Origin of the sequence: Shimazuella kribbensis DSM 45090 (assembly GCF_000428065.1) — a bacterium.
Taxonomy (GTDB): domain Bacteria; phylum Bacillota; class Bacilli; order Thermoactinomycetales; family Thermoactinomycetaceae; genus Shimazuella; species Shimazuella kribbensis.
In genome coordinates this window covers 1-41,209 of sequence record NZ_ATZF01000020.1, presented here as the reverse complement: position 1 = coordinate 41,209, position 41,209 = coordinate 1, and the positions used below count along the sequence as shown (strand labels likewise).

Sequence of the window (41,209 nt, the reverse complement as noted above, 5' to 3'; positions counted from 1 at the left end):
CTCACTCCATTTCTGCTTTGTGCAACTCCCAAGTTCAGGGCTGTCTCATCAGCCCGTCCCATGCAGTTAGAAGTGTACCCACATGGGCGGAACGCCTGTTACCAGCGTTCTAGTCCTCTTCCTGCCTCTAATGGTTTTACTCGGTAGGAGACCGATCCATTTGCTACCGAAACCCTATACCATTACATTTTCAAAGAACAAACCTACTAGCTGTAGGATGATCACCGATCATGTGTTCTAATATACAAAATATTCGTTTCTCTTGCAACCCCTTTTTTGGGGTTTGGAGCAACGCCGACTGAAAGCCCACGATTCAAACCGTGGGCTTTCAGTCGGCAAAAATCTGTAAATGGATTTTCACTTACCCATTCCTATTGCTTTTAATAGAGTTGCAATTTGAGTGGATTGGTCTTGTAAAAACGCTGTAAACTGATCAGCATCCTTATAATCGCTTTCCCATCCTTTGGCTTCCAATTCCTCTTTCCATTTTGGATTTTCAGAGAGGGCTTTTAATTTTTCATTCCAATATTTTTTTGCGTTAGGATCCATCTCTTTGGGTCCAAATACGCCTCGCCAAATGGTAAATTCGCCTTTCTCCATTCCTAGCTCTTTTAGAGTCGGAACGTCTTTTAAGATACCTTTTAGCCGCTCGGGCGCGGTGACTGCCAGTACTCTAACCTTCCCTGATTTTAGATATTCACTAACAGCAGAAGCATCAGTAGCAATGATATCTGCATTTCCTCCTAATAAAGCAGTAATCGCCTCTCCTCCACCATCATAAGAAACATATTTTACTACTTTGGGATTGATTCCAGACAAGAATGATGGTAAAACAGCGATGAGATGATCCATTGAGCCGGGAGCTGAACCACCAGCAAAAGTGTATTTCTTCGGATTCTTTTTAAGTTCTTGAATGACACCTGACAGATCCTTTATAGGGGAATTAGCAGTTACCACCAATGCACCATAGTCTTTTGTCAATTGAGCAAGAGGTGTCGTGTCTTGGTATCCGAAAGGACTGTTTCCTTCTTTCTTCAAATGGTTAATAAGGATTGGCGGAGAATTAACAAATAGTTTATAACTGTCCTTCTTAAATTGTGTCGCATACTCAGCCATAAAAACGGCTCCACCACCACCAGGTTTATTTTCTACCGTAATGGTTTGGTTGACCAGTTTGCTATTTTGTAAAACTTTACTGATTGATCTTGCGGTTTGATCCCATCCACCACCTGCACCCGAAGGAGCAACTAACGTTATTGGCTTTTGTGGATAATCTCCAGAACCACTGCCAAAATCAGCTTTGGTAGAACAAGCAGCAGAAGTAAGACCTATAAGACCGATTAGAGTAAGGAGAATCCCTTTTTTCATCATTTATCCCCCTATATTTTGATAACGCTTTCATATAGGCATCATAATATGGGTTTCTTAGAATGAATAGTTTATGTCTATTGATCATTATTAAAAAGGTAATATTTATTTTGTACATTTTGTTCACGAAATCCAGAGAAATTTCCGTTCAGGGCGCCCGATGGTACCGTAACGCTGATCTGTTTGCAATTTTTGAATCGACACAAGGTACTCTAGATAACGACGAGCTGTTGTACGACTCACACCTAACTGTGTCCCCACTTGTTCTGCCGTTAGCCCCTTCTTACTATTTTGTTTCATCGTCTGTAAAACTTTATTCAGTGTGATTCGATCAATTCCCTTTGGAAGTAATGGTACAAAATCAGAAGGTGCAGAGTGAGAAAATATAAGTGTATCCAATTGACTTTGATCCATTCTTTTCGATTGGGATATGGTTTTTCGGTATTTTCTATAATTTTCCAGACTCTGTGTAAATCTTTCAAACATCACAGGTTTAACCAAGTAATCAAAAATCCCTCCGCGCAATGCTTCCTGTATGGTATCCATTTCACCTGCAGCAGTAATCATAATAATATCTGTATCTTGTAATTCTGTACGAATCTTCCATATCAATTCCGTTCCTTTAAAATCGGGGAGAAAAACGTCTAACAACACTAGGTGTGGCTGCATAATTTCAAGTTTTTCCAATCCTTCTTGGCCATTTTTTGCCATGCCGATTAACTGATAACCTTCCGTTTTTTCAAGGAAGCGGCGATTGATTTCAGCAACACGTGGATCATCTTCAATAATTAGTACTTCAATCATTTAATCCTCTCCAATCGTTTTGGGAAGTGTAACAATAAAACAAGCTCCACCCCAGCGACTTGTTTGTAAATCAATCATACCCCGATGTTCTTGTAACAACTGTACAACATTACTTAATCCATATCCACGAGTGGAATGCACTTGATTTTTTTCCTTCGTTGAATAGCCAGTCTGATAAATTTTATGTCGCTCTTGTGTGGAAATCCCTTTTCCATTATCTGAAACCATAAATGTAAATAATTGATCGCTTTCATCTGATATATATAGCTCCACTTGAGGTGCTGGTATGCTTTGATCTTGAACACTTTCTATTGCATTATTAATTAAATTTCCTAATATTGTAACTAATACCGAAGGGGGGATATTGTATGAAACATGGGTGAATTGACTCTTCTTATCTATCGAAAAGTGAACTTTCATCTCACGAGCACGATTATAAAAACCAATCAAAATTGCTTCTAGCCAAGGATCTCGAAAACGATCATTCAACCAATGTATATCATCTTGTTGGATTTCACTTTCCTGTTGAATAAGCTGTAATGCTTCTTTATAAGACTCTAATTGAATCAAACCAGAAATCGTGTAAAGTGTATTTTTATATTCATGAGTTTGAGCTCGTACTGCTTCTACATACTCCTTAACCTGAGACAGTTGGTAGTTGAGCTGATCCATATCTGCTTTCAATCGAAAACTAGTGACCACTCCACGCAACTGATCTTTTTCAAAAATGGGAAGTCGATTTACAATTACTTTTTTTCCTTTTATTGTTACTTCTCGATCTAATTCTGGTTTTCCATGTTTTAGTACTTCCAACATTCTTGTATTTGGTAATAAGGACTGAATTGGTTCTCCTAACACTTTTGCCTCTGATTTTTCTTCAAAAATCTCTAATGCTATTTGGTTAATCATCGAGATTTTACCCTCGGCATTAATAGCAATAATTCCTTCTCTTACTGATTCAAGAACTGCATTTCGTTCCCTTAATAGAGTAGAGATCTCACTGGGTTCTAAACCAAAAATAAGCATTTTAATATATTTAGCGATGAAAAAAGAACCAAGCGTGCCTATCAAAAAAAACAATAAAAGGATAAATATAATATCACGAAAATTGGTTTCGATAAGCTGGTTAATATCTCGAGTCAGGAAACCGACGGAAACAACACCAATCACATCGCCTTGACTGTTCCGTATTGGAACCTTTCCTCTTAACGACGAACCAAGACTTCCAACTGCTTTAGAAATATAAGATTTCCCTTGTTTTAAAGCTGGTGCATTATCTCCCCCTACCATTTGTTTACCAATCCGATTAGCGTACGGATGAGAATATCGGATTCCTTGTTTGTTTCCAACTACGATATATTCAGCACCTGTTTTTTTACGAATTTGTACCGTAATGGGTTGAATGATTTTTGCGGGTTCTTTCTTGGTAAATGCCTCTTTGATCTCTGGGATTTCAGCTACTGTGTGTGCTACCGAAAGAGCTCGTTCTCCTATCTGCTCCTCGATATTTTCTACAAGATTTGAATAATGATAAGCTCCAAAAACAATCATCATAAATAATATTAAAAGACTTGTCCATGCAACCATTTTACTTTCTAGCTTCCAAACTCTCTTTTTCATCCTTACACCAACCTAACCTATGTAGGATAGTCTAAACAAAACAAATGATACTGGAATTGAATTATATAATTTCCTCTATCTTACATGATAATCGTTTAATACAGTTCGTGGAGAAAATGAACAAAATAGAGCTATTGTATTTTATTCCATTTAGTTACTATAACTAGTCGAATACAAAACAAATAGGTATGATGATAAAACCAAATGAAAGCGTTAACATTTGTTTGTATCCATATTCTATTTAAACAAAACAAGTGGGAAGTAGGTGAACTATGAATCGATCTTTTGACCGCTGGGCGAGTATTTTGTTTGTACTAGTTGGTGTTTTCTTTATCTTTGCGAGTAGGAATCTTTCAGAAACCGCTTATGGGAGCGGTGTGGGGCCTAACATTTTTCCATTTGGACTTGGCGTTCTTTTAGTTATATTTAGCGTCCGTCTCTTTTACGAAACTTTTCAATATAAGGATGATACCACTCAAGGAATAAAACTTGATTGGAAGAACTTTTCCATTATTCTCATAATCACTATTTTGTATATTTGTCTCTTGGAATGGTTTGGTTATGTACTATGCACATTCTTGTTCCTAGTCATTGCCTTTCAAATCATGGAGAGAGGGAAATGGCTGTTGACCATTCTAATTGCTGGATTATTTTCAGGTGGTGTTTATTACGTATATGTCTATTTATTAAAAGGAACTCTTCCTTCTTTTCCACTATTTTGATCAGGAGGTGATCGAATGACTACACTAGAGTTTCTATATAATGGATTTTTAGTCTCCTTACAACCAGAAAATCTACTGTATGCGTTTATTGGTGTTTTAATCGGTACTGCTGTTGGTGTGTTACCAGGTATTGGGCCTATGAGCGGGGTAGCATTATTAATCCCAATCATGTCGACATTAACAAGTGGAGCTAGTCCGGAATCGGCGGCGGCCAGTTCTATCATTTTGTTAGCAGGCGTTTATTATGGAGCTATGTATGGGGGATCAACCACTTCTATTTTGTTGAACACTCCAGGCGAATCTTCATCCGTAATCACAACTTTGGATGGATACCAATTAGCCAAGCAAGGGAAAGCTGGCTCCGCTCTGTCGATCGCAGCTATTGGTTCCTTCGTTGCAGGTATTATCTCTTTAATCGCATTGGTTCTATTAGCAAAACCACTCTCCGATCTCGCAATCAAATTTGGACCTGCTGAATATTTCTCTTTAATGATCTTGGGGCTATGTGCGGTAAGTGGGTTAGCTGGAAAATCAATCACCAAAGCTCTTATGATGACTGTGTTTGGATTGTTATTAGCTACTATTGGAATTGATAGCGTATCTGGGATCGCTAGATTTACTTTTGATATGCCCATTCTATATCAAGGCTTAGAATTCTTAACAATTGCTGTTGGTTTATTTGCCCTAGGAGAAGTTTTTAAAACAATTTTAGAAAAAGAGACGAACACAGGTCATGTAGCCAAAGTAGGTAGAATTATCCCCAGTAAAAAAGACTTAAAAGATAGCTCTGCTCCAATTATCCGAAGTTCATTGCTTGGTTTTTTTATTGGTATTCTTCCAGGAGCAGGAGCTACATTAGCTTCCTTCTTTTCTTACATTATGGAAAAGAAAATTAGTAAGAACAGAGCTCAATTTGGAAAAGGCGCGATTGAAGGCGTTGCTGCACCCGAATCTGCTAACAATGCTGCATCCGGGGGAGCTATGATTCCTATGTTGACATTGGGTGTACCAGGATCTGGGACAACAGCCATTCTTATGGGAGCTCTAATCATGTATAATGTACAACCAGGTCCGCTACTCTTTAACGATCATCCACAAGTTGCTTGGGGGTTGATCGCAAGTATGTTTATTGGTAACCTGATGCTCTTAATCTTGAATATGCCCTTAGTAAAAATTTTCGCCAAAATTATTGAAACACCACCCAAGTATCTGACTCCGTTGATCATTGCCATTTCTATTTTTGGGGTATACGCAGTACAGGTGAATACATTTGATTTATTTTTGTTATTAGGATTTGGGATTGCGGGATACTTCCTAGCTAAAAATGATTTCCCACTTGCTCCGTTAGTTCTTGGACTTGTTCTTGGTCCAATGATTGAAAATAACTTTCGTCGTGCATTAACTACCTCAAATGGGGATTACGGTATTTTTCTCACTCATCCGATTTCACTTACCTTTTTGGTCATTGCAGCATTATGGTTAATCATTCCTATCCTTTTAAAGCTACGAGGAAAGAAAGTCATTGTAAACGAAGAAGGATGATATATTACGAAGTGCATAATCCAAAAGTAGAATCTTTCAAGGATATAAAAGGCAAATCGATGTTTCGTTTGATAATGAAGAGCTTTACGTAGAATGACAACTCAAAGGGTAACTAATCCCTTTGACGCTAAACTGGGCAGTAATCTTTGGTATCGAATTTACTGCCCGGTTTTCTTAAGTCCCAAGTAGGCCCAGTGGCAGGGTTGCTGCTCTAGTCCGTCAACTCTAGCTTGTGTATTTGCTGTACCAGCTTCAGCATTAGTGGCACCCCAACACGAACACGAGAAAACTTCTTGTGTTATTTTTTATTTACAAAGGGCATCATTGGGTATTGAAGCCTAGTAAATATGCAATTTTCACTAAGAAAAAACTTGGAAAAGGATCATGAAACGATGTTGTGTCATCGGTTAATATCATAAAGAATTCCAAGAGAAACCACATGACCTCTATATACTTAGAGATCATGTGGTTTCTCTTACAAGGTTCTGTTCTAGTCGGCAGGATTATTATCCATTTTTTGGTCAAATTACACTTCGTCGTTCAGTTGCTGGTTCTGAGCCTTTATATATTGAATATCTTTGATTAGCAAAGTCACATTTGAATAATGACAAAACTCCTCTATTGTTAAACATTTCTGGATTACTTTATGAATTCCTTTTGGAATTTCAGGAGGTAATTCTGATCGTTCCCAAGCCCTGTCGGTTTCATTCCATGCAGGATTAGATTGAATAAACTCTAGATATGACTGTGGTGCAAGTAAAGTATGCCAGATTGATCCAATGGAATAAATATCATGTTTATGGGTAGGATTAATTGGTGGAAAACGGTTAAGCATCTGTCGTCGAATCGAGAAGCCAGGAGTACCAATATGATTTAATACTGGTCCATCGGTTCGATAAGCATATTCTAAGTCAATCAGACTAATTTGTTTCCCATCCCATAGAATGTTATCAAGTGATAGATCTCGTAGAATAATACCTTCTTTATGTGCAACTTGGACAGCATTACAGATTTGTAGAACTAAATCAATGGAATGTAAAAGTGATATTTTTTTGCCATTGATAATAATATCTTTTAAACTTTTTCCCCTGTTCTCCTCAATAAAATAGTAATAATCTCCACAAATAAACTCATCCAAAACCTTTGGATACGCTGAATGAACTGGAGCAAGTTCCCGTAACAATTGGGCTTCCCATTTTAGTCGAGAAATCGAGTCAACCCCTGTTATTTCCATATTTCCATACAATACAGCTTCCTTCATAACACGAGAAACTGGAGGAAGAGAAGAAAAATCAAGGATAGAATAAACTGATCCCTTCCCACCCTTTTTTAGTACTTGTGTAATTAGATACTTAGCAGGAAGTGGAAAAGTAGTTTCAGGCAATTGCAAGTCTGAAATCGGATCTTCGATCCAACTGGGAATAGCGTATTTTTTCAGTCTCCGATCTTCTACCTTTTCACCACTAGGAGTAACTAGATACGCTGTGGGCTCCTGTTTATCTCTAGAAATAAAAGAACCATATCGATAATATAAGATATCCCCCAATCGATAATCCGAGGGGACTTCTGGTCCGAACTCACCTCGTGTTAATACTTTTAGATCGTCTACCAATTTAACTAATTCAGTTCCATCTCTAGGATAGACAGTGATAAACTTTCCAATTTGCGAATATCCGTATAGACCCTTATTGAAGTTTGAGAGGGTAATTAAGTCCTTGATAATCTTGAAGCTGATTTCTTGACTTATGAAGTAAGGTACTACTTTCTCAGCTACAGATAGAGCATTCGCAATGGTAGCAGAGATGTGGAGTTTAAAGCCTTGTGGAGGCATTGAAGATGAAGATGAGTAGTCGGGATAAGTAAAGTATGGGTTTCCTTCCATTTTTAATCCCCAAGAGTGAATAGCTGCAATAAAGTGACCGTTTTTCTCTTCATATAAGCTTTTAATAGTTAAATCCCCCTTTAAAAATAGGAAATTTATAAGATCTAGCACACACATACAGACCATGAGCCTATAACATTGCTAATGTTCCAAGCTGAGGTATATTTTTTACGAATATTCTAGATAGTTCTGAAACCGTTAGACGCTGTCCTTTATGAACTGTATAAGCCGCAACAATAAATTGGTAGTGATGAACCCAGTCACTTGACTTCAGATTTCCCTCTCGTTCATCTAGAAATGAATACTGATCTAGCAAATTATCCAGTTGCTGGTTCACTGGCACTACTTTATTCGTGTTGAGAACCCCCCTATATAAACTGATACCCCCAAACCCATAGGTTTGAGGGATATCACGCACTAATCTCTCTGTTCTTGAATTAATTGGTGCATGAGTTGCTATAGCAGGACCCTGATTCCCCAGCCCGTACATTCTTGTAGGAAACACCGAGTAGTTGCAGGGCTTTGGTGTCACGAGCAACTAATGCTTCGTATTCATTAGATTCTAACTTATACTCTTTCAAAGCCATTGCTGGGGACTCAAGATAAGAAGCAGCGAAACTCAGGTCAGTTTTTAAACGATTCATAACTTGTTCTAATTCAGGGGACATAAGGAATTCCTCCTTTTATTTGTCTTCTAGTTCATTCTATCAAAATAGAAATAAATTATTCAACAATTAATAATATTTAGCATTTTTATCCAACGACTCTAAAAAGACGTCCTAAGTCAATAGATGATGAAAAATAATTTGTAAACAAGAAGGCCCAGTGACAGGATCCCTACCATAGACCGCAAAGTAGTATTGCCAGTAACACTATTCCGATTTTATTCAACATTTCATCTGTGGTCTACTAGAAAGAGTCTTTCCATTTCTTTTCAACTCCTGTTCGTTTACGTTGTTCTTGATACTTATAGTAAGTTATGATAGTGACAAATCATGTCGCTATGAAAAAGGGAAATCGGAAATGTCCAATAAATCACATCGATTAATTGAATTGATGATGACAGTTAACCGAAAGCGTAAGTTCACAGTTAAGGAGCTAGCAAACGATTTTAATGTATCACCAAGGACTATTCTCAGAGATTTACAGGAGTTAAGTGGGTTAGGTGTTCCACTTTATTCTGAAGTGGGGCCTCATGGTGGGTATCAAGTATTAAATGAACGAGTTTTGCCTCCAATCGCTTTTACGGAAGAAGAAGCTGTTGCTATTTTTTTTGCCAGTCATGCTTTGCGGCATTACTCATCCTTACCATTTGAAACGGAGACTTCTGCTGCTTTAAAAAAATTTTATTTTTATATGCCTGGGGATGTAAGAGATCGCATTGATCAAATGAAGAATCGCTTTGATTTTGTCATTCCAGTAAGGCAAGTTAAATCACCCTATCTTGGAATTTTACTGGATGCAGCAGTTCAGCAAAAAGTAGTTTGTTTTGAATATGAATCAAAGTCTGGGAAATTATCTCGAGAGATTCAGCCAATAGGAATATATGCAAGTAGCGGATTGTGGTATTGTCCAGCTTATTGTTTTATGCGTAAAGACTATCGCTTGTTCCGCTGTGACAAGATTTCTTCGGAGATTCGACTCTCTACTACTGATCCCATAGATCTACGTGATATTCATCTAGGAAACCGAATAGCTATTACCAAAGAAAAGAAAACTCCATTACGTTTGTATGTGGAGTTAAATCGCGAAGGTGTGCAAAAATGTGAAACCGAATTGGGGCGTCATATTAATGTGAATATACGCGAAGACGGTTCAGGTTGGTTAGAAAATCAAATCGATCCACAAAGTATCCCATTTTTTGCAAAATTTTTTATTGGATTGGGAAAGGATGCAATGGTAAAAAAACCTTCTATTTTGATTGATAAGATCAAAGAGATGCTGATAGAGATGATGCAACAATACAAATAAAACAGCTATCTTATGTCGATATCTGTTTTATTTGTATTGGCTGAGCAAACGTTATGGTTTTATTTTTGTAGATAAAGACGATAATGGAAGCGGTACATTGGCTAGAAAAAGAAAGCTAGTTTCAATTGGTATAAAAATGTTGTTGCATCTAATGATCAAGAACTGTAATACTTAATATGATGGACAAAAATTATATAGTTCTAATATCTTTTTGATATCAGGGAAGGATAAGGTTGTAGAAGCTACTTGCTGAAATATAGTCTCTAAAATAACCTTATCTATCCTGCTATTTCTTTCACTCAATAAGGATTGTACATAAAACATATCAAGCGTCGAGACGGAGAGAAAAACAGAGAACTTTATTTTTTTTGTTTTTAAAAATTTTTATTTCTTTTAAGAATATTAGGGGGATGTATATGAAAGAGAAAACATTTACGATTACCGAAGAAGCTGGGATTCATGCTCGTCCAGCTAGTCTACTCGTTAGCAATGCTGGCAAATTTAGTTCGGAAATTAATATAGAATACAAAGAAAAAAAAGCTAATTTGAAATCTATTATGGGTGTAATGGCTTTGGGTATTAAAAAAGGGGAAACGATCAAGATTACAGCCGAAGGATCTGACGAAGAGGATGCAATCATCAAATTAGAAGAATTATTAAAAAGCTCAAACATGGCCAATTAACAAAACGAAAAACGCTATTTTCCCTTTTATCAGCTGGGAATAGCGTTTTTTACATAAAGAAAACCGCTTCGAAGTGGTTTGATTTTTATTTTCTTAGAGCGATCGTCATAGTTGTGGACATACTTTAAAAGAAAATAATTTTGTTATATAAGCAGGTTTTTCATTACTATCGCCGAATTAACTACTATCTATTTGAAAGGATGGAATGATATGACTAAAACACTTTTATCTGTAAATGGAATGTCGTGTAACCATTGTGTGCATGCGATTGAGCAAGCTGTAGGTGAAATAGATGGAACCAAAGAGATCAAGGTTGAGTTAGCAAAAAAAGAAGTATCTGTTACATTTGATGATCAAAAAGTGAATCTGGATCAAATAGTAGATGCAATACAGGAAGAAGGTTATGTAGTAGAAGAGAGGAAATTAGTTGGTGTATAGATGTATTGCTGTAAAAGGTGAAGTGGGCTTCCTATTGGTCAGCCCATTTTATTTGCGTAAAAATAAATATGATAGAAACGATTTCGTTTTTACTTCAAGTTGGGCTAATTCTCTTTCTTCTTGTTCAATAACTTGGTCTAACCAATCAATATCATTTTTTATTCGTGTTCGTAAGCCATCCCGTTTGATTACAAATTCTTCCGTTGTCCACTTCTCATAATTTTTACGATCGCTCACGGCTAGTACCAACCCTCTTTTTCTGCTTGGTCGGTGGTTTCCTTTAGATCCTCGATGTCCCGAAGAATTTTTTCTTGGAGTTCTTCTTTTCTCTCTTGTCCACTTTTAAAATCTTCTTCCATTAAGCATCCCCCACCCCCGCTATGATTTCAATTTCATGATAAACCATATATTACCCATCTGCAATATTCACATTTTTACAAATTTAGTAAAGAAAACTCACAGATTGACTCTCCTATAAGTCACTTACAAAGGCTTAATTGTACTTGTGTACCTCAGACAAGGGCACAAGTCACGCTAAGTCGCTTATGTTCCTAGTCTCGCTTTGTACATAATATGAATTTTTTGCTTTTTTTTACCAAAAAAAGCTAGCCGATTGGCTAGCTATAATTGTATGTTTTATGAAATTTTTGTCGTTACAAAGAAGATGAGAATGAGCATAACGAGAACAGATAAGTTGAGAATCATGATGTATTTTTTTACGATCGATGCTGAAGTGCTGATTGATGCTGATTCTTTCACTGATTTTAGAAGTTTTTTTCCGTAGAGGGTAATAATCAAGATGAAAGCAACGATAAATACAGAGCCAAGGCGTTCTTTTACCAATAACCAAAGAGGTTTGTTTTCATCATAGGACATTAACATATACATTCCAGTGATGAGAACAAGGATGGAAGTAGGGATCATCATGGTAAGATTCCAGCGGTGAGCTGTTGCAAGGGAATTGGTGATCGTCAATTCATCATTGGAACGAGTTGAATTTCTTAGATACATTGCCATTAATGTTGTAGCTCCAAACCAAGTTGCGACACAGAGTACATGAATAAATAAACTAATTTTAATATCCCACATTTTTATAAATCTCCTTTGTTAACCTATGTAAATTTGTTTCGTATTTTGTCCATCATATCTTAACATGAAGCTCAACAAAGATGCCACATTTGGAGAAGGATTGCTGTGTGATGAATCCGAAGAGGGACTTTCATGCATCGGAAATATAGGATTACTTTTTTCATCAGTTAGAAATATATATAATTACCAAAAAAGGAATATTTACTTATTTTTATTTTCATTTACATCATGCATTTTAGTTACTTCATTTTTCCTTTAGCTATAGGTAATATGGGGAAGGATGGATAAAGTGGAGGGTTTTATAAATGATACAGGTTCAAAATTTAACGAAACGATATGGCAATCAAACAGTGGTGGATCATATCTCTTTTGAAGTAAGAGAGGGAGAGATTTTTGGCATGCTTGGTCCAAATGGTGCTGGTAAGACGACAACGATGGAAATGATGGAAGGATTACGAGACTCAGATGAAGGGAAGATCAAGATAGCTGGTGTGGATGCAAAAAAGCAAAAGAAAAAATTAAAACAGCAAATCGGAATGCAACTACAATCTACTTCTCTTTTTGATTATTTGACGGTTCGAGAAAGTATCGAATTGTATGCAAGTTTTTATCCTCATTCACAAACCGTAGAGGAGCTCCTTGTTGCGTTTGATTTAGTAGAGAAGGAAAAGACATGGGTAAAACACTTGTCAGGGGGACAAAGGCAACGTCTGGCTATTGCGATTGCAGTTGTGCATGATCCTAAGGTTATTTTTTTGGATGAGCCAACAACAGGACTAGACCCGGCAGCTCGCCGAAGTTTATGGGATATTGTTTTGAAGTTAAGAGAGGAAGGTAGAACGATTTTTCTCTCTACTCACTATATGGAAGAGGCTGAAATTTTGTGTGATCGAATTGCGATCATGGATCATGGAAAAATATTAGCTTTGGATACACCGAGAGAGCTTATACGACAATTAGCAACAACTTCACGAGTAGAGTTTCCATTAATAGATAGAGCATATGACGAAAAATTTTCTACTCTAGCAGGTGTAAAAAAGGTTGTCAGATTAGAAAAAAATTTGATCCAACTACATACAGATCAATTAGCAGAGACACTTCAAGATCTGATTCCTTTAGCAAATTCATATCAGTTTCCTCTTGATGGAATTTCAACAAGGACAGCGACACTTGAAGATGTGTTTCTAGAGCATACAGGAAAGAGGTTGAGCCAGTGATGAAAGCCTATTTGCAGCTAGTAAAAGCTCAACTACTCTTGTTTGCAAGAAATAAAAACAGTTTTATTTGGTCTCTGTTATTACCTGTTTTTATGATGATTGCATTGGGGACATTGTTGGGCGGCGATAACGAACAATTTGCATTAGAAGTTAGTATTATAGATCGAGATAACTCTGTTTCTTCGAAAGAATTGGTACAAGCATTAAAAAAAGCACCAGGAGTCACGACAGTGGACCAATCAGAAAAAAATGCATTAGCAAGTTTAAAAAAGAATGAATTACAAATGGTAATTGTAGTCCCCAGAGGTTTTGGTACTGCAATGGCAAGTAAGACAGAAAAAGCAGTTGTAACAGTTTATCAAGATCAAGGTAATCTATCTACCAGTAAGATCGGAACAGCAATTGTGGCAGGTACGATTGATGAAATCAATAAAAAGATAGTGAATTTCCAACCGAGAATTGACATAAAGGAAAAAGGTATTTCTACCCACCAGTTAAAATATATGGATTTCTTGGTTCCTGGTATTTTAGCTTTATTGATTATGAGTAACAATTTAAATGGAGTCGCCGCTCAGATAGCCTCTTGGAGGGAACGATCTATCTTGAGAAGGATGCAGGGTACCCCCTTATCAAGTGGGACGTTTATCGCTGGTCAGATGACAGCACGAATTTTAATTAATGTGGTTCAAGCATTTGTTGTCATTTTGATTGCTCATTTTATATTTGGGGTAAATGTATATGGTAGCTGGGGCACATTACTATTTTTTGTGTTGCTTGGAACACTCACCTTTATGTCCATTGGATTTATTGTGGCTAGTTTGGCAAAAACTCCAGAAAGCGCGTCACCAATAGCAGGGCTGATTTCTTTTCCCATGATGTTTATCGGAGGCATTTTCTTTCCAGTACGACAGCTCCCTGATTTTTTGCAGATCGTGGTCCAAGCTATACCAATTGGACATTTAACGACTGCTCTTCGTGGAGTTATGAATAATGGAGCTACCTTTGCAACCCTCCAAGTACCATTATGGATTCTCTTAACATGGTTCATCGTATCATTCACAGTAGCAGCACTTACCTTTCGATGGGATGTGAAGTGATGATTATTGGAATAGGTACAGATATAGTGGAATTATCTCGGATGGAGCAAGTGGGATTGGGCCGATTGATAAAAAAAATACTGACAGAGGAAGAACAGGCTATCATTCCGGTGAAAGAAAAGCGAAAAAAGGAGTTTGTCGCAGGTAGATTTGCTGCTAAAGAGGCGATTTCCAAGGCATTAGGAACAGGTATAGGTGCCAAATTTGCATTTCATGATGTGGAGATTCTGCGTGATGAATTGGGGGCGCCCAAGGCAAATTGGAAGGACAGCGAAAATAAACCTACCATACATTTGTCTATTTCCCATAGTGAACAATATGCTGTGGCGATGGTAGTTTTGGAGAGAAATTAAAACATAGGAACACGTTTATTTACAAAACGACAGACTGCTTCTTTTGAGTTCCATGTGGATCTCGAAAGAAGCAGTCTTCATGCTGGATCAGAAAGTAATCTGAATTCCAGCAATCGTCACAAGGAATCAGGTGGATTCGGGGGCGATGAAAGTCCTGATCAGCTTCCAGCCGTCGTAAACCTTGACCGCCCTACCTCCTGGAATCGATCGGATGACGAGTCTGACCTGATTCCATGGGATGAAGCCTGTAGTCCCCAGATAGAGAATCGTCTTGCGCTTACGAGGCCGCAAAAGGCGGCAGTCTGCAATTTTCCTCCTTCGTGTTCGTCGGAGGATCGTCTCTCCATATAGCTCCACCTTGAAACTGTACTTTCCATCGGGATACAGGAAGATCCCAGAGGGAGAAGGATCAACTTTCCATCTCACGTCTAACCCTTTCCTCGAAACAGTGACACTTGCATCAAGTTTATTTTAAATAAACCAGAATGAAAAGTCCCATTTGTAGGTGAATTCAAAGAAAGGGAGCACAAACACTTCTAATCTACTGATACAAGCATAAACATGTACCAAATAGCGGATAGACAAGGGTTTTATTTCCTGGGAAATGGTTAGGGGGAGAGGAATTGCAAATCAAATGGGCTAGTGTGCTTTGTTTGTTCATATTACTCACTGCTTGTGGACCAAAAGATTCAAAAGATGTCATTGATGATTTAACAGATCGTTCTCAGCATTTGGAGTCCTATTCTAGTCACGGCACAATGACGATAAACAACGGGCAAGAGCCACAATCGATTGATATCGAAGTCTGGTATCAAAAACCAAATCTTTATCGTGTCGCACTTACCAATACCAAAAAAAATATTACGCAAATCTTATTAAAAAACAAAAATGGGGTTTATGTACTAACACCGCATCTGAAAAAAAGTTTTCGATTTCAAAGTGATTGGCCACTTAACAGTGGGCAGGTTTATTTGTATCAATCCATATTACAAAATGTAATAACGGATCCAAAAAGACATTTTCAAGCAGAGAAGAATGATTATCGTTTTGAAGTAGCAACCAATAATGATTATCACCGTACATGGGTAAAACAACAAATTTGGTTAGATCAAGATTATTTGCCAAAGCGGGTTCACATCTTGGATGAGAACAATAGAGTGATGGTGCAAGTGAAATACGATCAATTTAAATTAAATACAACTTTTGACAAAGATGCATTTGAAATGGAACGAAACCTGCGTGGGATGCCAGAAAACACCAAGCAAACTTTGGCCGATTCTCCTAAAACATTATCAGCCGTTACACCTGGATATTTACCAAAAGGAAGTAGGTTGGTAGATGAAGAGACGATCCAAGGTTTAAAAGGTCCTGTTGTTGTAATGCGATTTATGGGTAAACAGCCTTTTACCTTGACACAAAGACATGCAAAAAGTAGAGAGGTTAGCACTTCTTTAAAAGGTGATCCTATTGATTTACATGAGGCAGCAGCTGTATGGATGGAAATTGCCGATCAACAACATCTGTCTTGGACAGTAGATGGGAAAGATTTTGAATTGGTAGGAAAACTTCCAATTGACGAAATGCAAAATATTGCTAATTCGATATTAAATCAAACCGAAAAATAATATTTGTTTTATAGCATAGCCATTTTTGTTATAATAAGGCTAATTATTTTCATTTGGCTATTGCTGAGGTGAGCTGGAGTGGAACATTCTTATTATCGAGATACACGTATTGAAGTGGACCTCGATGCAATTAAACACAACATTACTCAGTTTCGCCAAGTTTTATCTACAGATACAAATATTCTTGTTGCTGTGAAAGCAGATGCATATGGACATGGGGCTGTTACTGTATCTCAGGCTGCATTATCAGCAGGTGCAACTCACCTAGGGGTGGCATTTGTAGATGAAGGCATTCAGTTGAGGGAAGCACAGATAGGAGCTCCTATTCTTGTCTTTGGTTATGTTCCTCCCTATGCGATAGAAGCAGCATTGTTAGCTGATCTAACCTTAACTGTGTATGACTTGGAGCACATGAAGCAGATTGCAGATGTCGCAGAGAAGATAGAGAAAAAGGCAAAGATTCATCTAAAGGTAGATACCGGTATGGGACGATTAGGTATACCGCCTAAAGAGGTGATTTCCTTTATCCACCAGATTCAAAAAAGAGAATCAGTGGAATTAGAAGGGATATACACTCATTTTGCTACAGCTGATGATCAACACTCTGATTATTTTGATCTACAGTTGACGCAATTTGAGGGGATTTTACAACAATTAAAACAATTAGGTATAGAAATTCCACTAAGGCATGCTGCAAATAGTTCTGCAACTTTACGTCTGAAGCAAAAATGTTGTAACTTAGTGCGCATAGGCATTAGTCTATATGGATTCCAAGATGTTTCTAATCCACAAGTGCAATTGAAGCGAGCATTGAGCCTTAAGTCCTCTATTACACAAGTCAAATGTTTGCCAGGCGGTTCGGGAGTCAGTTATGGGAAAACATATACAACTTCCCATGATGAGTGGATAGCTACGATTCCAATCGGATATGCTGATGGTATTTCCAGACAGCTTTCAAATAAAGGAATCGCATTGGTGAATGGTACGCGTGTTCCTGTTATTGGGCGAGTATGTATGGATCAACTTATGTTACGAGTAAATGACGCAATGCCTGTTTCTATAGGGGACGAAGTTGTATTAATAGGCAAACAAGAAAATCAAGAAATTACAGCTGATGAAATAGCCGATCAACTCGATACGATTCATTATGAGGTTGTAACGCGCTTAGGAAGCAGAATACCTCGTTTATACTTTGAACATGGTGAACAGATCTCAACACGTAACATTCTCCATTCTCATGGAAAAGCCGAAAGATAGAAGGAATTTTCTTTCTTTGCTCGAATAGAAATTATTATGGCCTATTTTATATTTGATAGGAATGTTTTTTTGTTTGCGATGTTACCTATCGTATATTTTTGCGTTCCAATCAACATAATGGTAGTATTATGTGGTGTTATAGGGACATTACAGTAAAAAATGTAGGTTTTGCTAAATATCGCTAACGGTGTAGATTGGTTGGGGGTGCACATATTTTGTCTAGTACCAAGAGAATCATGATCAGCCTACCGAAAAATTTGCTTCAAGAAGTGGATGGTTTGGTAGAACAGGATAACTCCAATCGAAGCGAATTTGTTCGTCAAGCGATGAAGCTATATCTCCGCGAGAGAAAAAAACGCTTCATTCGAGAAATGATGAAAAAAGGGTACATGGAAATGGCTCGCATTAATCTAGGGATATCCCACGAAGCTTTCCAAGCAGAAGAGGAAGCGGATTGTACCTTGGATCGTTTGGTTAGCGGGGTGTAGGTATCTTGATTGTAAAGCGTGGCGATGTATATTTTGCTGATCTTTCCCCTGTGGTCGGATCCGAACAAGGTGGGGTTCGGCCTGTTTTGATTATTCAAAACGACATAGGTAACCGCTTTAGCCCCACTGTGATCGTCGCCGCGATTACTGCCCAGATTCAAAAGGCCAAGTTGCCTACCCATGTGGAAATCGATGCTAAAGCATATGGTTTTGATCGAGATTCGGTCATTTTACTGGAACAGATCCGGACGATTGACAAGCAGAGGCTAACAGATAAAATTACTCATCTTGATGATGAAATGATGAGCAGAGTAAATGATGCACTTCAAATAAGTTTAGGACTTATTGATTTTTAATGTATATTTTTAGCAGGTGATAGTCACCTGCTTTTTTTTATGTTTATAACATTTCTTTACGGGGAAATGATCTTGTGAATTCATCTATGATATTTAACACTTTGAAATTAGGAATGGAAGCATGTGCACTAATCGTCTTGGAGAGAATGAAGAAAAACAAATCAAAGGTTTTTGAATTTGAAACCCTCAGGAGGATGAATGGAGATGAAGGAACAACCCCTTGATCTGGTCAATTTAGTAATTCCTGCCAAAACTGATTTTGTCAGTATCGCCCGTTTAGCGGTATCTGGGATTGCCAATCGGATGGGTTTTTCTTATGATGATATTGAGGATTTAAAATTAGCAGTATCTGAAGCTTGTACAAATGCAGTAGACGCACAATATACCAATGGAGAAGGAGACATTAAAGTATGTTGCAATATCTTCTCCAATCGCCTCGAAATAGAAGTGACAGATCAATGTGTAAATGAACAAGATTTAGAAAATGAAGAATTAAAAACATTACGAGAACAAGGCTTAGAACTATATTTCATCGAGTCATTGATGGATCAAGTTGATGTCCAAGAAAAAGGAGGGGTAGTGGTTAAGCTTACTAAATTTATAAAAGAGAATGGAGTGGAGGAGCATGCCGGGTCGCCCGCATCCTACCCGACTCGATGAAGATCAAATTATTGAACTAGTCGATCGGTATAGGCGGGAAGGAGATAGAGAAGCCCAGGAACAGCTAGTCACCCAATTTCGCGACTTAGTTGAATCAGTCGCTTACAAATTTTCACGCGGGCAAGAATTGTATGAAGATCTTGTACAAGTAGCTATGATCGGTTTGCTTGCTGCTATTAGACGTTATGATCCAGAAATTGGACGAAGTTTTGAAAGCTTTGCAGTCCCTACTATTGTTGGGGAAGTGAAAAGGCATATTCGTGATAAAACCTGGAGTGTCCATGTCCCTCGAAGGATAAAAGAACTTGGACCGCGAATAAAAAAAGCAGTGGAACAGCTAACGGTAAATCTACAGCGTTCACCAATGGTGACGGAAATTGCAGAATACCTGGAAGTGACACCAGAAGAAATACTCGAAACGATGGAAATGGGGAGAAGTTACCAAGCTATTTCCATGGACTCTCCAATTGAATCTTCATCAGAAGGAAATCCACTTACTTTATTTGACTTAGTGGGTACAGAGGATGAGGCGTTTGAAAAAATTGATAAAAAGTTATTACTCGAAAAAATCTTTCAGGTGCTAAGTAGCAGAGAAAGGGAAATTTTGGAGTTAATCTTCTTTGAAAACTTGAGTCAAAAACAAGTTGGAGATCGTTTAGGTATCTCCCAGATGCATGTGTCTCGTTTGCAACGTAGAGCACTCAAAAAACTTCGTCAAACCATCCGAATGGATTTGTCTGAAATCATCTGATAGGTAGACAAAGGTTTCTGGGTTGGATTCCCTTCTTGACGGAATCCTATATCCCATGCCTTAAGGCATGGTGAATGATAATAAACAGCTGAGAATTTACATATTTACCTTCACATGCCCGTATTGAAAGTAGCCGCTTGTCCACTTGGTGGACAAGTTTTTTTAATCCGTTTTACAGATAATGTCCAAGTGTGCCAAAATAGAAAGCGAACACAAGTTTAGGTGGTGCCAAGATGGAAGTTATGGATTTGGTGGAACAAGTTGCTCGGGAATTATCTTTTCGAGTGGAACAAGTAAAAGTGACAATGGAACTATTAGAAGAAGGTAATACTATCCCATTTATCGCTCGTTACCGTAAGGAAATGACTGGAGAACTTGATGAAGAGCAACTTCGTCAAATTGAAGAAAGATATCGATATATTGCTGGACTTTATGCTCGCAGAGATGAAATTATCCGTTTGATAGATGAACAAGGCAAGCTCACAGAGGAATTGCATCAAAAATTATTAAAAGCTACGAAACTTCAAGAACTAGAAGATTTATACTTACCCTATCGTCCCAAAAGAAAAACAAGAGCAAGTATGGCAAGAGAAAGAGGTTTGGAGCCGCTTGCCAAAATTATTTTGGAAGCAAAAGAAATCGTGGATAGCAATGAACTCGCTTCTCCATTTGTAAACGAAGAGAAAGACGTAAAATCAACCGAGGATGCAATCAAAGGAGCACTAGACATTCTCGCAGAAGAGCTGTCTGAAGATGCAGACACGAGAAAGTGGGTCCGCACCTATACGTGGAATCAAGGTATATTAGAATCCAAAGCAGTAGATGCAGATGAATCCTCTGTTTATGAAATGTACTATGATTACCAAGAACCGATCCGCACTATGCCTTCTCATCGCGTTCTCGCAGTACGCCGAGCAGAAAGAGAAGGTATGTTGAAATTGAAACTTACTGTTCAAGAAGATGTTTATTCTTTACTGCGCAAGTGGTTTCCGCATGAAAATACATATACCCTTCCGATTATACAGGACAGCTATAAAAGATTGATCGCACCATCGATTGATCGTGAAATTCATGCAAGGATGTTAGCTGACGCGGAAGAAAAGGCAATTGATATTTTTAAAGAGAATCTTAGACATTTGTTATTACAATCTCCTATTGCCGGAAAAGTCGTATTGGGGGTAGACCCTGCCTATCGAACAGGTTGTAAATTGGCAGTTGTGGATGATACAGGAAAACTATTGGATATTGATGTTATCTATCCAACTAAGCCAAATGAGCGAATAGAAGAAGCAAAAGATAAAGTAAATACGCTTTTGGCCAAATATCCCATCAACCTTATTGCTATAGGTAATGGGACAGCTTCACGGGAAACAGAAGACTTTATAGCCGAAGTCATTCAAGAATCGGACAGAGAAATGTACTATGTGATTGTAAATGAGGCAGGTGCTAGTGTATATTCTGCTTCACCACTAGCGAAAGAGGAATTTCCAGAACTAGATGCAGCCCGCAGAAGTGCTGTTTCAATCGCAAGACGTTTGCAAGATCCACTGGCCGAATTGGTGAAAATCGACCCAAAGTCGGTTGGAGTAGGACAGTATCAGCATGATGTGAATCAAAAAAAATTGTCTGAGTCTTTGACGCAAGTAGTGGAATCATCTGTTAACTATGTAGGGGTGGATGTGAATACAGCATCTCCAGCACTGTTGCAGTATATTTCTGGAGTAAGCAAAACAGTAGCGAAAAATATAGTGATAGAAAGAGAAAAAATAGGAAAATTTACAAACCGAAAACAGTTGAAAAAGGTTTCGAAACTAGGAGCAAAAACATTTGAACAGTGTATCGGTTTTTTACGAATTCGAGATGGAGAAAATCCGTTAGATAAAACACCTATTCACCCTGAATCGTATTCTATTGCAGAACAATTGTTGCAAAAACTAGGAATTTCCGCACATGATCTAGGACTCGAGGAATCAAAAGAAACATTAAAAAAAGTAGACGTACACAGCATGGCTCGAGAACTGGACAGTGGTGTGCCAACGATGAAAGATATCATTGATTCTTTGCTTCGGCCAGGAAGGGACCCAAGGGAATCATTACCTAGCCCGATTCTACGCTCGGATGTTTTAAAAGCAGAGGATTTGGAGACTGGTATGCAGTTAAAAGGAACCATTCGAAATGTAGTTGCATTTGGAGCATTTGTAGACATTGGATTAAAAAATGATGCACTTGTTCACATTTCCAAACTCAGCAACCGATATGTACGCAATCCAATGGATGTGGTTACGGTAGGAGATATTGTAGATGTTTGGGTGTTGTCTGTAGACAAAGTACGTGATCGTGTCAGTCTCAGTATGATAAATTAACAAAGAGCTAGGTATTTCTCTATAAGGGAATGCCTAGCTCTTTTCATGAATAAGAAAGATATTGTCATATTTTGGATTTTTATGGGTTGTCAAGATAACGGATGATTGCCTTTCTCATCATACTCTTTTTTTATAAACGTAAACCAGCAGCGATTTAGAAATCGTACTTGCCCACGATCTTTTTGCCTAAAAGCTTGCATCAATTGTTTACTCAGCCATTTGGGCATGAGCATTTCCCCCCGTAAAACTGACATTATTTATGTTTATTACACAAATAGGTTGTCTTGTTCCTAAGTTCAAGAGATTTAACAAAAAAGGAATGAAAGTGCAAATTTGGGGGTAAAAGGAAAGAGAGGTGAATAGAAATGGAAAAAGAAACATATTATGTCACGGTAGATGGAACCATCCATTCGGAAAAATTATTAGATGATGCTCCCTATGATTTTGAGATTCAGGCGACAGAAGATGAAATAAATAATCTACAAGACTTGTTTCAACGTACATACAATAATGATTGGGATACATACGTCCAAGCGCATCTTCCCTACCTTACAGATGAACGACAAAAAGCAAGTACAGATGTCGATCAAAACATAAAAGAGATTTATGAGGCCATTTATCGATTAGGAAGTGATGAAACCAAAAGAAGTATCGAAGGATTAGGGTTGCTTGATCTTTCTTGATCAAGTAAGTATACTTGAAATATGAATGGTTTTCTTACACCAATATTGGAGGAATGAGTAGTGGGACCACAATACTATCAATCTTCTTCTTCTGCGGTTAAAACAGATCAACGCTTATTTCAACGCGTTTTTTCGTGGATGTTTGCTGGCTTACTACTAACAGGAATTATTGCATATTTCTTAAGTAGTAATACAGATATCGCATCGATGATCGTTTTTAATCCTGGTATCCTATGGGGTGCCATTATCGTGGAAATTATTATCGTGCTTGCTATTTCCGCCTTGATCGGTAGAATTTCTGCCTTTACGGCTACGTTTTTGTTTTTCTTGTACGCAGCCTTAAACGGAATAACTTTTACGGTTATTCTTGCTTACGTCGACATCAGTACAGTTGGTTCAGCTTTTATTATTACTGCTGGTATGTTTGGTATATCTGCTGCACTTGGTTACTTGACGAAAGCCGATCTTTCCAAAATGGGATCCATTTTGTTAATGTTTGTGATCGGAATTCTTTTAGCAAGTGTAGTGAATATCTTTTTCATACAAAGCAGTGGTTTCGATTTGATTCTTTCTTACATCATTGTAGCCGTTTTCTGTGGGATTACAGCGTATGATGTGCAAAATATTAAACGTCTGAGCCATAGTATCCAATCGATGGATCAAAATACTGCTACAAAAGTAGCTATATTTGGCGCATTGATGTTATATATTGATTTCATTGCCATTTTGCAAAGCTTGATCAATATATTCAACAGAGACTAAGTTCGCTTAGATTAGCCTCAAAAGCCTTCTCACTATATCGTGGGGAGGTTTTTTTGATAACATAAAAAAATATGCTTGACGAAGAAGGTTAAATCATGCTAGATTATAGAAGTCGCTTGAAGCGGAAGAAAAAATGCTTGCAATGATTTAAGATTTTTGATAGAATAACTCTTGTCTTCAAAAATGTTCCCAAATAGCTCAACGGCAGAGCAATCGGCTGTTAACCGATAGGTTGCAGGTTCGAATCCTGCTTTGGGAGCCAATCCTGGAGAGATACTCAAGAGGCCGAAGAGGACGGTTTGCTAAACCGTTAGATGGCGTAAGCCATGCGAGGGTTCGAATCCCTCTCTCTCCGCCAGACTTTTTTGTTATGATTAGTATGGCCCGTTGGTGAAGCGGTTCAACACACCAGCCTTTCACGCTGGCATGCAGGGGTTCGAATCCCCTACGGGTCACCATTTTTGGGCGCTTAGCTCAGCTGGGAGAGCACATGCCTTACAAGCATGGGGTCGGCGGTTCGATCCCGTCAGCGCCCACCATGTTTTACAGAATTTCTTTAACCCTTTTGGGGCTGTGGTGTAGAGGCCTAACATGCCTGCCTGTCACGCAGGAGACCGCGGGTTCGAATCCCGTCAGCCCCGCCATTTTTTTGTGGCGATCGTGGTGAAGCGGTTAACACACCGGATTGTGGCTCCGGCACTCGCGGGTTCGAATCCCGTCGTTCGCCCCATTTTTAACGCCTATTAATTCTGTTGGGGAGTAGCCAAGAGGTAAGGCATCGGTTTTTGGTACCGTGTACCGAAGGTTCGAATCCTTCCTCCCCAGCCATTTTTTCCTTAATTTTGTAAGAGCCATTAGCTCAGTTGGTAGAGCATCTGACTTTTAATCAGAGGGTCGAAGGTTCGAGTCCTTCATGGCTCACCATTTTATATATGCGGGTGTGGCGGAATGGCAGACGCACCAGATTTAGGTTCTGGCGCCGAGAGGCGTGGGGGTTCAAGTCCCTTCACCCGTACCATATACTATAATTAAAATTGAAAACTTGCGGTCGTGGTGGAATTGGCAGACACGCTATCTTGAGGGGGTAGTGGCCCTAGGCCGTATGGGTTCGAGTCCCATCGACCGCACCATTTTCCTTATTGGAAGAGTTATGACTGTAACTTTTCTTTTTTTATACCAAAACTATCAGTAGTAATGCGAGCTAAATGAAATATGCGGGTGTAGTTCAATGGTAGAACATCGGCCTTCCAAGCCGAATGTGAGGGTTCGATTCCCTTCACCCGCTCCACGATAAAAAGTTGCACAATATGTGCAACTTTTCCTTTATTTGGAGAGACGAACTTTCTTCTTTTCTCATTTCTTGGTAAGATAGAATTATTTCTTATGGATGGACGGTGTCACACCTTGGATAAACAAGTGATAGTTACAAATAGTGAGAAAGAAACAAGAGCATTGGCCTCACAGATCGGTTCTATGTTATCCAAGGGCTCAGTTATCGCTTTATCAGGAGAACTGGGAGCTGGAAAAACTACTTTTTCTCAAGGATTAGCAAAAGGGCTTGGAGTAGAGGAGTATGTAGACAGCCCTACATTCTCGATTTTAAAAATATATGAGGGAAGACTACCTCTTTATCATATGGATGTTTATCGATTGGATGAGGAAAGCATGGAAGACTTAGGCTTAGATGAGTATTTATTTGGTGATGGTGTGTGTTTAGTAGAATGGCCATCGCGTATTGATTCGCTTCTTCCAGAAGAGACAATAGCAATCGATATTGAAGCGCTTTCTACAGGGGCCAGAGCAATATCGATTCATTCGGCCAAGTTATATAAGGGGTTAATGTCATGAATATTTTAGCAGTAGATACTTCTACGCTTGTCCTAAGCATAGCTGTTTTAAATGAACAAAAAGTATTAGGAGAGAAATCAACCAATCTCAAAAAGAACCATTCGGTTCGACTAATGCCTGCAATAGATGAATTGTTGACAGATTTGGATATGTCCTTGTCTGATATAGATATTTTTGCAGTTACAGCGGGTCCAGGTTCATATACTGGCGTTCGTATCGGAGTTACGACTATCAAAACATTGGCTTGGTCCTTGCAGAAGCCTTTTCTTGCTGTCTCTACACTAGCTGTAATGGCAATGAATGGCCTATATTTCCCTGGAAATATCGTTCCACTTATTGATGCAAGACGAGAGCAAGTGTATACCTCCGTGTACCAAAAGGAAAATGGGAAATTACAAGAAAAGATGCCTGAAAAAATTTTGCTGATTGATGACTTATTAACAGAACTAAAAATAGATAAAAAAAGTGTCTTATTTGTCGGAGATGATACCCATATTTTTCAAAGCAAAATAGAAGGGGAATTAGGTGATCAAGCTCAATTTTCTCCTGCTGCTTTTCATCTTCCGCGTGCCAGCAATTTAGGAATTCTAGCTTTACAACAATGGTTAGAATCGGATAAAGGCGAAAACCAAGACTTTGCCCCAAATTATTTGCAATTAACACTAGCAGAGAAAAATTTACTGGGTCGTTTATCATGAATTCAACCAAAACGGTATTATTTCGACCGATGAAAGTAACAGATATTCCGGCTATCATGGAAATTGAGACACTTTCTTTTGCTGATCCATGGAGTGAATATTCTTTTGAAGACGAGATTACCTCTAATGATTTAGCCTATTATGTTGTTTCTTTGGTCGATGGTCAAATCGCTGGGTATGCTGGCATGTGGGTGGTTCTTGATGAAGCACAAATGACCAATGTGGCACTCCATCCAGCTTATCGAGGACAAGGGACAGGGAAAGAGACACTTATTTATATGATTGAATTAGCAAAACAATTAGGAGCATTGAAGATGTCCCTTGAAGTAAGGAAATCAAACAAGATTGCCCAACGAATGTATCGTGATCTCGGATTTACGGTGATCGGTACAAGGAAAGCCTATTATCCAGACAATGGAGAAGATGCGATATTGATGGGGTTGATTTTAAATGGAGAATAAAAATGTGATACTTGGTATTGAAACAAGTTGTGATGAGACCAGTGTTTCTGTCGTAGTGGATGGACATGCGGTTCTTTCTAATGTGATCAGTTCGCAGATGGAAATCCATCAAGCTTTTGGAGGGGTAGTGCCAGAAGTTGCTTCAAGGCGTCATGTGGAACGGATTACGTTGATTATCGAGCAAGCCTTATTGGAAGCAAATGTCACCAAAAATCAGCTCACAGCGATTGCGGTTACGCAAGGTCCAGGTCTAGTGGGTGCTTTGTTAGTTGGCGTAGCAGCTGCAAAAGCATTGGCATATGCACTTCGCATTCCACTGATTCCTGTTCACCATATAGCGGGACATATTTATGCCAATCATTTGGTTAGCCCGCTCCAATTTCCGCTTATTGCTCTTATTGTTTCTGGTGGCCATACAGAGCTTATTTATATGAAAGATCATATGAATTTTGAACGTTTAGGACGAACACGAGATGATGCTGTAGGAGAAGCATTTGATAAAGTTGCCCGCCTAATGAATCTACCTTACCCAGGTGGACCGCATATTGACCGTTTAGCAGCCCAAGGGTCACCCGCGTATTCTCTGCCACGTGCGTGGCTGGAAAAAGGATCACTGGACTTTAGTTTTAGCGGATTAAAATCGGCGGTTATGCAGTTTATGAAGCAAAACGAGCGGTACGTTGAAAAAGATTTGGCAGCTAGTTTTCAAACGGCTGTACTGGATGTGCTAGTGGAAAAAACATTTCGTGCAATCACCCAAAAAGAAGTTTCCAACCTCGTAGTAGCTGGTGGAGTAGCGGCGAACAGTGGACTCCGTAGTCGATTGCATAACAGAGCCAAGCAAGAGAAAATAACGTTAACTATTCCTTCATTGGAACTGTGTACAGATAATGCAGCAATGATCGCCTCGGCGGCATATTTTCTTTATCAAGAAGGGAATCCCGTAGATTTGGAATTAAATGCAGTACCAAATCTACCATTGATTTAAGTTTTCTATGATTACTCCCTACATCTTTCCTGCTGTATAGTTCAAGCAAAAGCGATATCTTGGAAAAGAGGGACACCATGAAACGTGCAGAGTGGAAGAACTTTGGTAAATTGATTCTGTTTGTCTGTGCCTTTAGTATTGGTCAGTTGATTGTTTGGAAACTATTATCCCCGATTCAAATCGTATTTACCATAAATGGATTTGCTATTGATTTGACTACCTTTTTACATCTTGTTGAAAGTGTGTTGGTTTACTCTGTTGTGCTCTACCTTTTCCTCAAAAAGTTTGGATATTGGGAGAAGATTTTTGGTGATTCGAAAACGGATATCATTCAAAAAGATGAACCTTTAAAGTGAATTGATAGATTTAAGAATGGGAAACTAGCTGAAGAAGCTAGTTTTTTTGCATTTATTCACACATTTTCCTGTTTTCATTTTTGATTATTTTACATATACTAAAGGTACAAACCACCCGTCCCCAATTCGACTTTAAGTCGAGAAAAGAGGCAAACTGTCATGCGTCGTATCATCGACACCAAGGTTCTGACCTTCGTCATCATCGGTCTGATCGCCTTTCCCAAGTGGGCCGACACGACTCACAAGTACGTCCTCCTGGGCTTCAACCAGCTCCTCCTGGGTCTCACCCAGTTGAAGGACGGTCTCGTTCAGTGGCAGGACGAGCACAGGGACGAGATCCTCGACATGCTCATGAGGACCGGCGAGTACATCATCAAGACCGATCTGTCGTGGGTCATCGCTCACCCGGTGCTGACGCTCATCATTCTGATCGTCGCCAAGTTCGTCATCACTCTGGCGAAGCGGTACATCGATCCCATCGTGGTGGCCTGGGTCAAGATCCAGATCGCCAAGATCGAGGGCAAGATGCTGCCGAAGAACAACAAGCCGTACGTGATCACGAACCTGACCGCTCAGCAGCCGAAGGCGCCGCTGGCACTGAAGAACTCGCAGGACTGACCTCGCAAGGACGGGACCGGGCAATTGATGTTGGTGACCTCCAGTCATCCGCAACAGTTGTCCCCCGAACGGTAATGAAACACCAATAGATGAAAAAGTCAGCGATTGTATGCTGGCTTTTTGCTTTTTTAATTCTTTAATGAAAATGAAAATTTGTATATAATAAAATGAACCAACTACTCGTTCTATTCCAGCTTTTGCTGGGGAAGGAGACTGACATGTCTCTCCTCTCTCGTCTCTCCAACCACGCTCGTACCGAGACGCAGATCTGGGCCCTCTGGGGAGTGGTCATCTTCGCTCTGGTGAGCTTCTTGCTGGTCGATGTCGACTGGACGAGGACCGTCTCCCAGTCGATCGAGATCATCCGGTTCCAGTTGAATCCCCGCACGTGGGTGAACTTCGTTTCCTACCTCATCAAGTAGGTCACTTGGGTCTCGTGGTCTTCGTCGAAGTGGCGGAATCTGCCAATAGCTAGCGCTGAGAAATTGAGAGGATAACTTTACCTATAGGACGAGAAGGACAGTATTTGTTTTGTTGATGACGATGTTCATCGGCAACATCTGCTGTCCCCCGAAAAAATGAATCACAACATAAAAACAGTAGACCAACCTCAGGGAGTGGTCTATTTTTGTATAATTTTACAAATTGAAAAATCGTTGAAAACGAATTTCCTTTTTATATAATAAATATACAAGTCCGTCCTAGATGATGGAAAACCATCAAGAAAGCTGAGGAAACCATGTCCCGTGGTTCGAAGATCTTCCTGGGCACCGTCGCGATCCTGGCTACCATCTTCATGGTTGTCAGCAAGTTCGCGCCCTCCCTCTTCGAGGTCGAGTTCACCGTGTTCGAAATGCCGGTCTCTGTCAATCCGGTCGCGATTCTCCAGAGCGGCATAGAGATCCTGAACGACGTGGCAGGTAAGCTCCTCATCCCCGCTTTCTTCCTTGGAGTGGTGTGGCTGGTGATGAACGATCTCAGCAACAATCACGCTCGGAAGGACCGTGACGACTGGAAGAACCGCTAGTACTAGGACGGAAGGGCAGTGTGTCTAGTTGATGAGAGCCACTCATCCTACATTACTGTCCGCCGAATATAACATTACATGACATAGATAGAAAGTAGGCCAGCCTTTGAGGTTGGCCTACTTTTTGTATAATTTTACAAAGTGGAAATTCTTTTTTCACTCTGGAAGAAGAGGTATACTAATTACGTACCGAATCGTCCTGCGTTTTTGGATAAGAGGCTTCATGAACGACAAACGTGGTTTGATCGCATCTACTGGTCACCCAACTCCAGAAGAAATCAATCCCGTAACAATGATCAAGGATGGGGTTCGGAAGGAGATGGATACACTGTATTCTTTCTCTCCTGAAAATCCCTTGGTTTGGGAAGGTTTGATTCTCTTGCTTTGTATCGCGATTTTTGGAGTGACCAAAAGGAAGTATGGACCAAAGACACCTTGTGACAAGGTGAACCTTCTGACCGTGCTCTGGAAAAATGCCTGTCTGCTCTGGGCTCTAAGGAAGCTCTGAGGACATCACAGGTAATGGACGTTTGGATCTTGCATGTATCCAGTTTGCTATGATTCAAACGTCCGCCCGAAAACGAGAAAGAAAACATAGATGTGCTAGCGAATATGCTAGCTTTTTTGCTGTGAGAATTGATTTCCTACTGGATTTCTAAAAGTGTTATGATAGAGAGATTCCCCGACATAACAAGAAAGGGAAAAAGCAGATGAATAAAAATTCGATCCGTCAAGAAATGCTAGCTCGTAGAATGAAGATGCGCTCCCCCTATCGTGTACAAGCTTCCAGAAATATTTGCGAACAGATCAAACAATTACCGATATACAAAAATGCATCTTCCATCCTCGCCTATTTTTCTGTTCGCAATGAAGTGAGTTTATATCCATTGATTGAGGATGCTTGGAAACAGGGGAAAAGAGTATCGCTTCCGAGTATGAAGCAAGACGAAATCATTCCTCGCTTGTTTACGTCTCCAAGTGATCTGGAACAAAGTGAATTTCACATACTAGAACCGAGATCTGGTTGTGAGAAAGTAGATTTACATGAGCTTGACCTTGTGTTAGTTCCTGGTGTTGCTTTTGATCAACAAGGTTATCGACTTGGATTTGGAAAAGGGCACTACGATCGTTTTTTTTCAAACATACCAGACGTATATAAATGTGGAATAGCTTATCACGAGCAAATTGTGGAAACAATTTTTCCAGAAGTCCATGATATACCTATGGATCTCGTTATTACTTCTGGAAAAAATGGTTAAATATCCCTGTTAGATATTTTGCCTGTTCTCTTTTTTGCCGTATAATAAAAGCTGGGGAGGTGGCTTTCTATTGGCAGAACAGAAAATCCCAAAAGTAACTGCAAAACGGTTGCCATTATATTACCGTTATTTAGAAAAATTACATGCCATTGGAAAACAGCGGATATCATCTGCTGATTTAAGTGAAGCATTACAAATTGATCCAGCCACCATCCGGCGTGATTTTTCCTACCTCGGAGAATTAGGAAAAAAAGGATATGGCTATAATGTTACGTATCTTTTGCAGTTTTTAAGAGATTTCCTCAAACAAGACGAAGTAACAAATGTAGTGCTCATAGGTGTGGGAAACTTGGGAACTGCTTTGTTACGTTACAATTTTTACCGATCTCACAATACAAAAATCGTTGCTGGTTTTGATCAGGAAGCTAGCAAAATAGGTTCTGATATCGATGGGATTCCAGTGTATTCGATGGATCGATTATCAGAAGTTATTGTCTTGCATCATGTAGAAGTTGCTATTCTTACTGTGCCGTTAAACGTTGCACAGGGAACAGCTGATTTTATTGTAGATGCCGGTATTAGAGGGATATTGAATTTTACTCCTGCACGAATCACCGCACCTGATCATGTGCGTATCCATCATATAGATCTCACCACAGAACTACAGACACTGATCTATTTTCTTAAGAAATTTCCAGCAGATGAAATATTGGAAGAGGAAGAGTTTTAAGGGGTATTCTGATGAGCGAAGAAGAATTTCAACCATTAGCAGATCATTTAGTTGAACTTAGGCGACGCCTTATTTGGGTGCTCGCTACTTTCGTTGTGGGCTTAGTAGCTAGTTTTTTATATGCAGCAGATATATTTAAGATTATTGGCAAAGATGCAAACGAACATTTTGCATTATATGCACTATCTCCAGCGGATTCATTTAAAATTTATATGCAAATATCGCTGGTATCAGCATTTATCCTTACGTTACCTGTTTTGCTCTATCATCTTTGGCAATTTGTTCGACCAGGTCTAGAACCTCGTGAACAAAAAGCTACTTTAATCTATATTCCTGTAGCTTTCCTCCTATTTATTGGAGGATTATTATTTGGATATTTTTTAGTTTTTCCACTAATGATCGATTTTCTCACCAAAATCTCCAAAGATCTTGGTGTCAAGCAAATGTATGGAATATATCAGTATATTAGTTTTATGTTTAATGTCATTGTCCCTTTAGCATTATTATTTTTACTGCCAGTTATCGTACTTTTTTTAACACGTCTACGATTGATCACTCCAGCTTTGTTAATCAAAGTACGAAAGATAGCTTATATCGTCTTGATTGTGATCGCTCTTATCATCACACCAGATTTACTTTCTAATTTTTTAGTAGCTGTTCCATTGATCCTGCTCTATGAGATCAGTATCGCACTTTCCATTTGGTTATTTCGCCGAATAGAAAAGGAATCAGAGTTGGAATCGCTTACGACAGATGATTGACACATTTTTTTGCTTAGAGCTTGCAAAATGTATCTTAGATGATTATCATAAGTATTGGGTGTTAGCACTCGATGGAGTAGAGTGCTAATAATCGAACGAAAAAAAGGAGGTTTTCCCATCATGATTAAACCACTTGGTGATCGTGTCATTCTAGAAGCTGTTGAGAAAGAAGAAACAACCGCAAGCGGTATCATTCTACCTGATTCCGCTAAGGAAAAACCACAAGAAGGAAGAGTCGTTGCTGTTGGTACTGGACGTATCGACGAAAACGGTAACCGCGTTGCACTTGAAGTAAACGCAGGTGATCTTGTTATTTTCTCTAAGTATGCTGGAACTGAAGTAAAATATGATGAGAAAGAATACCTCATCTTACGCGAAAGCGATATTCTTGCAGTAATCGAGTAATTTTTACATAAGAAGGGAGATTTTTATTATGGCTAAAGAGATTAAATTTAGTGAAGACTCTCGCCGTGCGATGCTTCGCGGTGTGGATGCATTAGCAGACGCAGTAAAAGTAACTTTGGGGCCAAAAGGTCGTAACGTGGTATTGGAACGTAAATTTGGTTCTCCACTCATCACCAATGATGGTGTAACCATTGCAAAAGAAATCGAACTAGAAGATGCTTTTGAAAACATGGGAGCTCAATTGGTAAAAGAAGTAGCTACCAAAACAAACGATATTGCTGGGGACGGAACCACTACAGCTACTGTACTTGCTCAAGCTATCATTCGTGAAGGTTTGAAAAACGTTGCTGCTGGTGCAAATCCAATGATCGTTCGTAAAGGAATCGAAAAAGCAGTTACAACTGCTGTAGCTCAAATCAAAGAGATTGCAAAACCAATCGAAGGCAAAGAGTCTATCGCTCAAGTAGCAGCTATTTCTGCTAACGATGATGAAGTAGGTAAACTCATTGCAGAAGCAATGGAAAAAGTGGGTAACGATGGAGTTATCACTGTAGAAGAATCCAAAGGTATCACTACCGAACTCGATGTAGTAGAAGGTATGCAATTTGACCGTGGATACATCGCGTCCTATATGGTTACCGATACAGATAAAATGGAAGCTGTTTTGGATGATCCATACATCTTGATCACAGATAAAAAAATCAGCAATGTTCAAGATATCGTTCCATTGCTTGAAAAAGTTGTGCAACAAGGTCGTTCCATCTTGATCATTGCAGAAGATGTAGAAGGCGAAGCATTAACCACGATCGTATTGAACAAACTACGTGGTACTTTCACCGCAGTAGCTGTAAAAGCTCCTGGATTTGGTGATCGTAGAAAAGCAATGCTTGAAGATATCGCTATCCTCACTGGTGGCCAAGTGATCACCGAAGATCTTGGTCTTGATCTAAAAACTACTGGTCTAGATGCACTAGGTAGTGCACACCAAGTACGTATAAACAAAGACAACACCATTATCGTAGATGGTGCTGGAGAAGCAAGCGAAATCAAAGGCCGCGTTTCTCAAATTCGACAACAAGTGGAAGAAACCACTTCTGAATTTGATAGAGAGAAATTGCAAGAGCGCTTAGCAAAACTTTCTGGTGGTGTAGCAGTTATTAAAGTTGGTGCAGCTACCGAAACCGAATTGAAAGAGAAAAAACTTCGTATCGAAGATGCGCTAAACTCTACACGTGCAGCAGTAGAAGAAGGTATCGTTTCTGGTGGTGGTACCGCATTGGTGAACGTGATTCGTTCTGTTGACCAACTAGAGTCTTCTCTACCAATTGGTGACGAAAAGACAGGTGTATCGATCATCAAACGTTCTCTTGAAGAGCCAGTTCGTCAAATCGCACACAATGCAGGTCTAGAAGGATCCGTCATTGTGGAGCGTCTGAAAAAAGAAGAAGTTGGAGTAGGCTTCAACGCATTGACTGGAGAATGGGTAAACATGATCCAAGTTGGTATTGTAGATCCTGCTAAAGTTACTCGTTCTGCATTACAAAACGCTGCATCTGTAGCTGCAATGGTTCTAACCACCGAAGCAGTTGTTGCAGATAAGCCAGAAGAAAACAAAGCACCAGCTATGCCTGACATGGGCGGAATGGGTGGAATGGGCGGCATGATGTAATTAGGGATTTAAAACCCTTTTTGTATCAACGTTTTCCAACTAATTTGTTATCTTGTCTTTGGTAAAAAACAGACATAGAATAATAAAAAAGAGAGAAGGCCTTTCATCAGTTTATAACACTGTTGAGAGGCCTTTTTTTCATGTTAGCGTTTAATGAATGTCTCTTTATTCTCTCTCTGTGTTAAACCAACTTCCGTTAATAATGGTGTAAGAATCCATTCTCCTTAACCATCCTTATTGTTGATTGCTTTCACCACTATTTTCGAGTCTTCAAGAACTTTCCGAATTTGACGAGCGAATGCAAGTGCTTCAGATCCGTCTCCATGAATGCAAATCGTATGAGCTTTGACAGACACATCGACACCTTGCTGTGAGAGAACTTTTCCGTCTTTGACCATTCGAACAACCTGAGCGACAGCTTGCTCATTGTTGTGTATAAGTGCGTTTGGTTGGTTTCGCGGTGTTAAGGATCCGTCTTGCTGGTAAGTGCGATCAGAAAATACTTCATGTGCTGTTTGTAGGCCTATTTTTTCCCCAGCTTGAACCAACTCACTGCCTGCAAGACCGAACAGAATGAGTTGTGAATCTACTTTATAAACGGCTTCAGCAATTGCTTCTGCTAATGTTCTATCTTTTGATGCCATGTTGTACAATGCCCCATGTGGTTTGACATGCTGCATATTTTCGCCTTCTGCTTTGATAAATCCATTAAGTGCTCCGATTTGATAAATGGTAATATCATATGCTTCTTGTGGTGTAATACTGATGTTGCGCCTTCCGAATCCAATCAAGTCAGGAAACCCAGGATGTGCGCCAATCTTGACGCCGTATTTAAGCGCTAGTTTGACAGTATTTCGTATTACAGACGGGTCCCCAGCATGAAATCCACAGGCAATATTAGCTGATGTGACGAACGGAAGAATCTCTTCGTCTATCCCTAGTTTATAAACTCCAAAACTTTCTCCTAAATCACAATTTAAATCAACTTGATACATATAAAAAGCTCCCTATCTATTAAATATTCCATTCTCTTTAAATTCTACGCTAAATGGCGATTGTTTGCTGTTATGATGAGGCTAAGCATAATATCGATAAGAATCAGTTTGTTAACTAATAGGTAACATACAATAAAAAATGAAAAAATAATAAATTTCCGATTTTATATTCCTTTTTGCCTCTTAAGTTAACCTTTCATTAACTCCAAACAGGAATGATTAGTGTTTTTTTATTCAGACAATTATAATAGTTTTATAACCAATAAACAGAAATCACATTCCGAATGACAAATAGATAGGGGGGATTGAAATGCTTCAGACCAATTTAGATGAGAATTCGAATATACAGATTAAACCACTCGGAGATTCAGCGATTCTTGTTCAGTTTGGATCAGTGATTAATCGTGAAGTACATTTAAAAGTGAAAGCGTTCACGGATGAGATGGAAGCACACTCCTTTGCTGGCTTTATAGAATGTGTCCCAGCATTTACAAGCGTGACTATTTTTTATAATCCTGTACATGTTTATGAAAAGTATAAAAAGCAAGGTGAGTATGTTCATCTTTCTGAGAAAGAACAGTCACCTTATAGCATTGTATATTCCATAATAAAAGAGAAGCTAAAAGAATTGAAAGAGGTAAAGGAAGTAAAGCATCGTGTTGTTGACATTCCGGTTTGCTATGGAGGGGAGTTTGGACCGGATTTAGAAGCGGTGGCAGAGTATCATCATTTATCGGCAATGGAAGTCATTCAAATTCATTCGAAATCAGAATATCTCGTATATATAATAGGGTTTGCTCCCGGTTTTCCTTATTTAGGAGGAATGTCTGAAAAGATCGCGACACCACGCCATCATTCACCGAGATTATCGATACCATCAGGATCAGTCGGCATTGCTGGTATGCAGACAGGTGTTTATCCCATTTCCACACCTGGTGGCTGGCAAATAATTGGTCGCACACCGGTTGATCTCTTTTATCCAAAAGAAAATCCTCCAAGTCTTCTGCGATCGGGAGATATAGTCAAGTTCAAGCCAATTTCTCTTGAGGAATATAAGAGGCATAAGGAGAAAATTTTATGAGCATAAAAGTAAATAATCCTGGTTTACTTACTAGTATTCAAGATTTAGGGAGATACGGTTTTCAAAAATATGGAGTTGTTGTGAGTGGCGCTATGGATGTTAACTCTCTTCGGATTGCGAATTTGCTTGTTGGCAATCAAGAGGGAGAAGCTGCTTTAGAAATCACGTTAATGGGAGCATCATTTTTGGTGGAAGAAGACTTATTAATTTCTGTTACAGGTGGAGACCTGTCCCCGGCAATAGGGCAAGAATCTTTACCTTTATGGAGACCTGTCTATGTGAGAAAAGGAAGTGTGCTTCGCTTTCCTGCATGCCGTTCGGGTTGTCGGGCCTATATGTCTGTTGCTGGTGGTTTTGCTATTGAGGATGTGATGAAAAGCAAGAGTACTTATTTGCGAGGAAAAATAGGGGGATATAGGGGACGAGCCCTAAAAACAGCAGATACACTGAGTTGCAACAAAATGCCGAAAAGAGCTATTCGGCTTCTTCAACAGTTGAAAAAAAGAGCGGGTTCTTACTCATTTGCTACAGTTAATTGGTATGTTAGTTCAGAATCATTTGTGAATATCAGTAAAAGTCCAGAGATTCGAGTTTTAAGAGGGGGAGAATTTGACCGTTTTACCTCATCAAGTCAAAGGCAATTCTTTGAGCAAGACTTTCGAATCTCTCCAAAGTCAGATCGAATGGGTTACCGAATAGAGGGCCCTTCTTTACAGACAGAGGGTTCATTTGACCTTATTTCTGAAGCTGTTTCCAACGGTACGATTCAAGTACCGAAGGATGGAAACCCAATTATCTTGCTTGCTGATCGGCAGACGACAGGCGGATATCCGAAAATTGCCCAAGTGGCAACTGTTGACCTGCCTCTCCTAGCACAAGTAAAGCCAGGTGAAAGAATTCGATTTAAAGAAATTACACGAAATGAGGCAGAACAGCTTTACCTAGAGCAAGAACGACAGATGAAACAACTAAGTGCAGGGCTTCTTTTAAAAGAAACATAAAATAGAAAAAACGCAATAAAAATATAAACTGGTGATAGATAGGAACGAAAAATTTCAAATGGATGAATCTACCAAAGTAGGGACAAGATAAAAAAGAAGGTGATAACTACTTACTGAGGTGGATGGTAAATGAAAAATCAGTTACATCATGACCATAACCAAGATAATACTGGAAAAGATACAACATTAACAAATAGGCAAGGGCATCCAATCACGAACAACCAAAACATCCGCACAGTAGGAAACCGTGGCCCTAGTACACTAGAGAACTACGATTTTATAGAAAAGATCAGCCATTTTGATCGTGAACGTATACCTGAACGCGTCGTTCATGCACGTGGAGCAGGCGCTCATGGTTACTTTGAAACATATGGAACAGCAGGAGAAGAGCCTGTATCCACATACACTCGTGCGAAGTTATTTCAAGAAAAAGGGAAGAAGACTCCCGTATTTGTTCGATTTTCTTCTGTTATTCATGGTGGACACTCACCCGAGACGCTACGTGACCCACGTGGATTTGCGGTGAAATTTTATACAGAGGATGGAAACTGGGATTTGGTGGGGAACAACCTAAAAATATTTTTTATTCGTGATGCGATGAAGTTTCCTGATATGGTTCATGCTTTTAAGCCAGATCCGATCACTAATATTCAAGACAATGAAAGATTTTTTGATTTTTGTTCTAACTCCCCTGAGACATTTCATATGGTTACGTTTTTGTTTTCACCATGGGGTATTCCGGCAAATTATCGAATGATGCAAGGTTCTGGAGTAAATACATACAAATGGGTAAATAATGAAGGTCAAGCGGTATTAGTAAAATACCACTGGGAGCCAAAACAAGGGATTAAAAATTTGACGCAAAAAGATGCAGAAGCGATACAGGCAACTAACTTCAACCATGCGACACAGGATTTATACGATGCGATTGAAAACGGAGATTATCCAGAGTGGGAGTTATTGGTCCAAATCATGAGTGATGATGCACATTCTGAGCTGGATTTTGATCCATTAGATGATACAAAACTGTGGCCGGAAGAAAAATTTCCATGGTTACCTGTTGGGAAGATGGTATTAAATAAAAATCCCGAAAACTACTTCAACGAAGTCGAACAAGTGGCATTTGGGACAGGTGTTTTAGTCGATGGATTGGATTTTTCAGATGATAAAATGCTGCAAGGTAGAACATTTTCTTATTCCGATACACAACGTTATCGTGTGGGAGCAAATTATTTACAATTACCAATCAATGCACCAAAAAAGAGAGTGGCCACAAATCAAAGCGGCGGGCAGATGCAGTACAAAGTAGACATTGCACCAGGGCAAAATCCTCATATTAATTATGAACCCTCTGTCTTAGGTGGATTACAAGAAGCCCGACAAGACGGAAAAGAACATACTCCATATGTAGCAGGCAATTTGGTACGTCAATCGATTGATCGTCAGAGCAATACCAAACAAGCTGGAGATACCTATCGCCAATTTGAGGTATGGGAAAAGGATGAACTGATCGCTAATCTTGTGTCTGGTCTGGCCAATTGTGATAAAAGAATTCAAGATCAAATGTTATATTTAGCCGAACAAGCAGATGCGGAGTATGGGAAGCGTTTAAGAGATGGATTGAAAAATGCTTCCAAAGACGGATCTAGTCAAAAACCGCTTGGGAATCGGGCAGGAGAGAAAGCACCACAAGAAGCGATTAACAAAGGACATGAAGCAGATCCATATTAAAAAAGGTAGTGTACCCACTACCTTTTTTAATGATTTGGAACCTAAATTTCTCCATTTATTCACAGAAAGTAAAAAACAACAGACAGAAATGACTAAATATTTGTTATATTAATGAAATTAACAGGAAAGGGTTGGTAAACATGATGAGGAAAATTTGGATGCCTTGTTTCATTGTTGGTTTAGCATTTGTTTTTACATTTACCATTCAATCTAATTTAGTAGCAGAGGCTAAAAATACGAGTGTTTCAACTTATATCAAAGGGGAAAGACACGAACATTGGACACCCGAAATTGCTGCGAATGCCAATCACAAATTGAGAATTGTCATCACGAATAACAACGATGCAAAAGTTGCCTTCCATGTGACAGATGTAAAAACGAAGAAAAAAGTGATTAGCGAGACGAAAGCTGGGAAAGGTAGTCAAACATATAATGTTTCTGGTCTATATGGTACGTACCAGCTTTACATACATTGCTATGATAAAAGACCATATAATCGAAACCACTGTGATGCAAAAGCAGTCGTATATAATTACTAGTATTTTCTTCATAGGCAGTAGTTTGCTTATGAAACAGGTAATTTTTTTATCGCTTGCAGGTATGGAATCTGGGGGATGATTTCCTCTATCGTCTTGACAAATTAGCGAAGGTGATTTTTCTTGAAACGGATAGAAATTTAATATTATTCTATAATTATAAAGTGTCCCAAAAAAAGAAAAGTGGTGTACATTTCCACTTGACCAACTTACGCGAATAGTTTTATATTTTAGTATATAAGATGTTTTAAAAATACAACATTTTATATGCTCTTTTAAAAAAATAAACATATATCATTGTAAGGGGGAAGAATCGGCATGGCCTATCAAAAGATTGTTAGTCGTTTGTTTCTCGTCCTTGTAGGTGCAGTATTGCTTTTAAGTTTTCCTCTCAATGCAAGTGCAGCTAACTATTCCTACGATGGTAAGAGCCCTACTGGTACTAATTGTGATGATACTGGCTACACCCCCACCGGAAAATCTAAGAGTTTTTCACATTTTGGTATTTCAGGCACTGTTCATCTGAAGTTCAGCTCGAAATGTAAAACTGCTTGGGTATATGTAGTACTCAACAGTAAACTCCCATCTGGTTATAGAGTTCAAGGATCAGTAATTCGGAATAACGATGGTAAAGAATTCATTTGTAGTGACTCGGGTGGAAACGGCGCGATCCAACCTACCGAACAATCTTGCTACAGTCCAATGGTATATGATTATAATCCAAACACAGCTTATGCACTGGTAGCTGTTACTCAAAATCCTGACTCTGTATTTTATAGTAAAACAGGAATCTCATATACCGCATCTTATTAGAATTATATTTATCTCTCCACCTTCGCTCAATTTTTGAACGAAGGTGTTATTATGTGCTGATTGGACTTGAATTGTTCTCGATTAAATTTTTTTATAAAAAAGGGGTTGCAATCTTTTTTTAGCCATGTTATATTATTTCTTGTCGCCGCGAGCAACACACAAACGGCTGACACAACAACAAAAAAGCAAAACTTGATTCTTGTTGGGACAAGTTGAGATAAGCACTTCTCACTTACCACCATTACAATGACAAGTTGCGCTAAGGCGCAGAAGCGCCAAGTCGCACTTTGAAAATTGGATAGGAAATGATGATAGAGAAAAGACATGTGTGTCTTTTCCGTCAAGTTGCGAACACCGGGTGATAGAGATGAAAATTTGTATCACCAAGTAAGAATAGTAGGAGAAGCTACTAAGGGCACACGGTGGATGCCTTGGCGCTAGGAGCCGATGAAGGACGGGACGAACACCGATATGCTCCGGGGAGCTGTAAGTGAGCTTTGA

General features: G+C 39.1%; 45 protein-coding genes, 11 tRNA genes, 1 rRNA gene and 1 pseudogene. 48 read left to right on the top strand and 10 right to left on the bottom strand.

From position 1 onward, the window contains the following. Window positions 1-357: 357 nt before the first annotated feature. The 3 genes from A3GQ_RS0119360 to A3GQ_RS0119350 all read right to left on the bottom strand — a co-directional run bounded on the left by A3GQ_RS0119360 (window position 358) and on the right by A3GQ_RS0119350 (window position 3,792). Window positions 358-1,371: a tripartite tricarboxylate transporter substrate binding protein gene (locus A3GQ_RS0119360; protein WP_028778468.1), complete on the bottom strand. Its 1,014-nt coding sequence runs from the start codon at window positions 1,369-1,371 to the stop codon at window positions 358-360. A 120-nt stretch (window positions 1,372-1,491) separates the two neighbouring features. Beyond that, window positions 1,492-2,172, bottom strand: coding sequence for a response regulator (locus tag A3GQ_RS0119355; protein WP_028778467.1), 681 nt, complete (start codon window positions 2,170-2,172; stop codon window positions 1,492-1,494). Beyond that, complete coding sequence (locus A3GQ_RS0119350; RefSeq protein ID WP_028778466.1) at window positions 2,173-3,792, bottom strand: ATP-binding protein; 1,620 nt, start codon at window positions 3,790-3,792, stop codon at window positions 2,173-2,175. 272 nt (window positions 3,793-4,064) lie between these two features. Here A3GQ_RS0119350 and A3GQ_RS0119345 point away from each other — a divergent pair, with 272 nt between their 5' ends. Both A3GQ_RS0119345 and A3GQ_RS0119340 read left to right on the top strand, forming a co-directional pair. Further along, window positions 4,065-4,514 (top strand): tripartite tricarboxylate transporter TctB family protein, encoded by a 450-nt coding sequence (locus A3GQ_RS0119345; RefSeq protein WP_028778465.1) that lies wholly within the window; start codon window positions 4,065-4,067, stop codon window positions 4,512-4,514. A gap of 15 nt (window positions 4,515-4,529) precedes the next feature. After that, entirely contained in the window at window positions 4,530-6,056 is a 1,527-nt protein-coding gene (locus tag A3GQ_RS0119340; protein WP_028778464.1) for a tripartite tricarboxylate transporter permease, read from the top strand. Between the two features lie 526 nt (window positions 6,057-6,582). On the opposite strand, the gene A3GQ_RS0119335 is transcribed toward A3GQ_RS0119340, so the two are convergent. From A3GQ_RS0119335 to A3GQ_RS0119325, 3 genes are all read right to left on the bottom strand, one after another. Next, complete coding sequence (locus A3GQ_RS0119335; protein WP_028778463.1) at window positions 6,583-7,938, bottom strand: class III lanthionine synthetase LanKC N-terminal domain-containing protein; 1,356 nt, start codon at window positions 7,936-7,938, stop codon at window positions 6,583-6,585. A 130-nt stretch (window positions 7,939-8,068) separates the two neighbouring features. Then, on the bottom strand, window positions 8,069-8,275 hold the full coding sequence (locus tag A3GQ_RS25010; protein ID WP_028778462.1) for a hypothetical protein: 207 nt from the start codon (window positions 8,273-8,275) through the stop codon (window positions 8,069-8,071). A gap of 100 nt (window positions 8,276-8,375) precedes the next feature. Beyond that, complete coding sequence (locus A3GQ_RS0119325; RefSeq protein ID WP_028778461.1) at window positions 8,376-8,606, bottom strand: hypothetical protein; 231 nt, start codon at window positions 8,604-8,606, stop codon at window positions 8,376-8,378. 355 nt (window positions 8,607-8,961) lie between these two features. Here A3GQ_RS0119325 and A3GQ_RS0119320 point away from each other — a divergent pair, with 355 nt between their 5' ends. The 4 genes and pseudogenes from A3GQ_RS0119320 to A3GQ_RS0119310 all read left to right on the top strand — a co-directional run bounded on the left by A3GQ_RS0119320 (window position 8,962) and on the right by A3GQ_RS0119310 (window position 11,030). Continuing rightward, complete coding sequence (locus A3GQ_RS0119320; protein ID WP_028778460.1) at window positions 8,962-9,909, top strand: helix-turn-helix transcriptional regulator; 948 nt, start codon at window positions 8,962-8,964, stop codon at window positions 9,907-9,909. 40 nt (window positions 9,910-9,949) lie between these two features. After that, window positions 9,950-10,077, top strand: a pseudogene (locus tag A3GQ_RS28090) (family 1 glycosylhydrolase); the annotation flags it as partial. 248 nt (window positions 10,078-10,325) lie between these two features. Next, a complete protein-coding gene (locus tag A3GQ_RS0119315; RefSeq protein WP_028778459.1) occupies window positions 10,326-10,592 on the top strand; it encodes a phosphocarrier protein HPr in 267 nt (88 codons plus the stop codon). 210 nt (window positions 10,593-10,802) lie between these two features. After that, entirely contained in the window at window positions 10,803-11,030 is a 228-nt protein-coding gene (locus A3GQ_RS0119310; protein WP_028778458.1) for a copper ion binding protein, read from the top strand. Between the two features lie 48 nt (window positions 11,031-11,078). On the opposite strand, the gene A3GQ_RS0119305 is transcribed toward A3GQ_RS0119310, so the two are convergent. After that, window positions 11,079-11,267, bottom strand: coding sequence for a hypothetical protein (locus A3GQ_RS0119305; RefSeq protein ID WP_028778457.1), 189 nt, complete (start codon window positions 11,265-11,267; stop codon window positions 11,079-11,081). A 399-nt stretch (window positions 11,268-11,666) separates the two neighbouring features. Then, window positions 11,667-12,119, bottom strand: a complete 453-nt coding sequence (locus A3GQ_RS0119295) for a DUF2269 family protein (protein WP_028778456.1) — start codon at window positions 12,117-12,119, stop codon at window positions 11,667-11,669. Window positions 12,120-12,424: 305 nt separating this feature from the next. Between A3GQ_RS0119295 and A3GQ_RS0119290 the strand changes: the two genes are divergently transcribed. From A3GQ_RS0119290 to A3GQ_RS0119245, 10 genes are all read left to right on the top strand, one after another. Further along, a complete protein-coding gene (locus A3GQ_RS0119290) occupies window positions 12,425-13,336 on the top strand; it encodes an ABC transporter ATP-binding protein (RefSeq protein WP_028778455.1) in 912 nt (303 codons plus the stop codon). Further along, window positions 13,336-14,433, top strand: coding sequence for an ABC transporter permease (locus tag A3GQ_RS0119285; protein WP_028778454.1), 1,098 nt, complete (start codon window positions 13,336-13,338; stop codon window positions 14,431-14,433). The genes A3GQ_RS0119290 and A3GQ_RS0119285 overlap by 1 nt, the downstream gene beginning before the upstream one ends. Continuing rightward, window positions 14,433-14,786, top strand: coding sequence for a holo-ACP synthase (gene acpS, locus A3GQ_RS0119280; RefSeq protein WP_028778453.1), 354 nt, complete (start codon window positions 14,433-14,435; stop codon window positions 14,784-14,786). Before A3GQ_RS0119285 ends, acpS begins: the two co-directional genes overlap by 1 nt. Before the next feature lie 623 nt (window positions 14,787-15,409). After that, a complete protein-coding gene (locus A3GQ_RS0119275; protein ID WP_028778452.1) occupies window positions 15,410-16,411 on the top strand; it encodes a LolA family protein in 1,002 nt (333 codons plus the stop codon). Between the two features lie 78 nt (window positions 16,412-16,489). Next, window positions 16,490-17,668 carry an alanine racemase gene (gene alr, locus A3GQ_RS0119270; protein WP_028778451.1) on the top strand — a complete coding sequence of 393 codons (1,179 nt, stop codon included), beginning with the start codon at window positions 16,490-16,492 and terminating at the stop codon, window positions 17,666-17,668. Between the two features lie 236 nt (window positions 17,669-17,904). Then, window positions 17,905-18,156: a CopG family ribbon-helix-helix protein gene (locus A3GQ_RS0119265; RefSeq protein WP_051272116.1), complete on the top strand. Its 252-nt coding sequence runs from the start codon at window positions 17,905-17,907 to the stop codon at window positions 18,154-18,156. Between the two features lie 5 nt (window positions 18,157-18,161). Then, window positions 18,162-18,512 carry a type II toxin-antitoxin system PemK/MazF family toxin gene (locus A3GQ_RS0119260; protein ID WP_028778449.1) on the top strand — a complete coding sequence of 117 codons (351 nt, stop codon included), beginning with the start codon at window positions 18,162-18,164 and terminating at the stop codon, window positions 18,510-18,512. 204 nt (window positions 18,513-18,716) lie between these two features. Then, window positions 18,717-19,172, top strand: coding sequence for an anti-sigma B factor RsbW (gene rsbW / locus A3GQ_RS0119255; protein ID WP_037465574.1), 456 nt, complete (start codon window positions 18,717-18,719; stop codon window positions 19,170-19,172). Beyond that, on the top strand, window positions 19,138-19,923 hold the full coding sequence (gene sigB, locus A3GQ_RS0119250) for an RNA polymerase sigma factor SigB (protein ID WP_028778447.1): 786 nt from the start codon (window positions 19,138-19,140) through the stop codon (window positions 19,921-19,923). Before rsbW ends, sigB begins: the two co-directional genes overlap by 35 nt. A 233-nt stretch (window positions 19,924-20,156) precedes the next feature. Next, the gene (locus A3GQ_RS0119245; RefSeq protein ID WP_028778446.1) at window positions 20,157-22,286 is read left to right on the top strand and encodes a Tex family protein; all 2,130 of its coding nucleotides are present in this window, start codon (window positions 20,157-20,159) and stop codon (window positions 22,284-22,286) included. 89 nt (window positions 22,287-22,375) lie between these two features. Here the strand turns inward: A3GQ_RS0119245 and cmpA are convergent, their stop codons facing one another. Further along, window positions 22,376-22,513: a cortex morphogenetic protein CmpA gene (cmpA, locus tag A3GQ_RS27360; protein WP_156877820.1), complete on the bottom strand. Its 138-nt coding sequence runs from the start codon at window positions 22,511-22,513 to the stop codon at window positions 22,376-22,378. 138 nt (window positions 22,514-22,651) lie between these two features. Here cmpA and A3GQ_RS0119235 point away from each other — a divergent pair, with 138 nt between their 5' ends. The 26 genes from A3GQ_RS0119235 to groL all read left to right on the top strand — a co-directional run bounded on the left by A3GQ_RS0119235 (window position 22,652) and on the right by groL (window position 34,551). Further along, window positions 22,652-22,969, top strand: a complete 318-nt coding sequence (locus A3GQ_RS0119235) for a hypothetical protein (protein WP_037465563.1) — start codon at window positions 22,652-22,654, stop codon at window positions 22,967-22,969. 60 nt (window positions 22,970-23,029) lie between these two features. After that, entirely contained in the window at window positions 23,030-23,731 is a 702-nt protein-coding gene (locus A3GQ_RS0119230; RefSeq protein WP_028778444.1) for a Bax inhibitor-1/YccA family protein, read from the top strand. A gap of 187 nt (window positions 23,732-23,918) precedes the next feature. Next, window positions 23,919-23,993, top strand: a tRNA-Asn gene (locus A3GQ_RS0119225). Window positions 23,994-23,998: 5 nt separating this feature from the next. Further along, window positions 23,999-24,089: transfer RNA gene (locus tag A3GQ_RS0119220), tRNA-Ser, on the top strand. 23 nt (window positions 24,090-24,112) lie between these two features. Then, a tRNA-Glu gene (locus A3GQ_RS0119215) sits at window positions 24,113-24,189 on the top strand. Window positions 24,190-24,194: 5 nt separating this feature from the next. Next, window positions 24,195-24,270, top strand: a tRNA-Val gene (locus A3GQ_RS0119210). Window positions 24,271-24,298: 28 nt separating this feature from the next. Continuing rightward, window positions 24,299-24,375 (top strand) — tRNA-Asp (locus A3GQ_RS0119205). A 10-nt stretch (window positions 24,376-24,385) separates the two neighbouring features. Beyond that, window positions 24,386-24,461 (top strand) — tRNA-His (locus tag A3GQ_RS0119200). Between the two features lie 23 nt (window positions 24,462-24,484). Next, window positions 24,485-24,559: transfer RNA gene (locus tag A3GQ_RS0119195), tRNA-Gln, on the top strand. Between the two features lie 20 nt (window positions 24,560-24,579). Next, window positions 24,580-24,655, top strand: a tRNA-Lys gene (locus A3GQ_RS0119190). A 10-nt stretch (window positions 24,656-24,665) separates the two neighbouring features. Then, window positions 24,666-24,749, top strand: a tRNA-Leu gene (locus A3GQ_RS0119185). A 26-nt stretch (window positions 24,750-24,775) separates the two neighbouring features. Beyond that, window positions 24,776-24,861 (top strand) — tRNA-Leu (locus tag A3GQ_RS0119180). 84 nt (window positions 24,862-24,945) lie between these two features. After that, window positions 24,946-25,019, top strand: a tRNA-Gly gene (locus A3GQ_RS0119175). Window positions 25,020-25,135: 116 nt separating this feature from the next. Beyond that, entirely contained in the window at window positions 25,136-25,579 is a 444-nt protein-coding gene (gene tsaE, locus A3GQ_RS0119170) for a tRNA (adenosine(37)-N6)-threonylcarbamoyltransferase complex ATPase subunit type 1 TsaE (protein WP_028778443.1), read from the top strand. Beyond that, window positions 25,576-26,277: a tRNA (adenosine(37)-N6)-threonylcarbamoyltransferase complex dimerization subunit type 1 TsaB gene (gene tsaB / locus A3GQ_RS0119165; RefSeq protein WP_028778442.1), complete on the top strand. Its 702-nt coding sequence runs from the start codon at window positions 25,576-25,578 to the stop codon at window positions 26,275-26,277. Before tsaE ends, tsaB begins: the two co-directional genes overlap by 4 nt. Continuing rightward, window positions 26,274-26,738, top strand: a complete 465-nt coding sequence (rimI, locus tag A3GQ_RS0119160) for a ribosomal protein S18-alanine N-acetyltransferase (protein ID WP_028778441.1) — start codon at window positions 26,274-26,276, stop codon at window positions 26,736-26,738. The genes tsaB and rimI overlap by 4 nt, the downstream gene beginning before the upstream one ends. Beyond that, window positions 26,728-27,726, top strand: coding sequence for a tRNA (adenosine(37)-N6)-threonylcarbamoyltransferase complex transferase subunit TsaD (gene tsaD, locus A3GQ_RS0119155; RefSeq protein ID WP_028778440.1), 999 nt, complete (start codon window positions 26,728-26,730; stop codon window positions 27,724-27,726). Before rimI ends, tsaD begins: the two co-directional genes overlap by 11 nt. Window positions 27,727-27,803: 77 nt before the next feature. Continuing rightward, complete coding sequence (locus tag A3GQ_RS0119150; protein ID WP_028778439.1) at window positions 27,804-28,082, top strand: hypothetical protein; 279 nt, start codon at window positions 27,804-27,806, stop codon at window positions 28,080-28,082. 159 nt (window positions 28,083-28,241) lie between these two features. Beyond that, the gene (locus A3GQ_RS0119140) at window positions 28,242-28,700 is read left to right on the top strand and encodes a hypothetical protein (RefSeq protein WP_156877819.1); all 459 of its coding nucleotides are present in this window, start codon (window positions 28,242-28,244) and stop codon (window positions 28,698-28,700) included. Between the two features lie 739 nt (window positions 28,701-29,439). Further along, window positions 29,440-29,727 (top strand): hypothetical protein, encoded by a 288-nt coding sequence (locus A3GQ_RS27350; protein ID WP_156877817.1) that lies wholly within the window; start codon window positions 29,440-29,442, stop codon window positions 29,725-29,727. 223 nt (window positions 29,728-29,950) lie between these two features. After that, the gene (locus tag A3GQ_RS0119130) at window positions 29,951-30,235 is read left to right on the top strand and encodes a hypothetical protein (RefSeq protein ID WP_028778436.1); all 285 of its coding nucleotides are present in this window, start codon (window positions 29,951-29,953) and stop codon (window positions 30,233-30,235) included. A gap of 202 nt (window positions 30,236-30,437) precedes the next feature. Next, the gene (locus A3GQ_RS0119125; protein ID WP_028778435.1) at window positions 30,438-30,986 is read left to right on the top strand and encodes a 5-formyltetrahydrofolate cyclo-ligase; all 549 of its coding nucleotides are present in this window, start codon (window positions 30,438-30,440) and stop codon (window positions 30,984-30,986) included. A 70-nt stretch (window positions 30,987-31,056) separates the two neighbouring features. Further along, window positions 31,057-31,716, top strand: coding sequence for a redox-sensing transcriptional repressor Rex (locus A3GQ_RS0119120; RefSeq protein ID WP_028778434.1), 660 nt, complete (start codon window positions 31,057-31,059; stop codon window positions 31,714-31,716). A gap of 11 nt (window positions 31,717-31,727) precedes the next feature. Then, window positions 31,728-32,477 (top strand): twin-arginine translocase subunit TatC, encoded by a 750-nt coding sequence (gene tatC / locus A3GQ_RS0119115; protein WP_028778433.1) that lies wholly within the window; start codon window positions 31,728-31,730, stop codon window positions 32,475-32,477. Between the two features lie 120 nt (window positions 32,478-32,597). Continuing rightward, a complete protein-coding gene (gene groES / locus A3GQ_RS0119110; RefSeq protein WP_028778432.1) occupies window positions 32,598-32,882 on the top strand; it encodes a co-chaperone GroES in 285 nt (94 codons plus the stop codon). A 28-nt stretch (window positions 32,883-32,910) separates the two neighbouring features. After that, complete coding sequence (groL, locus tag A3GQ_RS0119105; protein ID WP_028778431.1) at window positions 32,911-34,551, top strand: chaperonin GroEL; 1,641 nt, start codon at window positions 32,911-32,913, stop codon at window positions 34,549-34,551. 224 nt (window positions 34,552-34,775) lie between these two features. On the opposite strand, the gene A3GQ_RS0119100 is transcribed toward groL, so the two are convergent. Beyond that, window positions 34,776-35,546, bottom strand: coding sequence for a LamB/YcsF family protein (locus tag A3GQ_RS0119100; RefSeq protein ID WP_028778430.1), 771 nt, complete (start codon window positions 35,544-35,546; stop codon window positions 34,776-34,778). Window positions 35,547-35,856: 310 nt separating this feature from the next. Here A3GQ_RS0119100 and pxpB point away from each other — a divergent pair, with 310 nt between their 5' ends. The 6 genes from pxpB to A3GQ_RS0119065 all read left to right on the top strand — a co-directional run. Then, a complete protein-coding gene (gene pxpB, locus A3GQ_RS0119095; protein WP_037465560.1) occupies window positions 35,857-36,627 on the top strand; it encodes a 5-oxoprolinase subunit PxpB in 771 nt (256 codons plus the stop codon). Further along, entirely contained in the window at window positions 36,624-37,628 is a 1,005-nt protein-coding gene (locus A3GQ_RS0119090; protein ID WP_028778428.1) for a 5-oxoprolinase subunit C family protein, read from the top strand. Before pxpB ends, A3GQ_RS0119090 begins: the two co-directional genes overlap by 4 nt. Before the next feature lie 129 nt (window positions 37,629-37,757). Continuing rightward, window positions 37,758-39,359, top strand: a complete 1,602-nt coding sequence (locus A3GQ_RS0119085) for a catalase (protein ID WP_028778427.1) — start codon at window positions 37,758-37,760, stop codon at window positions 39,357-39,359. Window positions 39,360-39,499: 140 nt separating this feature from the next. Beyond that, window positions 39,500-39,898: a hypothetical protein gene (locus tag A3GQ_RS0119075; RefSeq protein WP_169818313.1), complete on the top strand. Its 399-nt coding sequence runs from the start codon at window positions 39,500-39,502 to the stop codon at window positions 39,896-39,898. Window positions 39,899-40,213: 315 nt separating this feature from the next. Further along, a complete protein-coding gene (locus tag A3GQ_RS25005; protein WP_051272111.1) occupies window positions 40,214-40,708 on the top strand; it encodes a DUF2690 domain-containing protein in 495 nt (164 codons plus the stop codon). A gap of 399 nt (window positions 40,709-41,107) precedes the next feature. Next, a 23S ribosomal RNA gene (locus A3GQ_RS0119065) occupies window positions 41,108-41,209 on the top strand; the annotation flags it as partial.

Excerpts from the sequence above, each read along its gene's own strand:
- A3GQ_RS0119360 (WP_028778468.1), bottom strand. The coding sequence starts at position 1,371 with ATGATGAAAAAAGGGATTCTCCTTACTCTAATCGGTCTTATAGGTCTT.
- A3GQ_RS0119355 (WP_028778467.1), bottom strand. The coding sequence starts at position 2,172 with ATGATTGAAGTACTAATTATTGAAGATGATCCACGTGTTGCTGAAATC.
- A3GQ_RS0119350 (WP_028778466.1), bottom strand. The coding sequence starts at position 3,792 with ATGAAAAAGAGAGTTTGGAAGCTAGAAAGTAAAATGGTTGCATGGACA.
- A3GQ_RS0119345 (WP_028778465.1), top strand. The coding sequence starts at position 4,065 with ATGAATCGATCTTTTGACCGCTGGGCGAGTATTTTGTTTGTACTAGTT.
- A3GQ_RS0119340 (WP_028778464.1), top strand. The coding sequence starts at position 4,530 with ATGACTACACTAGAGTTTCTATATAATGGATTTTTAGTCTCCTTACAA.
- A3GQ_RS0119335 (WP_028778463.1), bottom strand. The coding sequence starts at position 7,938 with ATGGAAGGAAACCCATACTTTACTTATCCCGACTACTCATCTTCATCT.
- A3GQ_RS0119325 (WP_028778461.1), bottom strand. The coding sequence starts at position 8,606 with ATGTCCCCTGAATTAGAACAAGTTATGAATCGTTTAAAAACTGACCTG.
- A3GQ_RS0119320 (WP_028778460.1), top strand. The coding sequence starts at position 8,962 with ATGTCCAATAAATCACATCGATTAATTGAATTGATGATGACAGTTAAC.
- A3GQ_RS0119315 (WP_028778459.1), top strand. The coding sequence starts at position 10,326 with ATGAAAGAGAAAACATTTACGATTACCGAAGAAGCTGGGATTCATGCT.
- A3GQ_RS0119310 (WP_028778458.1), top strand. The coding sequence starts at position 10,803 with ATGACTAAAACACTTTTATCTGTAAATGGAATGTCGTGTAACCATTGT.
- A3GQ_RS0119295 (WP_028778456.1), bottom strand. The coding sequence starts at position 12,119 with ATGTGGGATATTAAAATTAGTTTATTTATTCATGTACTCTGTGTCGCA.
- A3GQ_RS0119290 (WP_028778455.1), top strand. The coding sequence starts at position 12,425 with ATGATACAGGTTCAAAATTTAACGAAACGATATGGCAATCAAACAGTG.
- A3GQ_RS0119285 (WP_028778454.1), top strand. The coding sequence starts at position 13,336 with ATGAAAGCCTATTTGCAGCTAGTAAAAGCTCAACTACTCTTGTTTGCA.
- acpS (WP_028778453.1), top strand. The coding sequence starts at position 14,433 with ATGATTATTGGAATAGGTACAGATATAGTGGAATTATCTCGGATGGAG.
- A3GQ_RS0119265 (WP_051272116.1), top strand. The coding sequence starts at position 17,905 with ATGATCAGCCTACCGAAAAATTTGCTTCAAGAAGTGGATGGTTTGGTA.
- rsbW (WP_037465574.1), top strand. The coding sequence starts at position 18,717 with ATGAAGGAACAACCCCTTGATCTGGTCAATTTAGTAATTCCTGCCAAA.
- sigB (WP_028778447.1), top strand. The coding sequence starts at position 19,138 with ATGCCGGGTCGCCCGCATCCTACCCGACTCGATGAAGATCAAATTATT.
- A3GQ_RS0119245 (WP_028778446.1), top strand. The coding sequence starts at position 20,157 with ATGGAAGTTATGGATTTGGTGGAACAAGTTGCTCGGGAATTATCTTTT.
- cmpA (WP_156877820.1), bottom strand. The coding sequence starts at position 22,513 with ATGCCCAAATGGCTGAGTAAACAATTGATGCAAGCTTTTAGGCAAAAA.
- A3GQ_RS0119235 (WP_037465563.1), top strand. The coding sequence starts at position 22,652 with ATGGAAAAAGAAACATATTATGTCACGGTAGATGGAACCATCCATTCG.
- tsaB (WP_028778442.1), top strand. The coding sequence starts at position 25,576 with ATGAATATTTTAGCAGTAGATACTTCTACGCTTGTCCTAAGCATAGCT.
- rimI (WP_028778441.1), top strand. The coding sequence starts at position 26,274 with ATGAATTCAACCAAAACGGTATTATTTCGACCGATGAAAGTAACAGAT.
- tsaD (WP_028778440.1), top strand. The coding sequence starts at position 26,728 with ATGGAGAATAAAAATGTGATACTTGGTATTGAAACAAGTTGTGATGAG.
- A3GQ_RS0119150 (WP_028778439.1), top strand. The coding sequence starts at position 27,804 with ATGAAACGTGCAGAGTGGAAGAACTTTGGTAAATTGATTCTGTTTGTC.
- A3GQ_RS0119140 (WP_156877819.1), top strand. The coding sequence starts at position 28,242 with ATGCGTCGTATCATCGACACCAAGGTTCTGACCTTCGTCATCATCGGT.
- A3GQ_RS27350 (WP_156877817.1), top strand. The coding sequence starts at position 29,440 with ATGTCCCGTGGTTCGAAGATCTTCCTGGGCACCGTCGCGATCCTGGCT.
- A3GQ_RS0119130 (WP_028778436.1), top strand. The coding sequence starts at position 29,951 with ATGAACGACAAACGTGGTTTGATCGCATCTACTGGTCACCCAACTCCA.
- A3GQ_RS0119125 (WP_028778435.1), top strand. The coding sequence starts at position 30,438 with ATGAATAAAAATTCGATCCGTCAAGAAATGCTAGCTCGTAGAATGAAG.
- tatC (WP_028778433.1), top strand. The coding sequence starts at position 31,728 with ATGAGCGAAGAAGAATTTCAACCATTAGCAGATCATTTAGTTGAACTT.
- groES (WP_028778432.1), top strand. The coding sequence starts at position 32,598 with ATGATTAAACCACTTGGTGATCGTGTCATTCTAGAAGCTGTTGAGAAA.
- groL (WP_028778431.1), top strand. The coding sequence starts at position 32,911 with ATGGCTAAAGAGATTAAATTTAGTGAAGACTCTCGCCGTGCGATGCTT.
- A3GQ_RS0119100 (WP_028778430.1), bottom strand. The coding sequence starts at position 35,546 with ATGTATCAAGTTGATTTAAATTGTGATTTAGGAGAAAGTTTTGGAGTT.
- pxpB (WP_037465560.1), top strand. The coding sequence starts at position 35,857 with ATGCTTCAGACCAATTTAGATGAGAATTCGAATATACAGATTAAACCA.
- A3GQ_RS0119090 (WP_028778428.1), top strand. The coding sequence starts at position 36,624 with ATGAGCATAAAAGTAAATAATCCTGGTTTACTTACTAGTATTCAAGAT.
- A3GQ_RS0119085 (WP_028778427.1), top strand. The coding sequence starts at position 37,758 with ATGAAAAATCAGTTACATCATGACCATAACCAAGATAATACTGGAAAA.
- A3GQ_RS0119075 (WP_169818313.1), top strand. The coding sequence starts at position 39,500 with ATGATGAGGAAAATTTGGATGCCTTGTTTCATTGTTGGTTTAGCATTT.
- A3GQ_RS25005 (WP_051272111.1), top strand. The coding sequence starts at position 40,214 with ATGGCCTATCAAAAGATTGTTAGTCGTTTGTTTCTCGTCCTTGTAGGT.